The 57,671-nt window shown below is 64.3% G+C and carries 60 protein-coding genes and 1 tRNA gene (1 of these 61 running past the window's edge); 8 read left to right on the plus strand and 53 right to left on the minus strand.

Translation table 11 applies throughout. The features are described from left to right. From U1E26_00020 to U1E26_00035, 4 genes are all read right to left on the minus strand, one after another. A partial coding sequence (locus tag U1E26_00020; protein MDZ4168025.1) for a type II toxin-antitoxin system MqsA family antitoxin occupies positions 1-386 on the minus strand: 386 nt, incomplete at its 3' end. A 15-nt stretch (positions 387-401) separates the two neighbouring features. After that, positions 402-737, minus strand: a complete 336-nt coding sequence (locus U1E26_00025) for a type II toxin-antitoxin system MqsR family toxin (protein ID MDZ4168026.1) — start codon at positions 735-737, stop codon at positions 402-404. 91 nt (positions 738-828) lie between these two features. Next, positions 829-1,299 carry a type II toxin-antitoxin system MqsA family antitoxin gene (locus U1E26_00030; protein ID MDZ4168027.1) on the minus strand — a complete coding sequence of 157 codons (471 nt, stop codon included), beginning with the start codon at positions 1,297-1,299 and terminating at the stop codon, positions 829-831. 281 nt (positions 1,300-1,580) lie between these two features. Continuing rightward, on the minus strand, positions 1,581-2,666 hold the full coding sequence (locus U1E26_00035; GenBank protein ID MDZ4168028.1) for a glycosyltransferase family 1 protein: 1,086 nt from the start codon (positions 2,664-2,666) through the stop codon (positions 1,581-1,583). Positions 2,667-2,791: 125 nt separating this feature from the next. On the opposite strand from U1E26_00035, the gene U1E26_00040 reads away from it, so the two are divergent. Both U1E26_00040 and U1E26_00045 read left to right on the plus strand, forming a co-directional pair. Further along, positions 2,792-3,661, plus strand: coding sequence for a glycosyltransferase family A protein (locus U1E26_00040; protein ID MDZ4168029.1), 870 nt, complete (start codon positions 2,792-2,794; stop codon positions 3,659-3,661). Positions 3,662-3,747: 86 nt separating this feature from the next. Then, the gene (locus tag U1E26_00045) at positions 3,748-4,803 is read left to right on the plus strand and encodes a polysaccharide biosynthesis protein (protein MDZ4168030.1); all 1,056 of its coding nucleotides are present in this window, start codon (positions 3,748-3,750) and stop codon (positions 4,801-4,803) included. A gap of 8 nt (positions 4,804-4,811) precedes the next feature. Here U1E26_00045 and U1E26_00050 read toward each other — a convergent pair whose 3' ends face one another. The 4 genes from U1E26_00050 to U1E26_00065 form a co-directional block, all read right to left on the minus strand. Next, positions 4,812-5,630 carry a nucleotidyl transferase AbiEii/AbiGii toxin family protein gene (locus U1E26_00050; GenBank protein MDZ4168031.1) on the minus strand — a complete coding sequence of 273 codons (819 nt, stop codon included), beginning with the start codon at positions 5,628-5,630 and terminating at the stop codon, positions 4,812-4,814. After that, positions 5,627-6,268, minus strand: coding sequence for a hypothetical protein (locus U1E26_00055; protein MDZ4168032.1), 642 nt, complete (start codon positions 6,266-6,268; stop codon positions 5,627-5,629). Before U1E26_00055 ends, U1E26_00050 begins: the two co-directional genes overlap by 4 nt. Positions 6,269-6,396: 128 nt before the next feature. Further along, positions 6,397-6,924: a DNA-binding protein gene (locus U1E26_00060; GenBank protein ID MDZ4168033.1), complete on the minus strand. Its 528-nt coding sequence runs from the start codon at positions 6,922-6,924 to the stop codon at positions 6,397-6,399. Further along, positions 6,921-7,193, minus strand: coding sequence for a hypothetical protein (locus U1E26_00065; GenBank protein MDZ4168034.1), 273 nt, complete (start codon positions 7,191-7,193; stop codon positions 6,921-6,923). Before U1E26_00065 ends, U1E26_00060 begins: the two co-directional genes overlap by 4 nt. Before the next feature lie 236 nt (positions 7,194-7,429). On the opposite strand from U1E26_00065, the gene wecB reads away from it, so the two are divergent. The 4 genes from wecB to U1E26_00085 all read left to right on the plus strand — a co-directional run bounded on the left by wecB (position 7,430) and on the right by U1E26_00085 (position 11,330). Further along, the gene (wecB, locus tag U1E26_00070) at positions 7,430-8,506 is read left to right on the plus strand and encodes a UDP-N-acetylglucosamine 2-epimerase (non-hydrolyzing) (GenBank protein ID MDZ4168035.1); all 1,077 of its coding nucleotides are present in this window, start codon (positions 7,430-7,432) and stop codon (positions 8,504-8,506) included. Beyond that, positions 8,503-9,378: an SDR family oxidoreductase gene (locus U1E26_00075; GenBank protein MDZ4168036.1), complete on the plus strand. Its 876-nt coding sequence runs from the start codon at positions 8,503-8,505 to the stop codon at positions 9,376-9,378. The genes wecB and U1E26_00075 overlap by 4 nt, the downstream gene beginning before the upstream one ends. A 10-nt stretch (positions 9,379-9,388) precedes the next feature. Further along, positions 9,389-10,519 (plus strand): glycosyltransferase, encoded by a 1,131-nt coding sequence (locus U1E26_00080; GenBank protein ID MDZ4168037.1) that lies wholly within the window; start codon positions 9,389-9,391, stop codon positions 10,517-10,519. Between the two features lie 73 nt (positions 10,520-10,592). After that, positions 10,593-11,330: an FkbM family methyltransferase gene (locus U1E26_00085; protein MDZ4168038.1), complete on the plus strand. Its 738-nt coding sequence runs from the start codon at positions 10,593-10,595 to the stop codon at positions 11,328-11,330. Between the two features lie 17 nt (positions 11,331-11,347). Here U1E26_00085 and U1E26_00090 read toward each other — a convergent pair whose 3' ends face one another. Both U1E26_00090 and U1E26_00095 read right to left on the minus strand, forming a co-directional pair. Next, the gene (locus U1E26_00090) at positions 11,348-12,073 is read right to left on the minus strand and encodes an FkbM family methyltransferase (protein MDZ4168039.1); all 726 of its coding nucleotides are present in this window, start codon (positions 12,071-12,073) and stop codon (positions 11,348-11,350) included. Between the two features lie 14 nt (positions 12,074-12,087). After that, entirely contained in the window at positions 12,088-13,419 is a 1,332-nt protein-coding gene (locus tag U1E26_00095; protein ID MDZ4168040.1) for an oligosaccharide flippase family protein, read from the minus strand. Positions 13,420-13,568: 149 nt separating this feature from the next. Here U1E26_00095 and U1E26_00100 point away from each other — a divergent pair, with 149 nt between their 5' ends. After that, positions 13,569-14,699, plus strand: a complete 1,131-nt coding sequence (locus tag U1E26_00100; protein ID MDZ4168041.1) for a glycosyltransferase family 10 — start codon at positions 13,569-13,571, stop codon at positions 14,697-14,699. 55 nt (positions 14,700-14,754) lie between these two features. Here U1E26_00100 and U1E26_00105 read toward each other — a convergent pair whose 3' ends face one another. From U1E26_00105 to U1E26_00225, 25 genes are all read right to left on the minus strand, one after another. Then, positions 14,755-15,747 (minus strand): glycosyltransferase, encoded by a 993-nt coding sequence (locus U1E26_00105; GenBank protein ID MDZ4168042.1) that lies wholly within the window; start codon positions 15,745-15,747, stop codon positions 14,755-14,757. An 80-nt stretch (positions 15,748-15,827) separates the two neighbouring features. Beyond that, positions 15,828-17,030, minus strand: a complete 1,203-nt coding sequence (locus U1E26_00110) for an FkbM family methyltransferase (protein MDZ4168043.1) — start codon at positions 17,028-17,030, stop codon at positions 15,828-15,830. Beyond that, the gene (locus tag U1E26_00115) at positions 17,027-18,097 is read right to left on the minus strand and encodes an SPASM domain-containing protein (GenBank protein MDZ4168044.1); all 1,071 of its coding nucleotides are present in this window, start codon (positions 18,095-18,097) and stop codon (positions 17,027-17,029) included. Before U1E26_00115 ends, U1E26_00110 begins: the two co-directional genes overlap by 4 nt. 27 nt (positions 18,098-18,124) lie before the next feature. After that, positions 18,125-19,198: a Gfo/Idh/MocA family oxidoreductase gene (locus U1E26_00120; protein ID MDZ4168045.1), complete on the minus strand. Its 1,074-nt coding sequence runs from the start codon at positions 19,196-19,198 to the stop codon at positions 18,125-18,127. 4 nt (positions 19,199-19,202) lie between these two features. After that, the gene (locus U1E26_00125; protein MDZ4168046.1) at positions 19,203-21,002 is read right to left on the minus strand and encodes a thiamine pyrophosphate-binding protein; all 1,800 of its coding nucleotides are present in this window, start codon (positions 21,000-21,002) and stop codon (positions 19,203-19,205) included. Positions 21,003-21,006: 4 nt separating this feature from the next. Continuing rightward, complete coding sequence (locus U1E26_00130; protein MDZ4168047.1) at positions 21,007-21,549, minus strand: HAD hydrolase family protein; 543 nt, start codon at positions 21,547-21,549, stop codon at positions 21,007-21,009. Beyond that, a complete protein-coding gene (locus U1E26_00135; protein MDZ4168048.1) occupies positions 21,509-22,351 on the minus strand; it encodes an N-acetylneuraminate synthase family protein in 843 nt (280 codons plus the stop codon). Before U1E26_00135 ends, U1E26_00130 begins: the two co-directional genes overlap by 41 nt. Positions 22,352-22,437: 86 nt before the next feature. Further along, positions 22,438-23,316, minus strand: a complete 879-nt coding sequence (locus tag U1E26_00140; GenBank protein MDZ4168049.1) for a class I SAM-dependent methyltransferase — start codon at positions 23,314-23,316, stop codon at positions 22,438-22,440. After that, positions 23,313-24,383 (minus strand): NAD(P)-dependent oxidoreductase, encoded by a 1,071-nt coding sequence (locus U1E26_00145; protein MDZ4168050.1) that lies wholly within the window; start codon positions 24,381-24,383, stop codon positions 23,313-23,315. Before U1E26_00145 ends, U1E26_00140 begins: the two co-directional genes overlap by 4 nt. Next, on the minus strand, positions 24,383-25,720 hold the full coding sequence (gene rfbH / locus U1E26_00150; GenBank protein MDZ4168051.1) for a lipopolysaccharide biosynthesis protein RfbH: 1,338 nt from the start codon (positions 25,718-25,720) through the stop codon (positions 24,383-24,385). Before rfbH ends, U1E26_00145 begins: the two co-directional genes overlap by 1 nt. Continuing rightward, a complete protein-coding gene (gene rfbG / locus U1E26_00155; protein MDZ4168052.1) occupies positions 25,717-26,817 on the minus strand; it encodes a CDP-glucose 4,6-dehydratase in 1,101 nt (366 codons plus the stop codon). The genes rfbH and rfbG (U1E26_00155) overlap by 4 nt, the downstream gene beginning before the upstream one ends. A 2-nt stretch (positions 26,818-26,819) precedes the next feature. Continuing rightward, positions 26,820-27,590: a glucose-1-phosphate cytidylyltransferase gene (rfbF, locus tag U1E26_00160; GenBank protein MDZ4168053.1), complete on the minus strand. Its 771-nt coding sequence runs from the start codon at positions 27,588-27,590 to the stop codon at positions 26,820-26,822. A gap of 13 nt (positions 27,591-27,603) precedes the next feature. Next, a complete protein-coding gene (locus tag U1E26_00165) occupies positions 27,604-28,569 on the minus strand; it encodes a GDP-L-fucose synthase (GenBank protein ID MDZ4168054.1) in 966 nt (321 codons plus the stop codon). Between the two features lie 4 nt (positions 28,570-28,573). Beyond that, positions 28,574-29,635, minus strand: a complete 1,062-nt coding sequence (gmd, locus tag U1E26_00170; GenBank protein MDZ4168055.1) for a GDP-mannose 4,6-dehydratase — start codon at positions 29,633-29,635, stop codon at positions 28,574-28,576. Then, on the minus strand, positions 29,632-31,101 hold the full coding sequence (locus U1E26_00175; protein ID MDZ4168056.1) for a mannose-1-phosphate guanylyltransferase/mannose-6-phosphate isomerase: 1,470 nt from the start codon (positions 31,099-31,101) through the stop codon (positions 29,632-29,634). Before U1E26_00175 ends, gmd begins: the two co-directional genes overlap by 4 nt. Positions 31,102-31,182: 81 nt before the next feature. Continuing rightward, positions 31,183-31,842 (minus strand): nucleotidyl transferase AbiEii/AbiGii toxin family protein, encoded by a 660-nt coding sequence (locus U1E26_00180; protein ID MDZ4168057.1) that lies wholly within the window; start codon positions 31,840-31,842, stop codon positions 31,183-31,185. Further along, positions 31,832-32,293, minus strand: a complete 462-nt coding sequence (locus U1E26_00185) for a helix-turn-helix domain-containing protein (protein MDZ4168058.1) — start codon at positions 32,291-32,293, stop codon at positions 31,832-31,834. Before U1E26_00185 ends, U1E26_00180 begins: the two co-directional genes overlap by 11 nt. Positions 32,294-32,353: 60 nt before the next feature. Further along, positions 32,354-33,562, minus strand: a complete 1,209-nt coding sequence (locus U1E26_00190) for a Fic family protein (protein MDZ4168059.1) — start codon at positions 33,560-33,562, stop codon at positions 32,354-32,356. A gap of 131 nt (positions 33,563-33,693) precedes the next feature. Further along, entirely contained in the window at positions 33,694-34,779 is a 1,086-nt protein-coding gene (gene rfbG / locus U1E26_00195) for a CDP-glucose 4,6-dehydratase (protein ID MDZ4168060.1), read from the minus strand. 152 nt (positions 34,780-34,931) lie between these two features. Then, positions 34,932-35,789 carry a UTP--glucose-1-phosphate uridylyltransferase GalU gene (gene galU / locus U1E26_00200; GenBank protein MDZ4168061.1) on the minus strand — a complete coding sequence of 286 codons (858 nt, stop codon included), beginning with the start codon at positions 35,787-35,789 and terminating at the stop codon, positions 34,932-34,934. A gap of 113 nt (positions 35,790-35,902) precedes the next feature. Further along, entirely contained in the window at positions 35,903-36,325 is a 423-nt protein-coding gene (locus tag U1E26_00205; protein MDZ4168062.1) for a PIN domain-containing protein, read from the minus strand. Beyond that, positions 36,300-36,560 (minus strand): ribbon-helix-helix protein, CopG family, encoded by a 261-nt coding sequence (locus tag U1E26_00210; GenBank protein ID MDZ4168063.1) that lies wholly within the window; start codon positions 36,558-36,560, stop codon positions 36,300-36,302. The genes U1E26_00205 and U1E26_00210 overlap by 26 nt, the downstream gene beginning before the upstream one ends. A 180-nt stretch (positions 36,561-36,740) precedes the next feature. Beyond that, entirely contained in the window at positions 36,741-38,021 is a 1,281-nt protein-coding gene (gene hemL, locus U1E26_00215; GenBank protein MDZ4168064.1) for a glutamate-1-semialdehyde 2,1-aminomutase, read from the minus strand. A 119-nt stretch (positions 38,022-38,140) separates the two neighbouring features. Beyond that, the gene (locus U1E26_00220; GenBank protein ID MDZ4168065.1) at positions 38,141-38,551 is read right to left on the minus strand and encodes a hypothetical protein; all 411 of its coding nucleotides are present in this window, start codon (positions 38,549-38,551) and stop codon (positions 38,141-38,143) included. A 158-nt stretch (positions 38,552-38,709) separates the two neighbouring features. Beyond that, positions 38,710-40,179: a radical SAM protein gene (locus tag U1E26_00225; GenBank protein MDZ4168066.1), complete on the minus strand. Its 1,470-nt coding sequence runs from the start codon at positions 40,177-40,179 to the stop codon at positions 38,710-38,712. A 276-nt stretch (positions 40,180-40,455) separates the two neighbouring features. Between U1E26_00225 and cls the strand changes: the two genes are divergently transcribed. Next, positions 40,456-41,910 (plus strand): cardiolipin synthase, encoded by a 1,455-nt coding sequence (gene cls / locus U1E26_00230; GenBank protein MDZ4168067.1) that lies wholly within the window; start codon positions 40,456-40,458, stop codon positions 41,908-41,910. Positions 41,911-41,950: 40 nt separating this feature from the next. Here the strand turns inward: cls and U1E26_00235 are convergent, their stop codons facing one another. The 18 genes from U1E26_00235 to U1E26_00320 all read right to left on the minus strand — a co-directional run. Beyond that, entirely contained in the window at positions 41,951-42,499 is a 549-nt protein-coding gene (locus U1E26_00235; protein ID MDZ4168068.1) for a helix-turn-helix transcriptional regulator, read from the minus strand. Between the two features lie 182 nt (positions 42,500-42,681). Further along, complete coding sequence (gene hemB / locus U1E26_00240) at positions 42,682-43,662, minus strand: porphobilinogen synthase (protein MDZ4168069.1); 981 nt, start codon at positions 43,660-43,662, stop codon at positions 42,682-42,684. Positions 43,663-43,740: 78 nt separating this feature from the next. Beyond that, positions 43,741-43,995 carry a hypothetical protein gene (locus U1E26_00245; GenBank protein MDZ4168070.1) on the minus strand — a complete coding sequence of 85 codons (255 nt, stop codon included), beginning with the start codon at positions 43,993-43,995 and terminating at the stop codon, positions 43,741-43,743. A gap of 89 nt (positions 43,996-44,084) precedes the next feature. Next, positions 44,085-44,160: transfer RNA gene (locus tag U1E26_00250), tRNA-Ala, on the minus strand. A gap of 141 nt (positions 44,161-44,301) precedes the next feature. Further along, entirely contained in the window at positions 44,302-45,120 is an 819-nt protein-coding gene (locus U1E26_00255; GenBank protein ID MDZ4168071.1) for a uroporphyrinogen-III synthase, read from the minus strand. Between the two features lie 24 nt (positions 45,121-45,144). Beyond that, complete coding sequence (gene hemC / locus U1E26_00260; protein MDZ4168072.1) at positions 45,145-46,104, minus strand: hydroxymethylbilane synthase; 960 nt, start codon at positions 46,102-46,104, stop codon at positions 45,145-45,147. Further along, complete coding sequence (hemA, locus tag U1E26_00265) at positions 46,094-47,467, minus strand: glutamyl-tRNA reductase (protein MDZ4168073.1); 1,374 nt, start codon at positions 47,465-47,467, stop codon at positions 46,094-46,096. Before hemA ends, hemC begins: the two co-directional genes overlap by 11 nt. A 242-nt stretch (positions 47,468-47,709) precedes the next feature. Further along, complete coding sequence (locus tag U1E26_00270) at positions 47,710-49,092, minus strand: putative DNA binding domain-containing protein (GenBank protein ID MDZ4168074.1); 1,383 nt, start codon at positions 49,090-49,092, stop codon at positions 47,710-47,712. A 54-nt stretch (positions 49,093-49,146) separates the two neighbouring features. Continuing rightward, positions 49,147-49,962 carry an SDR family oxidoreductase gene (locus tag U1E26_00275; GenBank protein MDZ4168075.1) on the minus strand — a complete coding sequence of 272 codons (816 nt, stop codon included), beginning with the start codon at positions 49,960-49,962 and terminating at the stop codon, positions 49,147-49,149. Next, on the minus strand, positions 49,952-50,713 hold the full coding sequence (locus tag U1E26_00280; protein ID MDZ4168076.1) for a bifunctional precorrin-2 dehydrogenase/sirohydrochlorin ferrochelatase: 762 nt from the start codon (positions 50,711-50,713) through the stop codon (positions 49,952-49,954). Before U1E26_00280 ends, U1E26_00275 begins: the two co-directional genes overlap by 11 nt. Positions 50,714-50,725: 12 nt before the next feature. After that, on the minus strand, positions 50,726-51,562 hold the full coding sequence (gene ccsA / locus U1E26_00285) for a cytochrome c biogenesis protein CcsA (GenBank protein ID MDZ4168077.1): 837 nt from the start codon (positions 51,560-51,562) through the stop codon (positions 50,726-50,728). A gap of 133 nt (positions 51,563-51,695) precedes the next feature. After that, positions 51,696-51,881: a hypothetical protein gene (locus tag U1E26_00290; protein MDZ4168078.1), complete on the minus strand. Its 186-nt coding sequence runs from the start codon at positions 51,879-51,881 to the stop codon at positions 51,696-51,698. Positions 51,882-51,932: 51 nt separating this feature from the next. After that, positions 51,933-52,691, minus strand: coding sequence for a cytochrome c biogenesis protein CcsA (gene ccsA, locus U1E26_00295; protein MDZ4168079.1), 759 nt, complete (start codon positions 52,689-52,691; stop codon positions 51,933-51,935). Between the two features lie 40 nt (positions 52,692-52,731). Next, on the minus strand, positions 52,732-53,457 hold the full coding sequence (locus tag U1E26_00300; GenBank protein MDZ4168080.1) for a heme exporter protein CcmB: 726 nt from the start codon (positions 53,455-53,457) through the stop codon (positions 52,732-52,734). After that, positions 53,458-54,189, minus strand: coding sequence for an ABC transporter ATP-binding protein (locus U1E26_00305; GenBank protein ID MDZ4168081.1), 732 nt, complete (start codon positions 54,187-54,189; stop codon positions 53,458-53,460). A 12-nt stretch (positions 54,190-54,201) separates the two neighbouring features. Further along, positions 54,202-56,328 (minus strand): cytochrome c biogenesis protein CcsA, encoded by a 2,127-nt coding sequence (gene ccsA / locus U1E26_00310; GenBank protein MDZ4168082.1) that lies wholly within the window; start codon positions 56,326-56,328, stop codon positions 54,202-54,204. A 70-nt stretch (positions 56,329-56,398) separates the two neighbouring features. Continuing rightward, on the minus strand, positions 56,399-57,085 hold the full coding sequence (locus U1E26_00315) for a cytochrome c maturation protein CcmE (GenBank protein MDZ4168083.1): 687 nt from the start codon (positions 57,083-57,085) through the stop codon (positions 56,399-56,401). Positions 57,086-57,293: 208 nt separating this feature from the next. Beyond that, positions 57,294-57,671 carry the end of a quinate 5-dehydrogenase gene (locus U1E26_00320; GenBank protein ID MDZ4168084.1) on the minus strand. It continues 543 nt past the right edge of the window, so only the last 378 of its 921 coding nucleotides appear in the window; its start codon lies off the right edge, out of view; its stop codon occupies positions 57,294-57,296.

Here is a 57,671-nt window from a genome sequence, read left to right on the forward strand (position 1 = left end):
TGCGCGGCGAGGAGCCGGAGCAGCGTGTCGGCGGTGCGGTTCTGGCGCACGAGCCCCGACTCCCAGCGGCCGACGGCCTTCGTGGTGACTCCCAGCAAGCGTGCGAGATCCGACTGCGTGAGCGCAAGCGCTAGCCGGGCCTCGCGAATCTGAGCCGCCAGCAGCAGCCCGTCGCGCGCCTGCTCGATTGCGACCGCCTGGCGGAACAGCTCATCCGAACGAGTCCCCGGCAGCAGGCTTTCGCCGCAGATCGTGCAGTGTTCGTACATGAAGCCCGGCGCGACCATGGTCGGCTCTTCGCCCTCCGGACCGAGGTCGATGGGGCGATCGGTGAGCTCGATGCCCAGAGCACCACAGATGGGGCACGTCCTCGGGTCTTCTGTCATGCCCACTGCCTCCTCCTAGTGCGCATCGCCGTCACGGCAGAAGGACATCACAACGAACCCTGTGCCCTCGTGCCCCTCAGTGAACTTCACGTAAAGCCGCCCCGATGAGCGTCTCGGCCGATAGATGTCCAGCCATGCATTCGGCCTCTGCCGGTGCGCTTGGGACTTGTGGAAGTCGCCGCACGCCAATCCGAAGATGACATCAATGACGTCGGCATCCGTCCAACCCTTGAGGCGAAGGTGCTGGTCGACTCTCCCGGTGAACCGATACTCGCCGTTTGCGAACGCTGCCTTCACCGCGCACAGATCGTAGTGCGGCTCGCTCTTCTCGATGGACTCGTCCGACGGCACACCTGTCCCCTCTCTTGGAGCGAGAGGGGCTCGCTCGGCGAAATAGTACCTCGGGTACTATTTGGAGTCAAGGCGCAGGTCGCGAGGCGCCCTACTCCTCGCCCGCTTTGCGGCCGTACGGCCCGCGGCCCTCGGCGGCGATGAAGCCGGTCTCGGCAACGAGTTCGGGGTGCGCGGCGAGGAGCCGGAGCAGCGTGTCAGCGGTGCGGTTCTGGCGCACGAGCCCGGACTCCCAGCGGCCGACCGCAGCGGATGTGACTCCCAAGAGCCGCCCGAGGTCCGCCTGCGTGACACCCAGGGCCAGCCGCGCCTCGCGGATTTCGGCAGCCGCCAGCAGCCCGTCGCGCTCCTGCTCGATTGCGACGGCCATCCGATCGAGCTCGTCGCACCGCGACCCCGGCAGTATGTCTTCGCCGCATAAGGTGCAGTGGCGGTACATGAAGCCTGGTGAGACCATCGTCGGCTCTTCGCCCTCGGGACTTAAGTCGAGGGGTCGGTCTGTGAGCTCGATGCCGATACCGCCACATACCGGGCATCGGGTGAGTTGTTCCTGTTGTGCCATCGGCCCGCTTGCCTCCTAATGCGCCTCGCCGTCGCCGCAGAACGAGAGGACCAGGAAGCCCTCGATCTCTGCGTCGTACGTGAACTTGACGTAGAGACGCCCGTGGCAGGTTACCGGTCGGTACACGCCGCCTTCACCACGCGCAAGTCGTAGTGCGGCTCGGACTTCTCAATGGACCCGCCTGCAGACAAACTGCTCCCCTCTCATCGTGCGAGAGGGGCTCGCAAAGCGAAATACTACTTTGGATTGGTTTTCGCGTCAAGCGGTCGTCGCGCTCAGCCCTACCCGCGCACGACCGAGCGATAGACGTCGATCGTCGCCCGGGCGGCGGCGTCCCAGGTGAGCTCGGCGGCGCGCGCGCGTCCGGCGGCGATGAGGCGTTCGCGCAGTTCGTCGTCGGCGAGAACGCGCTCGAGCGCGGTTGCCAGCGCCAGGTCGTCGCCTGCGGGGTGCAGCAGCGCGGCCTCCCCCACGACCTCGGGCAACGATGCCGCGTGGGCCACCACGACGGGTGCGCCCAGCGCCATCGCCTCGAGCGGCGGCAGGCCGAAGCCCTCGTAACGCGAGGGGAAGGCGAACGCGCGGGCGCCGGCGTACAGCGCGCGGAGCTCGGCGTCGGTCACGCGACCGGTGAAGGCGATACGCGAGCGCACTGCAGCCGGCTCGTCCGGCAGCGTCGCGGCGATGAATCCGGGAGCGTCGGCGCCGACGAGCAGAAGCTGCAGTTCCGGATGCGCCGCCTCCAGACGGGCGAACGCGCGCAGGAGCGTCGGCAGGTCTTTGTGCGGCTTGGTCGAGCCCATCGACAACAGGTAGGGCGCGCGGGTCGCCTCAGCGAGCGTGCCGCCAAGGGTCGCCACGGGGCCGGAGGCGAAATCGTCGGCTGAGAGCAGCACGGCGTTCGTCTTGCCTCGAGCAGCCGGCAGCAACCGCTCGACATCGGCGCAGGTGTGAGTGGATGGACACACGATCGCGTCCGCCACTCCAGCAGCCCTCCGGTTGAACGCGCGATAGACCACGCGCCGCCACGGCGATGGCATGCTGCCGTCGACGAGGAGTGGCGTCAGATCGTGAAGCGTCACGACCAGTGGATGCCGGGCTGGCAGCGGCGTGGGAAAGTGCAGGCAGTGCGTGACGTCGGGGGCCACATGCTTGACGATGCGCCCCAGCTCCGCCATTCCTCGCGGCGAGAATGGACCTGCTTCGGCGGCGACCGCATGAAGCCCCGGTGCAGGCGAGTCCTCTCCCGTCGCCATAACGCACACGAGGTCGAGGTCGTCGCGCAGCGCCAGCGCGCGAACGAGCCCGGTCGAGTAGCGACCGACCCCGGTCCACGTGGCCATGCGACAGTCGAGCAGGACGCGCATCGGGCTCCGAACTCACGATACGGCACATGCAAGCGGCGCTAGATTAGCACTGAGTCGCCGTGTAACCTGCACGACAGTATGAACCGCGCGCTGTCGGCGCACCAAGAACGTCTCGAAAGGCCTCGATGACCCTCCAGCCCAGGTTCTCAGTCACCATCCCCGCCTACAACGCCGTGGAGACACTCGCCGAGACGGTCGCCTCGGTCCAGGCTCAGACCTTCACCGCGTGGGAGCTGGTCATCTGCAACGACGGCTCGACCGACGGCACTCTCGAGCTTGCGCACGAGCTGGCGCGCACCGACGAGCGTATCCGGGTGGTCTCGCAGGAGAATCGTGGTACGGGAGGTGCGTACAACACCGCGGTCCGCAACGCCTCGGCCGACCTGCTCGTGTTGCTCTCAGCGGACGACCTCCTCCTGCCCGACCACCTCGCTGCCTACGCTGCGGCCACCGCCGACCATCCTGAGGCCGGCGTCTTCTCCTCCGGCGGCTACTTCGAGTACGAGGACGGCACACGCGTGGAATCTCGCTCGAACACGCGATGGAAGGACCCCTCGGGCTGCACAATCGAAGAGCTGCTGCGCGAGTGCTTCTACGGCATCGGCGCGACGTATCGGCGAGGAGTCTGGGAGGCACAGGGCGGCTTCCAAGAGGGCATCTATGCCGAGGATTACCCGTTCTGGCTGTTCGGCATGGCGCACGGCTACGCCCACCACTACCTCGACCAACCGCTCTCGGTCCACCGTCGCAACTCTGTGCAGAAGTCGGCCGACGCGATTCGCATGCGCGAGGCCGACCTCATCGCCGTCGAGCGCCTCGTCGCGTCGGGGCTGCTCGAAGGCGCGGACCTGGCGGCTGCGCGACGCGCGGTAACCCGCTTCAAGCGAGTGATTCGCGCGCGCAAGGTGCTCAACGCTACACTCGGCGCGGACAGGTCCACGCGGTTGATCGACCGGCTGCGAGGGCGCAAGCCGGTGAGCTCGCGCCGAGACTAGGCAGCAGGGCAACCCCCCGCTACCGCTTCTGGCCGCCCGCGCAGTATCCTGTATCCGCTTCAGCCCCGACTTGAGAGGCACCACACATGCCCGGACTGTTCGAAGGCAAGCGCATTCTCGTCACCGGAGGCACCGGATCACTCGGCCAGGTGCTGACACGTCGGCTCATGTCCGGCGCTGAGGGAACGCCCGAGAGCGTGACGGTGTTCTCCCGCGACGAGGCCAAGCAGCACTACATGCGCCTCGAGTTCATGCACAAGCACGCGGCCACCGACGAAGTCATCTTCGAGAACGCCAAGCAGCGGCTGCGGTTCATGATCGGTGATGTGCGCGACTACGCCAGCGTGGTGCGCGCCGCCCGGGATGCGGACATCGTCTTCGCCGCCGCGGCACTCAAGCAGGTGCCGTCGTGCGAGTACTTCCCGTGGGAAGCCGTCCGTACCAACATCGAGGGTGCGGAAAACCTCGTGCGCGCTATCTCGGAGTTCGACCTTCCCATCGAGACCGTCATGGGCATCACCACCGACAAGGCGTGCAAGCCCGTCAACGTCATGGGCATGACCAAGGCGATTCAGGAGCGCGTCTACATCAACGGCAACGTCCGCGCCCCCAAGACCCGCTTCATCTGCGCTCGCTACGGCAACGTCTTGGCCTCGCGGGGCTCGGTTGTGCCGCTGTTCCTCGACCAGATCGCAGCTGGCGGGCCCGTCACCATCACGACGGCGGACATGACGCGGTTCCTACTGACACTCGAGGACGCCGTCGACACCATCTTCGCGGCCGTCCGCTCGGCGGCCCCGGGCGAGACCTACATCCCCCAGTGCCCCAGCGCGAAGATGACCGACCTGGCGTCATACCTGATCGGCGACCGCGACATCGAGATGGTGATCACGGGAATCCGCCCTGGCGAGAAGATCCACGAGATCCTGCTCTCCGAGGAAGAGGCCACGCGCACAATCGCCGGCCACGAGGGCTACTTCGCACTGCGCCCGATGCTGCCCGAGCTTGCCGGTCCGGTGGACGAGCCTGCGCTCTCGGGCGACTACAGCTCCGAGCACGCGCTGATGGCGCCGCAGGAGTTGGCCGTCTTCCTCGAGGAGCGCATCCCGGACGTCATCGGCGCAGGCTACCTGGAGGCGTAGACCCCAGCTCACGCGCCGCTCATCAGCGCCTCACCGACGGCCTCCGGCGTCACGAGCTCCACGTCGCCCGCGCGCTGCACAAAGCGCTCTACATCGCGACGCACCTCTCGCCAATCAGCGTCCTCGGACAGCCTCTTCCACGCCAAGGACCGCCAGTTGGCTTCGGTCACAACCGGCCCAGCCCATCCACTCTGACGTACCGAGGCCTGCAGATAGGCCAGATTGGGCGAGGGCCACTCGGTGTTGGTTGCGTACCAGACCAGATCATAGACATCGCGTCCCTTGACCCACTCCCGGGTCAGCACCGCCGCTACCTTCCCCGCGAGCAGAGTCGCCCTGTCGTGGTGCGAGACGCGCACCGGGGGGCCGTAATCCCTGGGCACACGAGTGGTTGTCAGCACGGCGCCCGCGGGTGGCTTCGTGTCCACTTCGAGCTTGATGAGCATTGTCTCGTCCGGAAGCGGCGATACGCCCATCTCATGCAGGATTCCCTTGAACCTCACGAATCCCTTTTCAACCACCGTCGTGGTCTTGACCGCCACCTCAACGTCGTACGCCTCCTGCCGCAAGTCATGCGCGATCGAGGTGCCAAGCGTCGAGAAATCAAAGGCCCCATCGGCCGGCTCGTATGAGAAGTCAAGATCCTCAGAGAAGCGCGGCGTCTGATACAGCAACCGCAGCGCCGTACCCCCGTGAAACGCCAGGTAGGAGTGGGCACCGGCATGCTGCATGGCCTCAAGAAGCCGCACCTGCAAGAACTCGCGCACCACATGCCGGGGTGCCACGCCCGGCGAGCGAGACAGCACGAACCGCAGCGAATCCTTCACAGGGTCACCCACCCATCCGCGTCATCGCGTGCCATGTCTCGAATCGTACCGACTGCCCTGATCACCTTGGGGACAGCGAACCGTTCAGTCATCCGCTCCAGCAGCTCAGCGTCGAGCCGGTCCATGTTCTGCAAGCGCAGCTGTCGCAGGTAGGCCGGTGAATCGGACCCTGGGCTGAGGTAGAGCAGATCCAACAGGGCTCGCTCGGGTGTAGCCAGGTACGCGCGACGTCCGGGCGCGATCTCGCGCTCCTCGAATCCCCAGAACCGCGTCGGTCCGACGTGATGGTAGACGTACGTTCCCATTGGCGTTCGATGAGTTCCCGTACGGCCGGTCGTCACCGCAGTCACACCAAAGGGAACGTCAGGAATCATCTCGTAGATATGCAGGGCAGATTCCATGCTCACGAACGAGGGTCTCACCAGTCGATTGGACACCTCGAACGGGTCGGGAGGTCGTACACGGTGAGGAGCGGGCACGACATACAATCCCCGCCTGAGCTTGATCAGCTTCTCGGAGCGTACCCACCGTGACAGCTGGCGCTGAAGCGCCTGTGGGTCTCGCACCCCCGCCAGCAACAGCTCCGTCTCGAACAGGGAGTCGCCACCGATGATTTCGAGAAGCTGATGGTACTTCATGGCGACAATGTAACATATCTGCCTCATTGGCGCTATGTGCTCGGAGGCCGCCGAGTTTCGCATCTACTTGCCGCTATGGCATGTCAAGTTTACATAGCGGTCCGCATCCGCCGCCGAATACCGTCGCGCTATGCGAACAACACGCGCAGCTCGTCCTCGGTGCCCGCGTCGGCTCGCAGCGAGCCAACGGCCAGGTTGACGCGCATGCTGGTCGCGGCGAGATCCATGAGCTCAGCGTCGATCTGATACTGCTTCTCCCGAGACAGCCAGTCCAACACGACCGCCAAGTGCCACAGGGACTGTTTGCCTTGATGAATCGGAACGGGAACCGGACCCGCGCACGAAAGCATCAGCTGCCGGATGTTCTGCCGCGAACAGCCCACCACGTCGGCGATATCCGTGACGCCAACGATGTCTGGCGCGACTTCTATGAGCGCTGATCCCGGAATCGCGGTCACCACATCAGACACGGCGCTCATAACGGCGCCGTGTGCCGAAACAGACTCGCGAGTGAAGTCGAGCGCAACACTTCCGGGACAGCCGATACCGACGAGCGCGTCGTCGCACCCGCCTCCATACAGACGGTCTGCGACATCGTCCGGATCGGTCTCATTGGACGGCAGTGCGAAGCGCAGAGTGAACTCGTACTTGGTCATTCGATGTCCCCTTGATCATCGTCTGCCGGAGCCGCGCAGCCATCCACCTTGCGCCGAATCTGGCGTGCGTGGTCCTCGGGTACTCGCGGCGTCGATGCGATGCTCGTGACGCAGTGTTGTCCGCAGCGGCACGCGGGATTGTCGTGGGGACAATACAGTCTGCCCCATGCATGGGAACTACGACCCGCCTGTTCGACGCGCCAGCCTTTGGACTCGGCGTACCGCAGGGCTTCTTCAATCGGCTTCTTGGGATGCCTGTTGCGCAGCAAACCGGACTACCTTTCGACATCGATCGTATGCTGGTCGTACGAGATTGTCAATCGACAACTTCTGCCTTCCACGGACAGAGCCCTCCTCCATCGGTGTTGCACCCAGCCCGATCGGGATCGCTGTTCGACGGACGCATGCATTCACCAGCGTGCCCCCGCCCTCTTTCCGGAATCCAACCGCTGGCGCCCCAGCGGTATACTGAGCGGCAGCACTTACCCGTTGGCTTGGAGCCCTGATGACCAAGGTCCTCACCCTGCTGGGCACGCGCCCGGAGATCATCCGCCTGTCGCGCGTCATCGACGTGCTGGACCAGTCGTGCGAACACGTGCTCGCGCACACGGGCCAGAACTACGACGACCGCCTCTCCGGCATGTTCTTCCGCGAGATGGCCGTGCGCGAGCCCGACGTCTACATGGGCGTGCGCGGCAGTAGCTTCGCCGATCAGATCGGTCAGATGCTCGCGCGTGCCGAGGAACTGTTCACCGCCGAGAAGCCCGACTCTGTGCTGATCTTAGGCGACACGAACACCGGGCTCGCCGCTTTCGTCGCCAAGCGCATGGGTATCCGCGTGTGTCACATGGAAGCAGGCAACCGCTGCTTCGACGACCGCGTGCCCGAAGAGGTCAACCGTCGCGTCATCGACCACTCCTCCAGCGTGCTCATGCCGTACACGTACCGCAGCGCCGAGAACCTCGTGCGCGAGGGCATCGAGCGCCAGCGCATCTACGTGACCGGAAACCCCATCAAGGAGGTGCTCGACTTCTACGCTCCCCAGGTCGACGCCGCCGATCCATTCACGGAGTTCGGCGTCGAGCCCGGCAAGTACTTCCTGGTCACCGCGCACCGTGCGGAGATGACTGACGATCCCGCGCGGCTCGCCTCGCTCGTGGCCGCTCTCAACGGCGCGGTCGAGAAGTACGGCATGCCGGCGGTAGCCTCACTCCACCCACGCACCGCAGACAAGATGGCCGCGTTCGGTGTGGCCGAGGGCGCCGTCAAGTTCGTCCCGCCGATGGGGTTGTTCGACTTCGTGCGCCTCGAGAAGGAGGCGTTCTGCGTGCTGTCCGACAGCGGCACCGTGCAGGAGGAGTGCTGCATCTTCGGTGTCCCCACCGTCACCATGCGTGACGTGACCGAGCGCCCCGAGACCATCGAGTGCGGCAGCAACCTGCTCGCCGGCGTCGAGGCTGAGCGGATTCTGCCCGCGATAGACCTCGCGGTGCGCTCCCGCGGCACGTGGACCCCGCCGGCCGAGTACCTCGCGAACAACGTCTCCGACATCGTCGCACGCATCGTGCTGGGCATCGCGTGAGCGGGAGTCCCCGCATCCTCGTCGTAGGCGCGAGCGGCATGCTCGGCCACGAGGCGATCCGCGTTCTGGCACCGGACTTCGAAGTGTGGGGGGCGTGCCGGAACCCCGGCGCGCTGCCTGACCTCGGCATCCCCACCGAGCGCCTCCTCGCTGACCTCGACGCGACCGACCGGGCCTGTCCTGCGCGACTGGTGGAGACAGTGCGCCCCGACCTCGTGCTCAACGCCGTCGGCATCGTGAAGCAGCGTGGGGACGCAAAGGCGGCCGTGCCCTCGATCGAAGTGAACAGCTTGTGGCCGCACCTCCTCGCCGAAGCATGCGAGAAGCGCGGCGCACGCATGGTGCACGTGAGTACCGACTGCGTGTTCGCCGGCACCCGCGGAGGCTACACCGAGGCCGACGTGCCCGACGCGTTCGACCTGTATGGTCGCTCAAAGCTCCTGGGCGAAGTCACTGACCGCGACAACACCGTCACGCTCCGGACGTCGATCATCGGCTGGCAGCCGGGTGAGCCGACCGGGCTCGTCGGCTGGTTCGCAGCCCATCGCGACGAGCAGCTCAGGGGTTTCACCCGTGCCGTCTTCAGTGGGCTCACCACTGCAGCGCTCACCCGCGTCATCCGCGATATCGTCATGCCCGACGCCTCACTGAGCGGGCTGTGGCACGTCTCAGCTGAGCCGATCGACAAGTACTCGCTTCTGACGAAGCTGGCTGGGAAGCTCGGCTGGTCGGTGGAGATCGCGCCGTCCGAGGAGTTGGTGATCGACCGCTCGCTCGACAGCACCCGCTTCCGCGAGCGAACCGGCTGGACGCCACCGAGCTGGGACGAGATGCTCGAGGATCTGGCAGCCGAGTACACGCTGTACGGGTAGGCGATCCGCCGTGCGCGTGCTCGTCATCCCCAGCTGGTACCCGAGCGACACGAACCCCACGGCGGGGATCTTCATTCAGCAGCAGGTCCAAGCGCTGTCTGACGCCGGCCTCGACGTCGCGGTCTTGCATGTTGAGCCCGGTGCCGTCGCATTCGAACCGACCACATCGCTTGAGGATGGCGCAACGGTCGTGCGCGCCGGAATCGTCGCGTCGGGAGCGTACGAGCGCTACTTCGGCTACCGCAAGGCAGGGCAGCTCGCGTTCGATGCCCTGCGAGCAGGGTGGGGAGACCCCGACATCGTGCACGTGCAGGCACTGTGGCCCGCGGGGTTGATCGCCCGTGACATCAAGCGCAGCACAGGCATCCCCTTCGTGGTCACCGAGCACTCCGAGGAGTATCTAGCCCACTCGAAGCGGCGGTTGGTGCGCACGCCGGGCATGCTGCCGCTGGTTCTGCGGCCGCTGGCGCGCGAGGCGTCGGCCTACATCGCCGTCAGCCGCTTCTTGGCCGACCGGCTGGTCGAGCTCGGGCTGACGAAGAACCCCGTTGTGATTCCGAATGTGGTGCCGGATTGTCAGGCTCAGCCGACGGTTTTTGAGGCGCCCCACGTCATCGCCCACGTGTCCGTGATGGGGCCGGCGAAGAACCTCGACTCACTACTGCGCGCTACCGACATTTTGCGTCGCGAACGAGACGACTTCATCGTAAGCCTCGCAGGCGATGGTGAGTGTCGCGAGGAGCTCATGAAGCTGTCCGAAGAACTGGGCTTGGGAGGCATGGTCGAGTTCCCGGGACGCATACCCCCCGATGGCATCCCGGAGCTGCTGGGCCGTTCGGCCTTCGCGGTGCTCAGCAGCTCCCACGAGACGTTCTCGGTCTGGGCAGCTGAATCCATCATGTGCGGACGTCCCGTGGTATCGACGCGCTGCGGCGGGCCAGAGGAGTTCGTGACCCCCGAGGTCGGGCGGCTCGTTGCAGCGGACAGCGATGAGGCGCTCGCCGAGGGGCTGGGCTGGATGCTCGACCACTTCGGCGAGTTTGATCCGGCGGCGCTACACGGCTACGCGCGCGAGCGGTTCGCTCCGGATGCAGTGGCGGCACGCATCGCCAGCATCTATGCTTCGATTCTTCGCCCCTGAGTCGGATTACCCGTTGCCCGTGCGGGCGCTATGCTGCTTCCAGCGCCAGTACGATCCCAAGAAACGAGACAGCATGAGTTTCACCCAGCGAATCAAAGACTCCCTTCCCGCCGAGCTCAAGCGTCGGGTCAGGATGTCGCGCCACCGTGATGCGCAGAACCTCTACGGCGCGTTGCTCTCGCTGAGCCCGGACATCGAGACGATCTTCGATGTCGGTGCCAACGTCGGCAACCTGTCTTTGGCGTTCCTTCGCTGGTTCCCGAAGGCAACGGTTCACGGTTTCGAGCCGGCAACCGAGATGTTCACCCAGATGAATGCCCGCATCGAAGACGCCGGGTTCTCTGACCGGTTCAAAGGGCATCAAATCGGCTTCTTCGACAAGGCTACACAAGCGGATCTGCATCTTGCGTCGCAGCACGGTGCAAACTCCCTGATGGACATCGGCGAGGCCTACCACGCAGCCAACCCGCATATCGAGTCATCGGCAACCGAGTCGATCAAGCTCGTGCGCATGGACGACTTCGTACGCGACGCCGGAATCAAGCATATCGATCTGGTCAAGATCGACGTCGAGGGCGTCGAGCACGAGGTGCTGCTTGGAGGACGCGAGACGTTCCTGACCATGGTCGACACCGTGATCATGGAGATGTCGTTCGTCAGGCACGAGCGTTCAGAGGGCAACTACATCCAGCTCTTTCAGGCGATGCACGAGCTGGGGTTCGCGCCGAGCTACCTGTTCGATATCGAGCAGGGACCCACGGGGGTACCGTGGCGCCTGAGCCAAGTGGACTGCGTGTTCAGGAAGTACTGAGCCCGGCCCCGGTCCCGCTACCGCGAGCCACCCTGGTCGGCGAAGATACCGTTCACGCCGTTGGACCACACGAGCGGGTAGTTCTGCGCACCAAGGTACTCGACAATCTCGCTGCCGCTCCACGCGACCTCGACAAGCACGAGTCTAGGCCTATGGCGTACCCAGTCGTTGCTCTTGAGCACAGCGAGATCCAGCCCTTCGGTGTCCACCGAGAGGAAATCGATCGCCCGCTCGCCCACATGCTCGTCCAACACGTCACTCAGCGGTTCGACGGCGACGCTGACCTCCTCGGCAAGTCGGGCCCCGGGATGCGCAAGATTGTCCTTCACTGCACCCGGATCGAAGGTCGACAGGGTTGCCGGTTCCATCAGATAGAAGGTCAGCGTCCCAACCTTCGACGCAATGCCTATGTTGAGATTGACATCCTCCGGCCGCTGTCGCTTGAGTTCATCGCACAGCGCGGTGTTTGGCTCGATGTTGACTCCACGCCACCCCCGCCGATAGAAGCGCTGCGTGTTGCTCAACTCAGACGGGTCGTTAGCGCCTACGTCGACATACACTCCGTCCCGGGGGCTTCCGAGAATCGCATCGATCACGAGGTCCTCGCCGAACTGACTGAATGAACCCACGGACTCATCGACGAACGGTGGCACTGAGTCCTCCGCCTTGCGACCCGAGAGCTTCTTGGCCAGATCCCAAAGCGCGGGCGGGGTGACTCGATTGATTACTCTCAGCGGTCGCACGTCTTTGAACCTCGCTATTCCTGTCCGCTTGGGGCGCTTGTCCCGATGCGCTTCACGACCTTTGCAGCGACTGACCTGTAGAGTCCGAAATCCTCACGAGTGGGAACGAGCATCTGGCGAATGGTCACGTCTGCCGCCCTCGGCATCAGCCACAGGTACCCGAGCAGGGCGCTGCTGTATGACAGGGTCGACCCCCAAGCGGCGCCTGCTGGTCCCATGACCGGTATGAGCGTCACATAGAGTACCGCGCTGAACACCATCATCATCACGGCGAGGATCGATGTCACGCCGGGTCGTCCGAGTTGGCCGACGAAGAACTGACCATAAGGTTGGCACACGGCGTAGACGACCACGCCCGGCAGCAAGATGCCCAAGTACCAGATGGCATCGGTGAACTCAGCACCGTAGATGGTAGGTACGAGCAGGAAGGCAAGCCCGAACAGGGCGATACCGGCGAGGGCATTCAGCACAAGGAGCGCACGTGAGGTCAACGTCGTGAGCCGTACCGCGTCATGGCGCTCGGCTCCGGTGATCGAACTGAAGACCGCGCTCGCGACCGGGCTACTGAGCAGCCACAGTTTCTCGGCGAGGTTGGTCGCGACGCTGTAGACGCCGACGGCCGAGGGGCCGGCGTAGTAGTTGAGGAAGAATACGTCGGCCCTGAGGAAGAACATCGTACTAGCCTGCCCAGCGTAGGCCTTGGCTGCGTACGGTGTTGCCGCCTTCGTGATCTCAACAATGCGCCGTGGCGAGAACGAGAAGCGCGCGCGGTAGACCGCCAGTGAGAGGATGGCGCTCAGTGTGCTTGCGATGCTCAGCGCAACGACCACGGCCGTAGAACTATCCGGCACGAGCAAGCTCGCCATCACGACTGCGGCCAGATTGAGTGTTGCGAACGCGGACTGAACGCCGGCGAAGGCCACCGCACGTCCGTGCCCGATGAAAAGCGCGCCCAGAAACGCGAACACGTAATACGTGGGCAAGGTGATCACAACGACGGCGAGGTCCAGCGTGGTGAGCCCCTGAAGAATCGACCCCAGGAGCGCATCGCGAAAGAGCCAGACGACCGCGCCGACGACAGCCCCGAGCACGAGCGACCAAACAACTGCAGCTGTGACCAGGTCTCGGGCAGAGTAGTGGTTCTTACCCGCCATGAAGCCAAGTGCCGGACCAAGGCCGAACGAGGCAACCCCTAGGCCTAACGACGGAATGGCCGCGACGATTGCGAGCACGCCCTTGCCCTCAGCACCAAGCAGTCGCGCCACAAGAATCGTGGACGCAAGTCCGATGACCAACATGTAGACTTGACCACCGAAGCCGATGACTGACTTGCGAGCTATGCCCACGAGTCACATCCGCGCAAGAGAACGTTCAAGGAAGCTCCTTGCCGAGGAGACAGCAGCCCGCACGACGGCGTTTCCTGTCGGGCTTTGGGCTCGCCAACTATATCATCGAGAAGCACACCAGACGCCTTCCGAGGTTGGAGTCAGACAGTATGGTGCAAGCGCCGGCGGACAGGCTCGTCATCTACGATATCGACTACTCGGAGTTCATGGAGAACCGAGCGTTCGACGCGGCCTTGATGAGCCAGTATCCGGGTGCCGGTGCTATTGCAGCGCTATCGGCGCGCCTTGCGCAGTCGGGTGTCGGGATGGTCACCGCCGATGCGTATCTCGCTGGCGGTACCGACTCGCGCGAAGCAATCGTGCTCAGCAACGAAGTCACGCGGTTCACGAGAACGCTGCTTTTCGAGCGCGGGCTTCGCGGCGCAGTCTGTGTGAGCGGGGAATCCCCCATCGTCGCGTGGCGCTTCTACCAGGGGCTCCCCGAGTTCTCGTCGTGGTTCAACCACATGGTGCTGTTCCCGGGCGCACGAGCCATGGCCAGCGGGAGCGCCGCGTTCCATGACTTCTCGTGGCCCTACTCCGATCTCACTCCCATCGAGCCCGACCCATGGACCGAGCGCAAACTGCTGGCCGTCGTCAGCGGCAACAAGCGAGCCTTCGGGTGGCCCCGACCAGCCTTCGACCTCGCGCACCCGAAGCCGTCGGCGGGCCGCTGGTACCGCGCATGGCAGGCGCGCAGCGCGCAGTGCAAGAATCTCTGGATGCAAAGCGAGCTCTACCTGGAGCGGCTCACCGCGATCAGGCACTTCGGTGGTTCCGATGGGTTCGACTTGTACGGCAGGGGGTGGGACCAGCCGACTTCGGGCGCCGATCGTGAGACCCAGACCGCTATCGGGCGATCCTATCGTGGCGAGATTCCGCCGCACGACAAGGTTCGCGTGCTTCGCGGCTACCAGTTCTCGCTCTGCTTCGAGAACACGGCATTCCCTGGCTACATAACCGAGAAGATCTTCGACTGCTTCGTGGCTGGAAACATACCCGTGTACCTGGGGGCACCGGACATCGCGGACTATATTCCGCGCGATACCTACATCGACTTCCGCGACTTCCCTGACTACTCCACGCTAGAAGAGCACCTGAGGAGTATGACCGGGGAAGGGGCGCAGCAGCACCTGGCGGCCGCTCGGGACTTCTTGGCGTCTACGCGGAGCGCTCGCTTCTCACAGGAGAGTTGCGTCGAAGTGCTCGCCGACCTGCTGCTCGGATGCTTCGAAAGATGATTCGGCTGCGTAAGCCGACGGGATGGGCCACGGGGAGCCGAATGGCTCCTTCGGGCTAGCGCCGGGGCTGAAAGACGCGCCTGACAGCGCTCAGCGCAGGCCTCGCCGACTCGAACGCACGGCCTAGCCCCATCATCCGCGCCAAGGCCCCGACACCCTGTCCGTTGAGCGATCTCCAGCGGAACAGACCATCAGCCCGCTCACGCGCAACAAGCTCTCGCAATGAGCCGTTGTTCTCACGAGCGGTCACCGAGTGCACGTGCAGCAGGTAGTTGGTGGCGTGACGCGCGAGCAGGTCCGCATCCCCGGGCATGGGGGCCTCAAGCAGCACGTCACGGTAGTAGTGCATCAGCGCAATCGCCTGATCGTCAGTCAAGTTGGGATCGTGGGTGTCTTGCGCTGCGTGAAGCCGGTAGAGGACCAGTGGCTCGCGGATCAGGGCCGTGCTTCCCGATTTCGCCACCTCGAGAAGATAGGGGCGATCCCCGACGATGTGGAACCTCTCCAGTTCCGCGACGTACGATTCGGCCTTCAACAGCGCGGAACTTCTGTACATGGTCGACCCGAAGTGAAGCATGGTGTCGTCCATGATCCATCGCACGAGAGACGCCCGCTCCACGTGCAGCTCAACGGCTCCGGCGACGCCGCTCCACGTCTCGACGGGCGGCTCCAGTCCATCGGCGAACGCCTGGCACTCCGCCGCAATCCACGCCGCGTCGGCGTGCTCCTCCAGAAACCCGAGTTCCCACTCCACCAATCGTGGATGCATGATGTCGTCGTCATGAAAGACCATGCCGAACTCAGTGCGGGAGCATATCTCACGCGCCTTCGTCTGGTTCGGTCCCGAGCCGATGTTGCTTTCGTTGCGGATGTATTCGATGCCCAACGACGAGAATCGCTCCAACACCTGCGAGTAACTGCTGAGGCTCCCGTTGTCGAGCACCACGAGATCGAAGTCTCTGCGCGTTTGAGTCTCGATGCTGGCCAGAGTATCAGCCAAGAACTGCGGCCGCTCATACGTCGGAATGACGATCGTCAGTGGATTCAACCTGCTGGTCCTCGGAGACATCGCACGGGAATCGGACGTGCACGGCATTGTCGCACAACCGCCTGACTCGCCCCCTGCGGCTAGACGCGGGGCACGGCGTAGCACACGGTATCGTCAATCTCGCGGCTGTGGTGTCGCAAGAATAGGTCACTGCCGGGCGCAAGCCGTCTGATGAGCAGGGGAATCGTCCACAGGTCAGCGGGGAGGTGGTAAGCCGACACCGCCAGTTTGGGCGTGGCGCTCGAGAGCAGTCCAGCCGCCCCGAGAAGGGCGTCCGACTCCGAGCCTTCGATGTCCATCTTGATCAACGACGGCGCAGGGCGACCGGCGAAGTAGTCGTCTAGGCCGACCACCGGAACCTCATCGCCGCCCGGCTCGTCGTCTCCGAGCAAACGCGAGTCCGCTCCGGCAGTGCTCAAGAGACGCGCGCTGCTCGTGTGACGCCCCAGGCCCGCGCGCACGGCAGTGATGCGCTGAGGGTCCGTCGCGGCGACCTGTGCCAAGCGATCATAGCTCGCGCCGTCCGGCTCGAAGGCATAGTACGCGTCGAACTGTCCCGACGAGCACTGCAAGAAGGACTCGAGCGTGTCGCCGACATAGGCGCCCCCATCAACCACGACTTCATCGGCGCTCAGATCGTAGACGCCCGCCCCGAAGTAGACCGTCTCGGCCGACCCGATCTCGTCCAAGAGGTCCTTCTCGAGGCTAAGGTAGTAGCGGAGCTTGGACAGAAACACACGGCGTGACTCGTCGTCCGAGAACAGCGCATAGGCGGCCTCGATAGCCGTCCGATTGGCACCACTCGTCGCCGCATCGAACGCGCCTTGGTATTCGCGGCTCACGAACACATCCGGCAGCCGTAGGTTCAGATAGCCGATAGGCACAACCGCCTCGAGGCCACGAACCGTCAAGTCTTCGCAGATTGCGGAGTCGTGCATCGCGCTGGCCACAAGCACCACGTCGTCCGTGTGTACAGTCGCGATCTCCGCCGGCGAAAGCACCGGCAGCCCGTCGATCTCTTCGCCGTGCAGTGTTGGGTCACTGTCGCCGAACGCAACCACCTTCACGCCCATCTTCAACAAGCGAGCGGCGGCTTTCCTCCCCATGGATGCCGCCGGGTAGACGACCGTGCGGCGATTCCCCGCCAGCACCTCGTCGAGAACGCGGTAGCGCTTGTCCAGGGCCACTCGCCACTCTCGCGGATCGAGGTCAAGCAGAGCGGCAAGCTCAACGGGTGCCCCTGCAGCACGCTCATTGCGTCCGGCCAACGGGTCGGCGCTCATGGCGTCCGCGGCGACAGGCGCTCGCCCACCATCAACATGTCGCAACGCTCGCTGCACTTGAGACCACGCGTGACATCGATGTGGTCCTGACGAAACGTGCGATATGCATCGCCATTCCAGATGTCAGCCAAGCTCTGGCTACCGGCGTCGCCCAGAACGATCTCGTTGTCGAAGTCCTCCATGCACATACAGACCTCGCCGTTCGACTTCACCGTCATGGACATCCACGGGTGCTTGCAGCACTCGCTCCAGTGCACCGATTGCGTGCCGTGGAAGTCCTTGCGATACCACTGCTGATCCTCGCTCTTGAGATAGAGGTACACGTCCCGACCGCGAAACGCTTCCTCGAGCTTGCGGTAGTCGTCCTGCTGGTTCTCCCGGTTGAGATCGAGCATCGTGATGACGATGACGGTCGAGTAGCCGCGCTCCTGCTTGAGCTCCAGCAACCGGAGAATCTGCTCGTAGCTGCGCGAAAAGTCGGATGCCTCTCCGCGAATCGCTTTGTGCCGCTCGTCGTCGACACTCTCGATCGAATACTTGATGTAGCCGAGCCCGTTCTCGAACATCTCCACGGTGCGATCCATGTCGATGTTTGCGGGGTTGCAGCTGAAGTACGACTCAAGCCCGGCATCTGACAGTAGCTTGACGTAGTGAGCCATGTTTCGATCGAGCAAAGGGTCACCGTAGCCGTGGAGTTGAATGACCCGCGGGATGATGAGCAGGAAGAAGTGGTTCTCGCTCACGTCACCGGGGTGAATACCGTACGTCTCCGCGACGAACTGCTCCCATCGGCTCCAGGTCTCTGCCGGGAAAGGCCTGAGCTGCTCCACGAGCTTCTCGAACAGTTCGGGCTTCATCGTCTCAATATCGCGCGTCATCATCGTCGTCCGCGGGCACATGGCGCAGCGCATGTTGCAGGCGTTCGTGGTCTCTATGTTGTACACGATGGGGTCGAGACTCCGGTAGCTCTCCAAGGCATCACGCAAAGCCACCGGATCGTGCAGCTCCCCAGCCTGAGCGCTCCTGAGAAGGTCATGTGATTTCATGTAGAACTCGACGTCGTACACTCGGCGCCTCCTTGGCGACGTGTTCGTTTAGGGCACTGTGGGCTTTGCCGCAGCTTCACCCGGGTAGATCACCGTCTCGACCACACCCGAAGCCTGTGAGCGCAAAGCAGCGAGCGCCACAGCGAGGCTCTGTGCCGCCTCGACGGCGGGGATGCGCGGCGCCTCACGACCCGCTAGACACTCCAGGAAATGGGCCATTTCGGCAAGGAACATCTCATTTCGATCGTAATCTCTCAGACTCTCATCCACAACGCACAGACCGTCGGTATCCCAGGCACGCAGGTGCGCCGCAAGCAGGTCCAGATGCAGCCTCCCACGCTCCATGATCAGTTCGATCTGGCGTATCGGCGGTCGCCGCGCGTAGGTCTGCTGAAGTTGCACGGGCACAGCGCGACCATCCATCAGGCAGGGCCACAGCGACACCGATGTGTCGTCCACATCCACTTCGAGACTGCTGAGGTGACCCCCGACGCTGTACACCTGCGAGGGCCATCCCAAGATCCACCCCAGGCAGTCTATATCGTGAATCTGCGTGAGCAGCACACCCCCGCCCAGGTCGCGACGCGCAGCGTAGCCTGTCCGATAGTCCTCATAGGGGTGCCAGTCAGGCAAGTACTCACCGTAGGTCGATGCAGCGGACAGAACGGGTCCGAACTCGCCCCCGTGGACAATGGTCCTCAGCCGCTCAAGAAGCGGATGAAAGCGAAGCTGAAAACCGACTAGGACGGGCATTCGGCTCTCTGAGGCCGCCGCGAGAAACTCCGGCACCCCGTCCCAGGAATGGCCGAGCGGCTTCTCGAGAAGAAGGCCGCATCCGGCCTTCACAACGGCGCGCGCGGTGGCGATGTGCATGCTCGTAGGGTTGGCGACTACGACGCCGTCGGGACGCTCCTCGAGTGCGCGGTCCAACTCATCGAAAACGCGGATACCCAGGCTCTCTTCCGGCAAGACACCGCTCTGGGGCTGCATCGAGTCGGAGAGCGCGGACCCCCCGCCGCGCCGACGCACGGCTGAGATTTCTACGCTATCGCCCAGAAGCCTGCGTAAGTTGCGAGCGTGCCGCTGTCCCGCGGCGCCGAGGCCGACGATGAGGATATGCATGCGTCTAGTCCGGAATCGGCGGAACGATCATGTTGCTCAGGAACTCGCCCCGTGGCAGAAACGGAAACATGTCCTCAAGCGGTCGCGACGCCATGCTTCCGTCGGGACGCTGGTAGGATGCCACACGCGGTTGCCGCGGTTCATCCGGGATTGCAACCACCCGGCAGATACAGGGTCCCGGAGCATCAAGTACGCGGCGAATGCCGTCCGCCACATCAGCTTGGTCGGCTATCTCGTCCGTCGGAAGGCAATAGGCCTCCGCGAGAGCGAGGACGCTCGGGAGGGTGAGGCCGCTCTCCGGATGCGCGCCGACGAGACGGTCAAAGTAGGCCGACTGTGCGCAGACAATCGATCCGTAGCCGCCGTTGTCGATGACGAAGACCTTCAGGGGCAGCTGCAGCCGCGCCACCACTTCCAGCTCGTGGGAGTTCATCTGGAAGCCGCCATCGCCCTCGACGCAGACAGTCTGCTGGCCCCCCGAAGCCAAACAGCCTCCCGTGGCCGCGGGCAGACCGAAGCCCATGGCACCCAATCCTGTCGTCAGGTACACGCGCTGTCCGGCCTTGGCGGCGTAGGACAGCAGGAACATCTCCACAGAGTTGCCGGAGCTCGCGGGTACCACCAGCGCGCCCTCGGGAAGCGCCTCGCACAGCGACTGGGTGAAGGTGTACATGCTGACTGGGCCCGTGGCCGGCAGCTCCCTGTCAACGAGCGGGTACGCCTCTCTCCAGGCGGCACACTGCGCGATCCACGAGTCCACCGACGGCAACGTCCGGCTGCCCAACTGACGCAGGAGTTCGTGGATGAACTCCTTTGCGTCAGCGCACACGCTCAGATCAAGATGGGGCTCGATCTTGCCGATTTCCGCACTATCGATGTCCACCATTACCTTGCATGCACCGCGGGCAAGCCGATCCGGCGCGAAGGCGGTACACACCAGATCGAGCCGAGCGCCTATCGAGAGGAAGAAATCCGAGTTCTGTAGCGCGAAATTGGGCGCGCGCGGCGCCATGGAGCCGGGACGACCAACCAACAGCGAGTGATCGTCGGGAACGAGGTCAAGCGCCGGCCACGTCAGCCCGAAGGGAGCTCCTGCGGCGTCCACCAGCTGCCGCATCTCCGCCTCGGCGCCGGCGAGACGAACGCCATTGCCGAACAGCAGGAAGGGGCGTTCGGCCGCCTCGAACAGGTCGAGTGTCTTGCTCACCAGTTCCTCGAGCGCGCCGGCGCCCACCACTTCGGCGCCCCTCAGTGGCTCGTAACCGACAAGAGTCGATTCTTCAACCGCCGCCCCTTGCACATCCAGGGGAATCTCCAGCCACACCGGACCGGGACGCCCTGAGGTGGCGAGGTGCACTGCCTTCTCAAGATGGTGCCGAATCATCGTCGGGTCCATCACCGTCACGGCGTACTTCGTGATGGACGATACGATCGTCGGGAGGTCCAACTCCTGAGGGCCCCTGTTGCGAACGCCGGAATCGCCCTTCAGGTCAGCACGCTTGACTTGACCCGAGATCACGAGCATCGGCGTGGAGTCGAGCCAGGCTCCCGCGACACCGGTGAGGGTGTTCGTGCCTCCGGGACCTGCCGTCACAACAGCGACACCCAGACGATTGTCGTACTTGGCATACGACTCTGCCGCGATTGCGGCCGCCTGCTCATGCAGATGGGCTACGAACGTGATCTCGTCGCGCCCGCCGATCGAGTCATTGAGGTGCATCGCTGCCCCACCCACGAGCATGAAGACATGCCTGACGCCCTGGTCCACGAGAAACTGAGCGACGTAGTCTGACACCTTGATCATGGTGTCACCGCTCCCGATTCACATCGTGCTGGGCGACCACGAGGTCGAGGACCTCGCGCACTGCGCCCTTGCCGCCGGCAGCTTGTGTCACGTAGGCGGCCCTGGCAAGCGCCGCGGGGTGCGCGTCAGCGGGAGCACACGCGACCCCCGCGATCTCCATCGCGGCCAGGTCGATCACGTCGTCTCCGATGAAGCAGGTCTCGGCCAGCTCGATGTTGTGCGTTCGGGCGAAATCGCCCAGCGCGGCTGCTTTGTCGTGGCACCCGGCGAAGACATCGCCGATCTTGAGCTTCGCAGCATACCGATGGACGAGGGCCATGCCGCTCTGGCTCGATTCTCCGGAGACCAGCGCCACGACAATCCCCGCTTCGCGGGCAAGCGCGATTCCCGTGACGTCGGCGAAGCAGAAGCGTTTGAGTTCGACACCGTCGGCACCCCACAGGAACGTGCCGTCCGTGAGAACGCCGTCCACATCCATCGCCACTGCCCGAACCTGGCGGAACATGTCAGGTCTGATTGCGGAGGCGGGCGACGATAGGGAGCTCACGCTCGAGCACCTTCTTCTCCGGACTGCCGAGACTGGTTTCAACGAGTCGAATATCGCGAACCAACTTGGTGAGTCCGCTGGGCTCTAGCGATGCTGCCTGGTCGGAGCCCCACATCGAGCGGTCGAGCGTTATGTGCCGCTCAACAACACAGGCACCCAGCGCGACCGCAGCGACAGTCGATGCCAACCCCGTTTCGTGACCGGAGTAGCCGATGGGCACGTCGTACCGCTCGCGCAGCGTCTCCATCACGCGCAGGTTCAACTCGTCATAGCGAGCCGGGTAGGTGCTCACTGCATGCAGAAGTACGAGATTGTCCGTGCCGAGAATGTCCACTGCTTTGTCAATCTGCTCGATCGTGCTCATGCCAGTCGAGAGCATCACCGGCTTGCCGGTCGCACGCGTGCGCTTCAGTAGTGAGTCATCCGTGAGACTCGCAGAGGCGATCTTGAAGCACGGGAGATCGAACTGCTCCATGAACTCGACGGACGGCTCGTCCCAGCATGATGCTGACCACTGGATGTCATGCTTGCGGCAGTGCTCGTCAATCGCGCGATACTCCTCGATGCCGAACTCGACGCGCTCTCGATAGTCCATGTACGAGATGTAGCCCCAGGGCGTCTCACGCATGAGATCGCGCTGCGCCGCGGGCACGCAGATGCTAGGAGTTCGCTTCTGGAACTTGACCGCATCGCATCCCGCAGCCGAGGCGATTTGGATGAGTCGCTTGGCGATTTCGATATCGCCGATATGGTTGATGCCGATCTCCCCGATGACATAACAGGGGTGTTCCGGCCCGACCATTTTGTTTCCGACGGAGAGTGATTTCATGAGGCGGATAGTACCACACTCAGAGACTCGACTACCCGGCGCTCTGCGGCCAAAAGCCCCTACTTTCGGCGACGACAGACGGCGCCCATCACGTACGAATCCCTGCCACTGACCGTAACCGCGAAGGTCGTTCGCTCCTCGACCAGCAATCCAACGCCTTCCAGAAGCGCCGTCAGGGCGTCCTCGGTGTAGAAGTTCACATGCTCATGCCAGTGTCGCTTCGACAGGTACGCTGCTTCCGGGTCCACGGCTTCACGCACGACAGCCTCGTGCGGAACTTCGACCCACAGCGACGTACTAGGTCTCATCGCCCGCACGGCCTCAGTGAGGACGTCCTCGGGGAACGGCACGTGCTCAAGCACCTGGCTCACCACAACAAGGTCGTACTCATTGTCGATCGCCTCGTTCGCCGTAACGCGTTGAGCCCCGGTGATCACGGGCTTTTCGGAGATGTCGTAGACGTGATGAACCGCCACCTCATGCCTGAACGGCGTGTTCAGACCGGTGTCCCCACCCCAATCGAGAACGCCCTCGACCCGCCCGATGCGCTCACGAAGGAACTCCTCGACGTGGGGGATGTAGGAGTAGCCTCCCACCAGATCGTCGTTTCTTGCCTGATAGTCGGGCTCAAACCTGAGGCGCAGCGCCGTGTACTCTGCGTCTCGATATCCGTGATAGAGGGCCGCCAGTTCTTCGTCATCAAACCGGATGTCAAGGAATACCAAGCCGCAATCATTGCACCTCAGGGTGTTGCAGACCGAGTAGGCCATGCCGCACTTGAGATCGCGCATGTTCCACTCCGGCGTGATCTCAACTGGCTCCCATCCAAAGACGCGGCTGGCGACGAAGGGCATCAAGACAGCTGGCGTCCTGGAGAGTCGATTGCCGCCGCAGCACACACACTCCTTCGCGACACGCGGACGCTGTCTGGTACTCACGCTCGCCTCCTCTTCCGCTGCCACTCAATCGTCCGACTCACCGCTTCGCACAGATCCACGGTCTCTCTCAGCCCGAGTTCCTCACGCGCACGCTGCGTCGATGGCACGTAGCGGTCGCCGCCACCTCCGAGATTCTCGACGCGGGTGCCAGCGATCGACACCCGTGGTGCACTTTGAAACGCCGCGGCGACGGTGCGTGCGACCTCGGCGATGCTGTGACCGTGCTCAGACCCGACGTTGTAGGCGCGTCCGCTCTCGCCTGCCAGAAGAATCGTCCAGAGCCACGACGCGAGCTCGGCCGCGTACAAGTACGACCGTACCGGCGTCCCATCACCTCGAACGCTGATCGGACCGCCAGCAAGTCCGTCGCGGATGAAGTTGCCCACGGCGAAATGGGCGTCCAGCGGCAAGTGCGGCCCGACGAACGCGAAGCAGCGCGCAATCTTCACCGGCACCCCATGCTGAACCGCGTAGGTCGCACACAGTGTCTCCGCAAGACGTTTCGCCTCCGGGTAGGCCGAACCCGCAGCCAGCGGGTCGGGACCGCCCGGCTGCTCCTCGGAGATCAGTTCAAGGTCGCCCGGCTGGACCCCGTACACAGCTCCCGAACTCGTGAAGAGCACCCCGGAAGAGCCCCATGAGCGTGCGGCGTCGAGCACATTGCGCGTACCCCGCACGACCGTGTCGATCATGCGGAGCGGATCAGTCGCATTCTGTTGGGTGCTCGACTCGGCGGCTGCGTGAATCACGTGGGTGAACGGGCCAGCAGGGGCCTCGAAGTCGGTGACGTCGCCCTGAAGTAGTGATATCCCCGGATCCGAGGCGAGATGAGGCACCTTGGCAGCGAAGCGCTCAGGGTCGCGAGTGAGCACGACCGCGCTCGCATCAAGCGACAACACTCGATTCGCCCACGCGAACGACTCCAGCAGCCACGTCCCAACGAACCCTGTGCCTCCCGTGATGAAGATCCGAGCTCCACTGAGACTGCTCCATGCCTCGGCGGAAGACTCAAGGATGCCGTCGAGATCCGAGGCGAGCGGATTGGCGTCACCGGCGTCGCGCAGCATCAGATACGCACCGCCGAACGCAGGACTTTGACCATGTAAGCGAGCATCTCCTCGGTCATCCCGGGGTACACGCCGATCCAGAAGGCGTCTCGCATGATGCGATCGGTGTTGACCAGCTCGCCGACGACGCGGAAACCATCGCCCGATTCCCGCATGCGGTCGAACACCGGCTGGCGCACCATGTTCCCCGCGAACAGCATCCGGGTCTGGATCTTGGCGGCCTCAAGCGCTCCCACCAGCTCATCGCGGGACACAGGTGCGCCCTCATGCACCGTCATGAGATAGCCGAACCATGAGGGGTCCGACCCTTCAGTCGCCATGGGCATGATCAAGACGTCTTCGAGCGGCTGCAGCTCCTCTCGCAGGTACGCGTAGTTCTCCCTGCGCCGCGCCGTGAACTCCGGGAGCTTCTCGAGCTGCGCTACGCCGATCGCGGCCTGCATGTCAGTCGCCTTCAGGTTGAAGCCGAACTCCGAGTAGACGTACTTGTGGTCGTACCCCCTCGGCAAGGTGCCGAACTGCTGCGAGAAGCGCTTCCCGCAGGCGTTGTCTTTGCCCGACGGGCAGACGCAGTCGCGGCCCCAATCGCGCATCGACAGCATTATCTCTGCGAGCTGGTCGTTGTCCGTGTAGACCGCGCCGCCCTCGCCCATAGTCATGTGGTGCGGCGGGTAGAAGCTTGAGGTGCCGATATCTCCGAACGTGCCCGTCTTGCGCCCGCGGTACTCCCCGCCCAGGGCATCGCAGTTGTCCTCGATGAGCCACAGTGCGTTGGCGTCACAGAACGCCCGTACTGCGTCGATGTCGAACGGGTTGCCGAGCGTGTGGGCGAGCATAACGGCCTTGGTCCTTGGCGAGAGCGCCGCGTCAAGTTGCGTGACATCGATGTCGTACGTTCCCAGCGCCACGTCCACGAAGACCGGCACCGCCCCGAACTGGACGATCGGCGCAACGGTGGTCGGGAAGCCCGCAGCGACCGTGATCACCTCGTCACCCGGACGCATGGCGCGGTCGCCCAGCCAGTCGCTCGTTAACGCCGCGAACGCGAGCAGGTTGGCACTTGAGCCCGAGTTCACGAGCAGTGCGTGCTTGATGCCCAGATACTCGCCGAGCCCTGCCTCGAAGTCGCGCGAGTAGCGACCGTAGGTCAGCCAGAAGTCGAGTGATGAATCCACGAGATTCACGAGTTCGCGCTCGTCGAAGACCCTGCTCGCATATGCGACGCGACTCTCCCCGGGCACGAACACGGGTTTCGCGGCGAACTGCTCCGCATGGTACGCGCGGGTCAGCTCCAATATCTGCTGCCGGATGTCTTCGGCGCGATTGTTGTCGGTCACGCCACTTCTCCTTGCGCCCATGCGATGCCACTGTGTGCGGCGGCCGCTGCGTACGCCTCAAGGTCGGTCTCGACCAGCGCCGATGCGTCTTGCCCCGTAGCGTAGGCTCGGTACCACGAAGCGGTGCGCACGACCGTATCCTCAAAACTCCAGACCGGGCGCCACTTCAACACCTGTGCCGCTTTGCGAACGTCGAGCCGAAGAATCGCGGCCTCGTGCGGCTGCTCTTGAAGCTCGGGGGCATGCCAAGACCCCTCGCCCCATGTCGCGATGAGTTGGTCAACGACCTCACCCACCGTGCGAGCAGAGTCCGGGTCGGGTCCGAAATTGTAGGCGCCTTGCTCAGCTTCCTCACACCAGAGCGCTGCAGCCAGATGCAGATAGCCCGACAGGGGCTCAAGCACATGCTGCCACGGCCGAATCGAAGCTGGATTGCGAACGATGATGCTTGAGCCTGCCAACAATGCGCGCGCGCAGTCGGGCACAAGCCGATCTTCGGACCAGTCCCCGCCGCCGATGACGTTGCCCGCACGCGCCGTCGCGATTGCGGCGGTACCCGGGGTACTGAAGAATGATGCCCGGTATGAGGCCGTCAGTATCTCGGAGGCCGCCTTGCTGGCGCTGTAGGGGTCATGGCCTCCCAGAGGCCGGTCCTCACCGAATGGCTCACCCGTTTCAGAGTTCGCGTAGACCTTGTCGGTAGTGACATTCACCACTACCCGACAGTCGGCGCAGTCCCGAACGGCCTCCAGAAGATTGGCCGTGCCCATGACGTTGGTCTCGAACGTGTAGCGCGGCTGGGCATAGCTCCTGCGCACCAGCGGCTGAGCGGCCAAGTGAATGACGGTCTCGGGTCGGATTTCGGCAACCAGCGCCGCGATGCCCCCGGCATTCCGAATGTCGCCGATCCGGCTATCCACCAACTCGTGCAGTGCCAGATCGGCGAACAGCGACGGCGATGTATCCGGCTCGAGCGCATACCCGAAGACCTCAGCACCCAAATCAACCAGCCAGCGGCTGAGCCAGGAGCCCTTGAATCCTGTGTGCCCCGTGACAAGAACCCGGCGACCCGAGAACACCCCACCGAATGGTGCCACCTCTACCAAACCTTCCAGGGGGCCTCGCCGGACTCCCATAACGCTTCCAGCAGCTGTTTGTCACGTAGCGTGTCCATCGGCTGCCAGAAGCCGGTGTGCTTGTACGCGACCAGCTCCCCCGATGCCGCGATGCTCACCAGTGGCTCCTGCTCCCACATGGTGTCACTGTCCCCGAGGTGGTCGAAGATACCGGGCTCAAGCACGAAGAATCCGCCGTTGACCCATCCACCATCACCCTGCGGTTTCTCCTGAAACGACAGCACCGCCTGCTCGTGAGTGAGGTCCATCGCTCCGAAGCGACCGAGGGGCTGGACCGCCGTGACGGTGGCCAGTTTCGCGTTTCGCTTGTGGTACTCGATGGTGCCCGCGATGTCGACGTCTGCGACTCCGTCTCCGTAGGTGAGAAGAAACGTCTCGCCGTCAAGGTAGTCCTTGATGCGCCGTATGCGACCGCCCGTAGGAGTCTCGGCCCCTGTGTCGACAACCGTGACGCGCCACGGTTCATTGGCATCCTGGTGAATGATCGTCTCGTGCGTGCGTAGATCAAAGGTGACGTCACAGTTGTGAAGCCAGTAGTTCTTGAAGTACTCCTTGATCTGGTAGCCCTTGTATCCCGCACAGATGACGAAATCATTGATTCCGTAGTGGCTGTAGATCTTCATGATGTGCCACAGAATCGGCTTCTCACCGATCTCGGTCATGGGCTTGGGGCGCAGAACGGTCTCCTCGGACAGGCGCGTCCCGAGTCCACCGGCCAGAATGACGACCTTCATACCCGACTCCTCATCAGCCGTGCGCGGCGGCGCGCTCGTCGTAGCCCTCGCGGTTCGCTTCCCACCACTCGACCGTGCGCCTGACACCTTCGGCGAACGTCACTTCGGCCTCGAACCCGAAGAGTTCGCGGGCGCGCGCAGTATCGAGCTTGCGGCGCGGCTGGCCGTTGGGCTTGGACGTGTCCCAGATGATCTCGCCCTCGTATCCGACCGCTTCAGCGATCGTGGCTGCGAGGTCCTTCATCGAGATCTCCCAGCCCGCTCCGAGGTTCACCGGCTCCTCGCCGTCGTACTTCTCGGCCGCGAGCACAATCGCCCGAGCGCAATCCTCGACGAACAGGAACTCGCGCGTGGGCGAGCCGTCGCCCCAGAGCACCACGGTCTCGCTTGCGTCTCGGGCCGCGATCATCTTGCGGATCATGGCGGGGATCACGTGACTCGACTCGAGGTTGAAGTTGTCTCGTGGCCCGTACAGGTTCACCGGCAACAAGAACACGCCATTGAATCCGTACTGCTGGCGGTAGGCCTGGCACTGGACGAGCATCATCTTCTTCGCCAAGCCGTACGGCGCATTGGTCTCCTCGGGATAGCCCGCCCAAAGGTCTTCCTCGCGAAAGGGAATCGGCGCGAACTTGGGGTAGGCGCAGATGGTGCCCAGCGCGACGAACTTGCTCACGCCGGCGAGCCGTGCTTCCTCGATGAGCTGGATGCCCATCATGGCGTTCTCGAAGAAGTACTTGCCCGGGTTGGTCATGTTGGCGCCGATGCCGCCGACCACCGCTGCCAGATGAATGATCACGTCGGGCCGTGAGTCCGCGAGCATCCGCAGGATATCCTCGCGCTTCACCAAGTCGTACTCGGGATACTCAGGAACGAACACGTCACGCGCACCGTGGCGCTCGAGCTCCTCAAGTACGAACGAGCCGAGGAAGCCGGCCCCGCCCGTCACACAGATGCGCGCCCCTGCCAATTGAGCCATGGCTTCACTCCTCGCCACTGGCATCTGCGTTGGCGCCTGCGACGTGATACTCCGCGGGTCCTGCGTCCTCAAGCGGCGGCAAGAGATCGACCTGCGCCAATCGCCGCACTCGGTCGAGGTCGGCGTCGACCATCTCGTTCACCAACTGCGTGAACCCCACTTTCGGTTCCCAGCCCAACCGCTCGCGCGCCTTTGCCGGGTCTCCGAGCAGAAGCTCGACCTCCGCGGGTCTGAAGAACTCCGGATCAACCGTCACGTGCTTCTCGTAGTCGAGCGCGACGCGCGAGAATGCAACCTCGCAGAGTTCGCGAACCGTGTGCGTCTCCCCTGTCGCGACCACGAAATCGTCGGGCTCGTCATGCTGGAGCATCAACCACATCGCTTCGACGTAGTCACCTGCGAAACCCCAGTCGCGCTTCGCCTCGAGGTTGCCCAGCCTGAGCTCATCGGCCAACCCCAACTTGATGCGCGCAACGCCGTCGCTGATCTTGCGTGTCACGAACTCGAACCCGCGCCGCGGGGACTCATGGTTGAACAAGATGCCGTTCGAGGCGAACATCCCGTACGACTCGCGGTAGTTGACCGTGATGTAGTGACCGTAGACCTTGGCGACACCGTAGGGAGAACGAGGGTGAAACGGTGTCAGCTCTGTCTGCGGAACCTCATGGACTTTGCCGAACATCTCCGATGACGAAGCCTGATAGAAGCGAGCCTTCGGCGAAACGCGACGCACCGCCTCGAGCAGTCGCGTGGTTCCCAACGCATCGACATCCCCTGTGTAGACCGCCTGTCGCCACGAGTCGCCGACGAAAGACTGTGCCGCCAGGTTGTATACCTCGTCCGGACGCACTTCATCCACGACGTCAATCAGCGACGCCTGGTCGCTCATGTCACCGTGCACAAGCTTGACCCGGTCGACCAGGTGCTCGATTCGCTCCAGCCGCGAAGCCGTCGAAGCGCGGCGCACCAGCCCGTGGACCTCGTAGCCCTTTTCGAGCAGGAATTCGGCAAGGTACGAGCCGTCCTGGCCGGTGATGCCAGTGACAAGCGCCCTTCGGGTCATCAGTCGCTCTCCCTATTCCAGTCGTCTTCGAGGCGCACGATGTCATCCTCGCCCAAGTACTCGCCAACCTGTACTTCTATGACCACGAGCGGCACCTTGCCCACGTTCTGCATGCGATGCACGCACCCCACGGGCAGGAATACGCCCTCGTTCTGGTGAACCTCGATGCGCTCGTCATCTCGCTCGACCATCGCAGAACCGCTCACCACTATCCAGTGTTCGCTACGATGCCGATGCTTCTGCAGGCTGATCCTGGCACCGGGCTTCACCTCGATGTACTTGATCTGATAGGCGGGCGAGTCGAGAAGGCTCATCCACGAGCCCCACGGCCGCAGCGAGACCTTCGGCTTGGTGACCTCCGGAGCGCCCACTGCTTTGAGCGCGTCGAATACGTGTCGCACGTCCTGCGCGCGATTCTTGGGCAGCACGAGCGTAGCATCCGAGGTGTCGACGACGATGAGGTCCTCGACTCCAAGGGTGGCCACCAACCGGTCGCCTGAGTAGATGAGGGAATTGACACTGTCGATGTCGAGCCCACGCCCCAGCCGCACATTGCCGCGCTCATCGGCCGGCGCCACGCACTCCAGCGCCAGCAGCGAGCCCACGTCGCTCCACTCGAGAGGCGCCGGAATCACCGCCACGTGCTCACTGCGCTCCATGACCGCCTTGTCGATCGAGATCGAGGCCAGCGCGCTGAAGCGATCGAACGCCTCGCGACCGTTGCGGTCCGCCGGGTCCTGTGCCGCGATCCAGCGTGCAGCCTCGGCGATGCGCGCTTCCTCGCCACCCGCTGCATCCAACTCGTCGAGCACCTGCTGCACCTTCATGACGAAGATGCCGGCGTTCCAGTAGTAACGCCCGCTGTCCACGAACTCCTGCGCGCGGTCAGCGTCGGGCTTCTCGACGAACTCGGCCGCGACGTGGGGTACGGCTCCACCGATAGCACGACCGTCCAGCGGCTCACCAGCCCGGATGTAGCCGTAGCCGGTCTCGGGCCGCGTCGGCGTGATCCCGATCGTCACGAGGTATCCATCGGCGGCAACCGCCATCGCGGCCTCGATGCACTCCGCCCACAGCTGGCCGCCCTCGAGCAGGTGATCGCTCGGGAGCACCACCATGATCGCCTCAGGGTCCTCAGCGGCAAACACGGCCGCAGCAAGCGCGATGGCCGGCGCGGTGTTCTTCGCCACGGGTTCCTGGATGTAGCGGACCGCGTGAAGTGCGGTGTCCTCATGGGCCGTCAGATGGTTGCGCAGCTCGTCGAAGAGACGCTCGTTGGTCGCGATGGCGACGGATGAACCGCCCTCGGCGAACGGCAGGATGCGGTGAACCGCCTGCGCGATGAGTGACTCGGTCCCGAACATCGACAGCAGCTGCTTTGGATTGAGTTCGCGCGACAGAGGCCAGAAACGCTGGCCAGAGCCGCCCGCGAGGACGACGGCGCGCAGGTGCGGGTTTCGCTGGGTCACGTGGGGTCTCCGAGTGGGTGATCGACCGGGCATGCGAATGCCTGCGATTGTATCAGGACAGGGCGGGCCGACGGCGGGAGCTCAGACGGGAGCGATCTCGGCAAGGAGCGCTGTGGACTCCGCAATCGCGTAGGTGCGCACCAAACCCCAGTCGTGCGGCACAAGCATCACCGGCTCGGGCTCACTCTCGGCGTCATCGAAGTAGGCCAGCGAACGCAACAGGTGAACGACGTTATAGCGGACGCCGGGGTACTTGACCGGGAGCGCTCGCACGATGTCGCGAACGGTGACGCCCGCAGCAGCCAGATGGTACAGGTCGATGAAATCCTTCCGACTCCCGCGTTGCGAGATCGCGATCAGCTTCATGCAGCCGATATCGAGAAGGCTTGCCAAAGGCACCCCGAGCCCGGCGTCGACGGGCTCGGCGAGAAGCAGCGCCTCGTACCAGAAGAGACTCACTCGCACGCCATCAAACTCACCTACAAGCGTGCCCTCCTCCTGCCTGTCGATCACCATGCTTCCCCGCGCAGCCAGGTCGCCCAAGACCCGCGCAGTGCTCCAAGGGCGTTCGGTGAACAGGTCCAGGTCGAGGGATTGCCGGTGCCCCAGCTGCAGTGCCGCCGCAGTCCCGCCGGCCAGGTAGAACCCCGAGACCGAAGGAATCTCCGAGAGAATGTGCAGCACCGACGCCGTCTCCGCGTCGATGACCTCCCGATGTGGCTCGACCGTCTCACGCGACATCGCGGATTCTCGCCTCCAGGATGTTCGTCCAGGCACTCGCCGCTTTGTGCGACAAACCGCGCGACGTTCGTGCCACCTCCAGAATGCGCTCTACCGGGTACGTCGAGAACAGCCACCGCAGGTGCACCGGACGCCCCGCTTCGAGGATGCGCTCGATGATGAAGCGAGCATGGCGTTCTGGGTCGAGTGACTCCACGTCTACGTCCCAGAAGACGGCTGCGCGCTCCGCTGTGGGGACTCCACGATCCTGGATGCTGGAGACCGGCGGGCTGATCATCTCGCGCACCGCTGCCCTTGGGATGCGCGTGACGCGCTCGGATACCCGCGTGGCGGGCAGCTTGCCCGCCACGATCCACAGATGAACGGTCCGCGCGGTCACACCGAGCATCGCCGCCGCTTCACGGGCAGAGAGGTAGTCCTTGGGAGCGAGATCAGTGCCCGAAGTATCCATGTCGGTATTCTACCACTTCGAGCTGGCTTGTTTCTCTTATTTCTCTTATCGGGTGCCGCCTCATCCCCGCTGCGCGCAGTACGGCAGCGAGTCCTCGCGGATCTCCTCGCCCTGCAGGCGATGTGCGAGAGCTGCGACAAGTGCTCGGGCGCGCGCGCAGAATTCGCCGGCACCGAGCCGCGCGGGATCGATCTCGGCGGCACCCGCGACCGTGTCGAGCAGCCGGTCAGCCCCCACGTAGTGCGCGGTCCTGCCACCGCCACGCGCCTCGATCAGGCCTGCCGCGACGAGCTTGCGCAGGTCCTGGACGGCAGTAACGTCCGAGACGTCGGCCACGGCACGGTAGTACCGGTTGGTCACTGCTCGCCCGAACAGCGCGTCGTAGAGCGCGTGCGATGCGCGCTCGTTCAGCTGCAGATCGTGCACGGCTATGTCGGTCAGCACGGTCCACAGCGCACGCTCGAGCGTATCCCTGAGCGAGAGCGCCTCTGCCTGAGTCGCTTGCGCCGCGACGTGCGCGGACACGAACGGCGTCACGTCGGCGGCCTCGTCATAGGAGTCGCCCAGGCACTCGAACGCCTCGTAGTACGCATCGACGTGACGCCCCCACCACTCCTCAAGGCTCGTGAACTGGGGTGCCCGGTAGCCTCCCCGATACATGACGAGCGAGGAAAGAACCCGAGCAGTCCGACCGTTGCCGTCGCGGAACGGGTGAATGGCCGCCATCCGTACATGAGCGGCCGCCGCCGCGACGGGAGCGTCCTTCTCGCACGCTCCGAGCCAGTCACAGAGCTCGTCGAGCAGACCGGCGACCGATTCCGGCATCACCGGCTGAAAGACCTGTTCGCCGGTCGAGGCGTTCGCGAGCCAGTTCTGCACGCGCCGAATGCGGCCGGCTTCCGCAGCGTACGAGCCGCCCATCACGCTGCGGTGGACGGCCAAGATCAGCTCGCGCTGCCAGACGAACCCGGAGTCGTCGGCGCGACTCAGTACCAACGCCATCGCCTCGCGATACGCCATGAGTTCCGCTGCATCGCCAGCGCTCACCGAGGCGGGACGGTCCCCCATGAGGATGCGACGCGCCTCATCGGCGGTGACGTTCACGCCCTCGAGCCTCACCGAGGCCGAGGCCGCCTCCGCGACCAGGTCCGCGCGCGTCCGCCCCGCCCACACGCGCGGCAGCGGCCCCCGGCGGTCGAGCTGCTCGCGCAGGTGCTCGATTCGCGCGACGTGAGCCGCTGTGGCATCGGTGATGTGGAAGCGAAACACGGACGCACCCCTTGCTCGTGGCGAATAAACACTTAAACACTTTAGCGAATAGGTGTTTAATCGCCAAGCACTGTGCGTTGTTTCCCATCAGATGGTAAGAATCTCACCACGCGATGGGAAAACGTGCAGACCTACGCCCCCATCGCGGCCGTGTACGCCGCGAGGTCGTCCCGGGTCACGTCGGTCGGGCTCTCGCCTTCGCCCACACGCTGGTACCAGGTGACCGTGCGCTCCACCGCCGTCTGGAAGTCCCAGACGGGCCGCCAACCGAGCTCTCGCTTGGCCTTGGCGATGTCGAGCACGAGCATCCCGGCCTCATAGGGCGCCTCGCCCGAATCCGGCACGTCCCACTCGCCCGCTCCCCAGGCACCCAGCGCGCACTCGACCAGCTCGCGAACGGTGTGGACATCCTCGGGCTCCGGTCCGAAGTTGAACGCGTCGGCGAACTCCTGACCCCGCTCCAAGAGGGCCGCGGCAAGGGACAGGTAGCCCGCGAGCGGCTCCAAGACATGCTGCCACGGTCGGATGGTCTCAGGCCTGCGGATTCGCACGGGCTCGCCCACAGCAAGCGCGCGCACGACGTCAGGGATGATGCGGTCGTTGGACCAGTCCCCGCCGCCGATGACGTTGCCCGAGCGCGCAGTGGCGATTGCGGCCCCGCCATCCGAGAGGAACGAGCGCCGGTACGATGCGCTGACGATCTCGGAGCACGCCTTGCTCGCCGAGTACGGGTCGCGACCACCGAGGATCGACTCCTCGACGAACGCCTCGCCTGTCTCGGGATTCTCGTAGACCTTGTCGGTGGTGACGTTGACCACCGCACGCGTCTCGGTGCTCGACCGCACGGCCTCGAGGACGTTGACGGTCCCCATCACGTTGGTATCGAACGTGTAGCGCGGCTCGGCGTAGGAACGAAGTACCGCCGGCTGTGCCGCCAGATGGAACACCACCTCGGGACGAACCTCGGCGAAGACGCGCGCAACGCGCTCGGAATCGCGGATGTCTCCGATACGACTGTCCATGTGATGCGCAAGCAGCATCTCAGCAAACAGCGCGGGCGACGAGTCCGGCTCCAGGGCCAACCCGGTGACCTCCGCGCCCATGTCGAGCAGCCAGCGAGTGAGCCACGATCCCTTGAACCCCGTGTGGCCGGTGAGAAGGATCCTTCGACCCGCAAAGGCGCTTCTCGGGTCAGGCAAGCGGATAGCCGACGCCATAGTCGATGCCCCCAGACGCTTGTGCCGGACTGCCCCCGTTTCCTGAAGAAGACTATACGCCTGCCGGGGCGGAGTTGTCCCGCCGACATCGGCCAGCGGCTGACCGCCGGCTGACCGAGCGGCCGACCGAGCGGCCGACCTGACGGCTGACCCTACCTGCCGAGCAGCCCGTCAAGGCGTCCGCGCAGCTCAGGACCGTACTCGGGGGAGTTCAGTGCCAGCGCGACGTTGGCCTCCAGCCAGGACAGCACGTTTCCGGTGTCGAAGCCCTCGGCCGGATCGACGACCACGGCGTAGAGCTCTTCGACCTCGAGCAGCTTGACCAGCGCATCGGTGAGCTGGATCTCATCGCCGCGTCCGGGCCGAACCTCCGGCAGCAGCTGCATCACGCGCGGGGTGAGCAGGTAGCGCCCGAAGATGGCGAGGTTGCTCGGTGCTTCGTTGACGGGCGGCTTCTCGACCAGGCCGGTGACGCGCCATGCGTCGTCGCCGACTTCGTGCCCCTCGATGACGCCATACCTGCTGACCATGTCATCGGGCACCGGCATGACGGCGATGACACTCGCGCCCGTACGCCGATGGACCTCGAGCAGCCGAGGCAGCACGCAGTTGCAGGGCACGAGCATGTCGCCCAGGAGCACGTAGAAGGGCTCGTCATCGGTGAAGGGCGCACCGCACAGCACCGCGTGACCGAGGCCCTTGGGCTTCTTCTGCCGCACGTAGAAGACCTCGGCGAGGTCGGAGATGCGGCGTACCTGCCGAAGACGATCGGTGTTGCCGGTGGACTCCAGCAGCTCCTCGAGTTCGATGGAGCGGTCGAAGTGATCCTCGATGGCGCGTTTGCCGCGCCCCGTCACGATGAGGATGTCATCGGCCTCAGCCGCTACCGCCTCCTCGACGACGTACTGGATGACCGGCTTGTCGACGACGGGAAGCATCTCTTTGGGCTGCGACTTCGTCGCGGGCAGGAAGCGGGTGCCCAGACCTGCTGCAGGGATGATGGCCTTCATCTGACGAGTCCTCCAGGTGACGTTCGGAATCGGTTGCTGCAATGCGTGGGCGCGGGTCGGCGGTCAGCGCACATCAGCGCACGCGGAGAAGTATCCCACACCGCATGGGCGTGTCAGGTGCGAAACGGATTCTCGAAGCGCACACCCTCGACCTCTCGCCCGTGCGTGAACTCCTCTGTGTATACGAGCGAGATGCCGTTGAGTCTGGCCACGGCCCAGATCTGGGCGTCGTAGAAGGCGAAACCATGGCGCTCGACGCCACGCCCGGCCTCGAGCACGACCTCAGGCGTGGTGTCGTGAACGGTGAACAAGGCGGTGAGAGCCCTCGCCTGGTCAAGCGCCTCCGACATGTCCAACCGATGGCGAAACTTCCTCGCCACGACGTTCACATACTCACCAAGCACCTGAACGCACACCGCGCCTTCCCCCGTCGTGGCCAGTTCGCGCACCAAGGCGATCGCGCGCGCCTGCTTCTGGGGCGCGTCTGCATCGTGCGCGTACACGAGCACGTTAGTGTCGATCAGTGCCGCGCTCATGAATCTCCTCACGCGTCCACTTTTGCCCGCCGCTGGACGCCTTGCTCGTGAGCGCACCCTGCACGAACTGCTCGCATAGCTTCATCCGATACTCGCGGTCCGTTTCCTCGATCTGACGGTCGATGGCCCGTCTGACAAGGGCGGATTGCGAGACGCCCAGTACCGCCGCGCGCTCCTCGAGCAGACGGTCCTGTTCAGGCGAGATGACGATCTGCTTGCGCACCATGCGGGCCATGCTGACACCTGCTCCCAACCGCGCTCTTACCGCACTCATACCCAGTACTACACATCTACGTTACACATCCTACCACGCGACCCCTCCTCGGAGCGCGGCACGCCGATAGCCGTGCACAAAGAGAAAGGGCCCGCGCTGCATGCACGCCGGCCCTGTGGTTCGTCGTGGATTCGAGCCGCGCTACAGCGTCGCGAGTACCTCGCCGGCAGCCGCGACGAACGCGTCGATCTCCTCGTCGGTGTGCGCCATCGAGACGAAACAGGCCTCGAACTGGCTTGGCGCAAGCCAGTAGCCACGATCGAGCATTCCGCGGAAGAACCGCGCGTACCGGTCGGTGTCGCAGGTGGAAGCGCTCGCCCAGCTGCTCACCTCGAGGTGGGTGAAGAACATCGTCGACATCGAGCCGACGCGATTGCAGTGCGTGTGAATGGCGGCGCTGCCGGCGGCGCGGCACAGGCCGTCGGCCAGCTTCTTGCCCTTGCGGTCGAGCTCCGCGTACACGCCCGGCTCGGATAGTCCCGCAATCGTGGCGAGTCCCGCGACCATGGCCACGGGGTTACCCGACAGCGTCCCGGCCTGGTAGACCGGCCCCTCGGGCGCGAGGTGCCGCATGATCTCGGCCTTGCCGCCGAACGCTCCCACCGGGAAACCGCCGCCGATGATCTTGCCCAGCGTGGTCAGGTCCGGGGTGACTCCGTAGAGCTCCTGCGCGCCGCCGAGCGCCACGCGGAAACCGGAGATGACCTCATCGAAGATGAGGACGGTCCCGTGCTCGTCGCACAGGTCCCGCAAGCCCTTGAGAAAGCCCGGCTTCGGCGGCACGACACCCATGTTGCCGGCGATCGGCTCAAGGATGATGGCCGCGATCTGCTCCGGATGGGCCTCGAGCGCCTCGCGCACCGCGTCAACGTCGTTGTACGGCAGCACGACGGTGTCCTTCGCGGCCCCTTCGGTCACTCCCGGCGTGCCGGGAATCGACAGGGTCAGCAGTCCCGAACCCGCCGCCACCAGCAGCGCGTCTGAGTGGCCGTGGTAGTTGCCATCGAACTTGATGAACTTCTCGCGTCCGGTGTAGCCACGCGCCAGGCGAATGGCGCTCATCGTCGCTTCGGTGCCGCTTGAGACGAAGCGCACCATCTCGACGCTCGGCACCGCGTTGATGACGGCCTGGGCCGCGTCGATCTCTACGCACGTGGGCGCCCCGTAGCTCGTCCCCAGCTCCAGCTGGGCACGTACGGCCTCGAGAACGGGCTCGTAACCGTGCCCCAGGATCATCGGGCCCCAGCTGCCCACGAAGTCCACGTACTCGCGCCCGTCGATATCCCAGATGTGGCTGCCTTTGGCCCTCGCCACGAAACGAGGCTCGGTTCCCACGCTCTTGTAGGCGCGCACGGGCGAGTTCACGCCCCCGGGGATGACATCGCAGGCAGTACTGAAGGTGTCGTGTGAGGACTGAGTCATGGGAACTCGACCTTTCCTTTGAGGCAATCAGATACGCGCGCAACCGGGGTCCGACGCCCACGGCGCAGCCCTGACATAGTACCCCAGGAGGGGCGAGGAGCGTTGGCGACGGCGGCCCGTCAGTGCCTGCTGCGCTTGGCCGCCAAGACCGTCGCGACACCCGTGACAGCGGGGGCCACGAAGAATACCGCCGTGATCGCATACAAGACCGCGTCCGGCATCATACGGTCGAACGCGAGGCGCAGGTAGGCGAACACCGCCGCGTACGCGATCGCTCCCCCCAGCGCGATGAACCGGACCCTACTGGTGGACAGCATCGCAGCGGCCGCAGAGAGCGTAGTGAGGCCCAGCAGCCCCGCCGTCAGGAAAAGGCCGCTGTCATCGTCGATAGTCATGCCGCCGAAGAGGCCTGCGACGAGACCCGCCCATGCCACCACGCACACCACACCGACCCCGAGCGGCACCGCAGTCGCCACCCAGGCCGGTCGATGCCGCAGAAACTCCTTCGCCCCCGTGCGAGCGTCCGTCATCAGCTCTCCTTGAAGGTCGATGTTTGTCCTGTCATCAGTTCTGTTCCGGACGGCTCAGTCCTTCACGAAATCCGCGAACGGCAAGGCGGGATGGGTGAATCGCCCTACTCGATGCCCGACAGAGCCCAGACCGCGTCGGCCGGCCTGATGTACCGGTATCAGTCGTGGCCGGTGGTCGAAACGCCGACCTCGGCCGCCGCCTCATCGAGCGAGCACTCACCCTTCCACGCCGGCGGCTCGTAGGCGCAGTACGGCTCGGCTTCGAGGTAGTCGCCGGTGATTTCGAGTGCGCGTGCGCGGCACCCCCCGCAGACCGCCTTGTACTCGCATGCCCCGCACTTGCCCTTCAGCAGCGAGTAGTCGCGCAGATCGTTGAAGACCTGCGACTCGGTCCATATCTCGGAGAACGGCTTGTCCTTGACGTTGCCGAGCTGCATATCGAAGTACCCACACGGCTGAATGTCGCCCACATGACTGACGAAGCAGAAGGTGATGCCGCCGAGGCAACCCCGCGTCATCGCGTCGAGTCCGTACTCTTCGCGCGTGACCTTCTTGCCTTCGGCCTTGGCGAGCTGACGGATGATGCGGTAGTAGTGCGGCGCGTCAGTCGGCTTGAAGTGCAGCGGGCTCGTCTTCTGGCGGTGGTAGGCCCACGTGAGTACCTTCTCGTACTCGTCGGGCGGAAGCTCCTCGGCGAGGATCTCGGATCCGCGCCCCGTGGGCACCAGCATGAAGATGTGGAAGGCATCGACATCGAGTGACTCGGCCAGATCGTGGATCTCCTCGATGAGATGGGCGTTGCGCGTGGTGACGGTGGTGTTGATCTGGACGCCAACCCCCGCGGCCTTGGCCATCTTGATGCCCGCGATAGTCTGGTCGAAGCAGCCCGGCTGCGCGCGGAACTCGTCGTGTCCGTCGGCGGTCGGGAAGTCGATAGACACACTGATGCGCGGGATCTTGTGCTCGGCCATCTTGGCGGCGATGTCCTCGGTGATGAGGGTCGCGTTGGTCCCGATGACCGGCATGGCGCCCTTCTCGTGGCAGTAGTCCACGATCTCCCAGATGTCGGGGCGCATCAGTGGCTCACCACCGGTGAGGATGATGATGGGGTTGCTGATGGTGACGATGTCGTCGACGGTCGCCTTGATCTGATCGAGCGAGAGCTCGCCGTCGTAGTGGCCGAACTCCGCCGCTGCCCGGCAGTGCACGCAGCTCAGGTTGCAGCTGCGCGTGATCTCCCACGCGATGATGCGCGGGGCCTTGATGCCGGTGCGCTCCTGGTAGGCGATGGCCGCCGGGCCGCCGCCCGGCCGAAAGCCCACGCTGCGCGCGCCGCCGTGCCGCTGACGCTCGCTGGGGCCCCCGGGGATGCCAGCCGGATGGCCGCTGGGGCCCCCGGGGATGCCAGCCGGATGGCCGAAGCCGACTCCCGCAGGGTGAGAAGCACCCGAGGACGTTTCCGCAGGGCGCCCCGCCGACGTGCCGACCGGAATCGCAACGGCCGCCTGACCGCAGCCAGCCTCAGCCTCAGCCATTTCCTGCTCGCTGATCGTTCCGTCGTCCTCGCCGAACTCCTCTTCGAGCTCGAGGTCCGGACGTGCAGAGCTGTCGCCGACGTTATTGCTCACTGGTTCTCCTTGATGACATGTGCGCCGCTAGCACACGAACAGCGTAACTATCCGATTATCCCGCATTTCTGCCTGCGAGGTAGTGGCACCAGCGAACGGCGTGCCCTGCGTGCCGTTCACGCGCTTCCACGCGTCGGCGTCCGACTGATATCCGTTCAGGCTCGCACGGCTTTCGGGTACCATGGAACCGTGCACGGTACGGAAGGGCGTCGGCTGTCGCGCGCACATGGCGCAGGCGTCGCGGGTGCCGCCGAGCATCCGATAGAGGGGCACTCCATGTTCTGGCAAATCATACAGTCTTGGCCGTCCATCACGGTCGCCATTCTGGTCATGTACTGGATCGCCGTGACGGTCGTCGTCATCACCGACGAGCGCGAACCCACCGAGACCCTCGCATGGCTGCTCGTGCTGTTCGCTTTCCCGGGCGTAGGACTGTTGTTCTACTTCCTGTTCGGGCGCAACTGGAAGAAGATCGCTCAGCGCAGCGCCTGGATGAAGGATATCTTCGCGCTCGCGCGGCCCACGATGGATCGCGTCTGGGGACAGTACTCTGCGACCGAGAATGCCCTACTCGAATGGGCCGAGCCACGCGGCTACGCACCCATCATCAAGACTGCGCTCGCCGCTGACACCACGCACGTCATGCCCGCGTACGACGTGACGATCCTGAAGGACGGCAAGGCGCTCTACGACACGCTGAAAACGGACCTCCGCAACGCCAAGGACACCATCAACTTCCAGGTCTTCATCTGGGAGCGCGACAAGCTGACCGCCGAACTCACGGCGATCCTGAGCGAGCGCGCCCAGGCCGGCGTCGAGGTCCGGCTGCTCACCGACTACGTCGGCTGCATGGCCTACAAGAAAGATGAGATCAAGCAGATGCAGGCGGCGGGCGTGAAGTTCCACGCCGACCTACCTGACTGGCGCAAGATCAACTACATGGACCACCGTAAGATCATCGTCATCGATAGCGTGATCGGCTACGTGGGCGGGCTGAATGTCGGCCAGGAGTACATCGACGGTCAGCCGCATTACCAGTCATGGCGTGACACCCACAGCAAGTTCCACGGACCTGCCGTGGCAGATCTCCAGAAGCTCTTCGCGGCCCGCTGGCACGAGAACTCCAAAGAGAGCCTGTTCAACGAGCGCTTCTTCCCCAAGGAGTACCCAAGCGACGGAGTCATGGTGCCCGCGATCACCGTGGCTCAGGCCGTCGAGCTGCTGTGGGATCCGGCCCGCCGCGTCCACGAGGCGGCGATGGCCGCAGCGCGTGAACGCATCTGGATCCAGTCGCCGTACTTCATTCCGACCCCCGACATCTACGAGATCATGGTCAACCAAGCGCTGGCAGGCAAGGATGTGCGCCTGATGATCACCGGCGTGCCCGACAAGAACCTGCCCTGGCGCGCAGCTCACTCGTTCTTCCACAAGTTCTTGCTCGCTGGCGGCAAGATCTACATGTACGAGCCGGGCTTCTTCCACGGCAAGACGATCACCATCGATGGCGAGATGTGCGCCATCGGCACCATGAACATGGACATCCGCAGTCTCGCCCTGCACAAAGAAGTCATGACGTGGTACTTCAGCAAAGACATAGCTACTCAGCACGACGCCATCTTCGAGGAAGACATGAGCAAGTCCTCGCAGGTCACGCTTGAAACAGTCGCGAACTGGCCTGCGTCGTTCAAGTTGCGCAACTCCGTCTCGAGGCTGATGTCGAACCTGATGTAATCGTCGCAGACTCGTCTCGCAGCTCCCCACGAGGGTGCGGTCACTGATCGCACCCTCGTGCAGTTCTGAACGGCGACTCGGTTTCTGAAGCCTGCTTGGCCACCCGAACAAGGGCGCCGCGGGCCGCAGCCCTCACGTCTTGGTGTATGTGCTCGAAGGCGGCGACCTGCAGTAGCCGGACCATATCCGAGACGTCGCCGAAGATGTCTTGCACGACACTATCTGCACGCGAGCCCCCTGACCGCAGAAGCCCCATCGCTGCGGGTCGCTTCAGGCCCTGGAAGTGATCCGCCACCTGTACCCAATGGGTGCTCCGGGGCAGAGGGGCAAGAAGCCAAGGCTGCATGACCCGTTGATCCGTCGCGCCGTCGATCAGCTCGCGCTTCGGTAGACCGAGACACACACTGAGCGCGTCGGCCTTCTGGATCGTGAGAGAGCGCTCCCCCCTCTCGATGCGCGAGATGAGCGACTTGCTGCACCCCGCGGACTTGGCGAGGTCCTCCTGAGTCATGTCCATGGTCGTTCTGGTAGAGCGGATGAGCAGCGCGACTTCTCTGAGCTTTCGTGCGTTGATGTAGGCCGTAGGCACGGGCGGGTACCCCCTCAATCGACAGAATCCACGTCTCGTCAACAAGGTGACAAGGGGTGGATACTGCCGTCTTACCCCCGCCTTACCTGGGCCGGGCTGGAGTAGGCAGCGCGTGGGCGACCGTGCGCCGTGGGGCGTCCTGCGGGGCTCCGGGTGACCAGACAGTCAGAATCCGATCCGGACTACGCGTTGCGCAGCCACCTCGCGGCGTCCTTGGCGTGGTAGGTCAAGATGAGATCCGCACCGGCACGCTTGAATCCGAGCAACGTCTCGAGCACGACGCGCTCTTCGTCGATCCAACCGTTCGCCGCGGCCGCCTTCACCATCGCGTACTCGCCGCTCACGTTGTAGGCGGCCGTCGGATAGCCGTACTCATTCTTCACGCGCCAGATCATGTCCATGTAGGCCAACGCTGGCTTCACCATGACGAGATCGGCCCCTTCGTCGATATCGAGCGCCGCCTCTCGCAGGCCCTCTTCGGCGTTCGCCGGATCCATCTGGTACTGCTTGCGGTCGCCGAACGTCGGAGCCGAGTCCGCCGCATCTCTGAAGGGGCCATAGTAGCCGCTCGCGTACTTCACCGAGTACGCCATGATCGGCGTGTCCTGGTAGCCCTCGGCGTCAAGCGCCGCACGGATGGCCGCGACGCGCCCGTCCATCATGTCGCTCGGTGCGACCATGTCGGCGCCGGCCTCGACGTGGCTGACAGCCTCCTTGGCCAGCAGCTCGAGCGTCACGTCGTTGATGACGCACCCCGCATCATCGAGAATTCCGCAGTGCCCATGGTCGGTGTACTCGCACATGCACACGTCAGTGATCACGTAGAACTCCGGGTCGTGGGCCTTGATCGCCCGAATGGCCCGCTGGACGATCCCGTCCGAGTCGTAAGCCTCGGAGCCCGCGGCATCCTTGCTGCTCGGAAGTCCGAAGAGGATAACGGCAGGCACGCCCAGTGCATTGAGCTCGTCGATCTCAGCCGCCAGCATGTCGACGGACAGTTGGTGCTGTCCGGGCATCGACTTGATCTCGTCCTTCTTGCCGGTACCCGGCTTGACGAACAGCGGATAAATGAGGTCTGCGGGCGACACCGAAGTCTCGCGCACCATGGCGCGAATGGTCTCGTTCGCACGCAGTCGGCGGGGACGATAGGTAGGGAACTGCATGGCGACACTCCTTGTACGAAAGCGTCTGACCGGTCAACGACGGTCACACCGGGTCCGGTGCGCCGCTCGCAGCAGCTGCTACTCGACGAACTCCTCGACGCTGACCTTCTGCTTCGAGTCGGACTCCACGTCCTCGCCGGTCCGCAGCTTGCCGCTGCGGCCCACACCCAGCGTGAAGTTGACCCAGCGCTTGTACTGCCAAACAGCGTAGGCCAGCAGCACGATCATGGCGAACCAGTAGAAGATCTGAGCGATGAAGGCGACGACCTGGCCGTTGGCCATGATCCAACCGACGAGGCCGGTGGGCTGCTCTGCAATCATTGTGGGGTCCATACGGATGTCCTTTCGTTTCGGCGTATTCGGCGTATATACAGTCGAGGCGGCGCGTGACTTGCGCACGGCCGCCCCGACATTCTACCCGTTGGTGGAGACGAGGAGATTCGAACTCCCGACCTCTGCGTTGCGAACGCAGCGCTCTCCCAACTGAGCCACGTCCCCACGGATACGCTCGCGAACAAAACTCGCCCGCAGAGCGAGGGATATGATGACAAGCGCGGCGACGAGTGTCAAACCGAACGGGGTGCCTCGGTGGACCGGGAACGAAGGGTGGACGATTCACGCCGGGTCAGCCCTTGTCAGCTAGCGGGCCAGCCGAGCGGCGAGCGCATCAACGAGTGCCGGAACCGTGGACGGGTCCGCCTCGACGTCGGCAACCAGGCCCGCCTCAACGAGCGCCTCCGAGGTCACGGGCCCGATGCTGGCGAGCACCGTGTGACCGAGCGTCGCGTCCACAACGAGCCCGGCCGCCTCGAGCACGGCGAGGAAGTTGCGTACCGTGGACGGGCTGGTGAACGTCACCGCGTCCACGCCCTGCCTCAGCCGCTCGACCACCTTCGGGTCAGGTTCAGCTGCAACCGTCTGATACACCGGAACGACATCCACCACCGCGCCCAATCCGCGCAGCGTCTGCGGGAGGACCTCGCGGGCCTTGAGCGCGCGCGGCACAAGGATCCGCCAGCCCGGCCCTACGCCTCGCGCCACGAACTCGTCGATGAGGCCCTCTGCGCTGAACTCCTCAGGTGGCAGAAGCCCGACCGTGACACCAGCGTCCTCGAGCGCCTGGGCGGTCGCATCGCCCACAGCTGCTACCTGCGTCGCTGCCAACGCGTCTAACGAGCATCCACACGCCCCCATGAGGGCGAGGAGTCTCTCGACAGCGTTGACGGACGTCAGGACGACCCAGTCATACTCGCCAAGGTGCGCGATGGCTTCGTCGGCAGGCCCCGTGTCAGGCGGGTCGACGATGGCGATGACGGGGCACACGATCACTTCGGCACCGAGCGCCTCGAGGGGCGCGGCAAGTGAACGTGACTGCTCGCGCGTGCGGGTCACGACGACAGAGCGCCCGGCGAGGGGCTCTTTGGCCTGCGCGGTATGGGTGGCGGAGTGAGCCGTCACGTGATTCGACCCCCTCGCTCTTCGTCAGGTCTTGAGCAGGTCGTCCACGCCGTCGGCGGCACGGATCTCAGCGAGGATCTCCCCGCCCCCAAGCTCAAGCAGGCGAGCCACCATCGCATCTCCCAGCCCCTCGGGATCTGAGGGGTCACCCTGCAGACGGTCGCGCACGATCCGGTCGCCCTCGACAGAACCGACGAGGCCGTCCATGACAAGCACGCCGTCTTCGATGCGGGCATACGCGCCGATGGGTACCTGACAGCCGCCTTCGAGCTTCTTCATGACCACTCGCTCGGAGGTCACGCATGTGAACGTCTCGGGATCTGAGATCTTGTCGCACACCTCGATCATGAACTCGTCGTCGGAGCGAATCTCGATGCCGATGGCACCCTGACCTACCGCCGACACCATCTGCTCGGTCGGAATGTAGTTTGAGATGCGGTCGGCCCAACCCATCCGAGTGATACCCGCCGACGCAAGGATGACCACGTCGACCTCACCGTCCTCGGCTTTGCGCATGCGGGTGTCGAGGTTGCCTCGCACGTCCACGATCTGAACGTCGGGCCGAAGGCCGCGCACCTGAGCGACGCGGCGCAGCGAGCTCGTGCCGACCTTCGCGCCTTGAGGGAGCGTCTCCAAGGTGTAGCCCTTGCCCGAGACAAGCGCATCGCGTGGATCCACGCGCTTCGGGGTAGCGGCGATGTGCATGCCCGGCGGCAGCTCGGTGGGGACGTCCTTCATCGAGTGGACGCACAGGTCGACCGTGCCGGCCGCCAGTTCGACCTCGAGCTCCTTGGTGAACAGCCCCTTGCCGCCGACCTTGGCCAGCGGCACGTCAAGGATCTTGTCGCCGGTGGTCTTGATGATCATGAGCTCCACCGTAAGCCCGGTGATCTCCTCGAGTAGCCCCTTGATGTAGTTCGACTGCCACAGGGCCAGTTTGCTTCCCCGGGTACCGATCACGAGCTTGTGGCGGCTAGCAGCCAACGGAGTCTCCCATCTCTTTTTGCTTTGAGGGAGCGGCGGACTTCTCGCCCCGCTTCAGTAGGTTGCGAATCAGTCCGAAGTGCGGACTCTTGCCGTCTGGATTCGTGTCCAGGCCGTAGAGGTAGCGTGCGGCTTCGATGTAGCCGATTCCGTACTTGTCGGTGCTGACCCGCTTCAGCCGCTCGGTGGGCCCGTGGAGCATCTTGCTCACGATGGCTTGCGACATCATCTCGACGGTCCTGAGTTCCTTCTCCGACAGACCACCAAGGCGCTTCACGGCCTTCTCGAGCTCCTCGGCCCGAATCGTCTCGGCCTTGGCGCGGATTGCGGCGACGGTGGGGACGACCGCCATGGAATCAAGCCACGTCTCAAACGCGCGCATCTCCTCGTCGATGATGATCTCGGCCCGCTCCGCCTCGCGCATGCGCTCGTCGAGGTTGGACGACACGACACCGTTGAGGTCGTCGATGTTGTAGAGAAAGACGTCGGACACGTCGCCGCACGCCGGATCGATATCGCGCGGCAGGGCGATGTCGATCAGAAAGAGCGGGTCGCGCCGACGGTGTGCGACGGCGACCAGCTGCTCACGCGTGATGACGAACTCGGTCGCTGCGGTCGAGGAGATGACGATGTCGGCCTCGCGCATGCGATCGAAGAGATTCTCGTAGGGAATCGCCTCGCCGTCGAATCGGTCGGCAAGCTCCACCGCGCGCTCGTAGGTGCGGTTAGCCACGAGGGTGCGCGTCACGCCGGCGCCGACGAGGTTCTTGGCCGTAAGCTCGCTCATCTTGCCCGCGCCCAAGATCATGACGCAGCGGCCCTGGAGGTTCTCGAATACCCGCTTGGCCAGCTCAACGGCAGCGTAGCTGATCGAGACGGCGTTCTCGCCGATGTCGGTCTCGGTGCGCACGCGCTTGCCGACCTCGAAGCTCTGACGGAACAGCTTGTTGAAGATGCGGCCCGTAGACGCGGCTGAGAACGCGTGGTCGTAGGCCTCTTTCACCTGACCGAGGATCTGCGCCTCGCCAAGCACCATGGAATCGAGCGAGGCGACGACGCGGAAGAGGTGCTTCACGACCGCCTCGCCCTCTGAGATGTAGAGGTAGCGAACCAGCTCGTGGCGGTCGAGATCGTGGTACTCCGCGGCGAAGTCGATGATGGAAGCGGGGCCATCGAAGCCGTCAGACGTGACCGCATATATCTCGGTGCGGTTGCAGGTGGAGATGATGACGGCCTCGGACACGGCGTCGGACGCGGTCAAGCGCGCGAGCGCGTCCTCCTGGCGATTGGCCGGGAACGTCAGCTTCTCGCGGATCTCGACCGGTGCGGTCTTGTGGCTCAGGCCCACAAGTGTCAGGTGCATGCGGTCTTCACTCGCTCCTACGGTCCGATTCGGTTGTCTACGTCGGTCGGCATCCGACGTCAGGACACAGGTACGCCCTCGCCGATGCGGTGCGTGTTGTTCAGGCAAGCAGGCCCGGCGAGGGCGGTATACGTGTTCAACTATTGGAACGCACCACTGCTTCTCGCCTGAACATCACGAATTCTACCATCGGCACGAGTACACTGCCACCTGAGCAAGCGCCGTTCCGATGCGCGCAGAACTCACGATGTCCGGTACGGTGCGGCGTCCTCGGCGATGTAGTACTTCCTGTTGGGATCATTCGGCGATGACCCGACCTCGACCACCAAACCAGCCTCCACAAGCGACTTGAGGCGCTCCCGTGCCGAGCGTGGAGTGCGCTCGATTCGTCGGGCGACCTCGCTTGTCGACAGCGGGCCCGCGCCGGCGAGTTCCTGCAGGACGCGAGCGTCTGCCGCCTTGACGCTGACTCGGCCGCCTTCGCCGACATCTGCGTAGAGCGTGACACGAATCTGCTGCGCCATCTCCTCGATGCGCGGATCCGCGAGCCCTGCGGCGCGGCATGCCTCGATCGCGCGGGGAATCCCCGTCCCCCACTGCTCGATGATGCCGAGTTCCCGGAAGACGCGGGCGATCACGCGATTGCGCACGCGAGAGACCCCGCCCAAGACGTCCTCGACAGTGAGACCAGGGAGCAGCAGGCCCGGACTATCCACCTCGATTCTGTCGTCGTGGATCGCGACTCGTATCCGGAGGCCGGGCAAGGAGTAGTCGGCGTGCACGACCGCATTCACGATGACCTCACGCACGGCGACGAGCGGATACTGCCAGCTCTCGGTCCGCGCAAGCCCCTCGATCTCGTAGCGCTGCGCGATGTTGCGACGCACGAACGCCATGGTGTGCTCCAGCGCAACCGGCAGACACCCGCCATAGATCGCGGCATCCGTGAAGGTGCTGCGCGAGAAGCCTGCAAACCGTGCCACCTCGATAACCGCATCAGGGAACGTGGCCTCGCGGTCCACACCGAACAGCAGCACGCCGCCGACGGTCGGACACAGTTGCCCCTCACGTTCCGTCAACAGCCGCAGCGTCTTCAGCGCCCGTCTGTCTATGTGACGCCTGCCGTCGAACACCGCTTGCACCGCAGCCACATCGAGCGCATCGTCACCCAGCGTCGCAAGCGCGACTTCGTCGTAGGTCGGCCCCGACACCGAGCGACCGATCTGCGCAGCCATAGCTGCATCCGCACGCCGATTGGTGGAGCCGACGCGAACGTAGACCCCCTGCGCATCCCCCTCGCCCGCGACGCGATACGGGCGCGAGGCCCCCGGGTGCACACGAACCGCGAGTAGACTCTTGTCGCGCCACGTGACCACATCGATCTCGGGCGCGATCAGGGGCTCCACCGAGTCTGCGATGATGTTCGCCAAGCGCTCTTCGAGATCGAGCGGATCATCGACACCCACGATCTCGCGCGTACGGTCCGCCACACCGATGAGCACCGTGCCGCCGGCCGAATTGGCAAACGCAACAACCGTTCGCACGATTCCGCGCGGAGATGAGGCGTCCCTCTTGAACTCAAGAGTCTTGCCTTCATGACAGGTCAGCAGGTGATTGAGGTCCATGCTAGGAAATCTACTCTGAAGATGCGCAGCGCACAAGACTTCCGAGTAGATTTCCTACTTCCCCTTGCGGGCCTTGCGCACGTCGCCGTCGACGATGGCGAAGAAGACCTCGGGCAGCAGACCCTTCAGTCGGAAGTAGAACGCCGAGAGCGCGTCGGGGATCACGTGGTAGTGACCGCGGTCGATGGCCCGCATCACCGCGTGCGCAACCTTCTCCGGCGAGATCGGCTTGATCCCGCCTGCTATGACGTCGGTCTCGTACGGGCGCAGCGTGTGCTCGTGGGTGAGTGCCGGCGTGTCGGTGTCGGGCGGGCACACCACCGAGACCGTGACGCCCGCCGGTTTCATCTCGAAACGCAGGGCCTCGGTGAAGCCCATCACGGCGAACTTCGCTGACGAGTAGCCGGTGTAGCCGTAGATGCCGAGGTAGCCCGCCACTGAGCTCACGTTGACGATGTGGCCGTGGCCGCGCTCCACCATGCCCGGAGCGGCCGCACGACACGGGTAGACGACGCTCCAGAAGCCGTGCTCGATGTTCATCTCGAACGACTCGAGCGGCATGGAGATGAACTCGCCCGGAATGATGACGCCGGCGGAGTTGACGAGGATCTCGGGCGAGAAGCCGTCGGCGGCGAGTTCGGCGAAGGCGGCGCCGGTGGCTTCCCACGATGAGAGGTCGGCGCTCTTCCATGCGATGCGCTGATTCGGGGTCGACGCCTCGGCGCGCACCGCTTCCGCAGCGGCTTCCAGCCGACCGGCGTCGCGCGCAACCAGCGCCACATTGTACCCTCGGCGCGCCAACTCCTTGGCGCAGGCCAGCCCGATGCCCGAGCTGCCGCCCGTGACGATCGCCGTGCGGTCACTCGCCATGTGCGGGCTCCGGTTCGGCGGCAGGCTCGGGCTCGGGCTCGACCCCGGCTTCGGCCGCGGGCTCAGGCTCCGATTCGGCCGCGGGCCCGGGCTCCGGCTCCGGCTCCGGCTCTGGTGCGAACGCTTCGTACACGTCCTCAGCAGCAAGGATCTCTCCCGCAGTCACACGATCCAGCGTGTCGGACTCGAAGACCGCGTCGAGCAGCTTCTCGAGCTGCGCTGGGCCCTCAAGGCGCTCCATGCCGATGGCGCGCACCTGCGCCACGAGCTCTGCGTAGGGCCCCCACGCCGCACCGAACTGCTCGGAGAGCTGCTTGCGCAGCCGCTTGGCGAGCTGCGGAGCTACGCCACCGGTCGACACGGCGATCTGAAGCGGTTCACGGTGGACCATACCGGGCACGATGAAGCTCGAGAGCTTCGGATTGTCCGCGACGGTCACGAGCGCCCCCACCAACAACGCCTCTTCGAACACGGCGCGCTGCACTTCGGGCTCCGCCGACGCACAGACCACGAGCGCGGCGCCTGCCAGATCTCCGCGCACGTACTCACGCGCCTCGACGATGATGTGGCCGTCGCTTTCCGCCTCGACGAGCTCTTCGCTCGGATCGGGGCCGACCACCGTCACGTCCGCGCCGTAGCGCACGAGCTGGCGCGCCTTGCGCTCGACCGATGGACCCGAGCCCAAGACGACCACGGATCTGCCGGTCAGGTCGAGGAACGCAGGATAGTAGCGCTTCGTCCTCTCCCCCATCAAGAAATCCCCCTACAACTGACCGAAGACATGGAACCCGACGGGGAGCGTGCGCGCGATGATGGCAAGGATGACCACGAAGACGAACCCGAGCACCGCCACCCACGCCACGGTGTGGTTCGAGATGTCGGGACGGTAGGCCAGAACCAGGTAGATGGCGAAGGTGATGAGCACGACGCCCGACATCATGATGCGCGCGTCGAAGAACCACCCGCCGACGTCGACCTGGATCGCACGAATGATGCCGAGGGACAGCCCTGCGGTGTAGACGGGGAATGCCAGGGCGATGGCGCGGCGCGAAACCATCTGGAGGGTGGCAAGCGAGGGCAGGCGACGGCTCATGCGATTGCTGCGATGGGACTTGAGCTGGGAGCTCTGATACAGGTAGAGCAGCGCCGACACGGCGCCCACGGCAAAACCCGCGTTGGCGAAGACGATAAGGCCCACGTGAAAGGCCACGCCCCATCCGCTGAGGATCTCGGGCTGAGGCGCCAGCGAAGCCTCGCTCCCGCCCATAAGCTGTGCCGCGGCCATGAGCACGACGGCCACCGGGATGAGAAACGCCCCGTAGGACCGGATCTTCAGCAGATGCTCCATGACGAAGTACAGGAGCACGAGCGCCCAACTGGCCAGTACGAGCTGGTTGGAGCCGGTCAGAGGTGTACCGTCGTTGGCTACGGAGTTCGCACCGATGGCCAGAGTCTGCAGAATGAATCCCGCGCCCGTGGCAAACCGCGCCCACCACGCGACCTTCTGGCGGCGAAGAACGAACTGATAGGCGTAGAGGACCGTCGCGACGACGTACAGCGCGAATGCGAACCAGTAGAGTACGACAGATAGCTGCTCCACGAGCGTGCCTCAAGCCCCTTCGGTCGAAACCTCTATCCCCAGCGGCAGACTACGAACCGCTGCCACTAGAGTATACGAACTGACTCGCCACGCGCACTTCATGCCGTGGCGACACCGCGTCCGGCCCTCGGTCCTATTCGCCGGCGCGCTTGGAGACCGCGCCCTCAAGCACGTCGACTTCCTTCTCAAGCCGCATGATGCGCCGCAGCACCATCGTGAGGTAGACGACGAAGGCGACCCACAGGATCGCGTAGGCCCCGATGACGAAGGGCGCGTCCGTGAGTGCGAGGCGGTAGAGTTCAAGGTTGGTGGGTTCCATCAGCTACGACTTCCTTTCGACAGTCCGGTACGTTTGCTCCGACGCGGGCGTTCAGCCCTCGAGTGTCTCCTTGGCGATCTCGACGCGCTCCCGCAGCCGCTCTTCGCTCATGCGCGAGACGTAGATGCCGTATCCGATCATGAGCATGCCGATCTGGGCCACGATGAACGGCATCAGGTTCGATGAGGCCATACCCGGCTGGAACACCACGGGGTGGTTCGAGGGAATGACCCGGGTGATCATGAAGGACAGCGGCGCGTTGATAGCGGCGAGGATCGCAAACACCGCAGCGTACGTGGCGCGACGCTCCTCCTCTTCGATCGAGTTTCGCAAGACGAAGTAGGCGATCATCATGAGCATCATGATGAAGTACGTGGTGAGACGAGGCTCCCACTCCCACCACACACCCCACGAGGCCTTGGTCCACAGCACGCCCGTGATCATCGTGAGCACGACGAACACCAGCGAGGTCTCCATGGCGATGCGGGACTTGGTGTCGTACTCGGCCCGCTTGGTCATGAGGAAGCGTACGGCGAATATCGCCGAGATTATGAGCACGAGGAACGACGCCTCGGCCACCGGCACGTGGAAGTAGAAGATCTTCTGACTGAACCACGGGCGAACGTAGGCGATGCCCTCGGCCGGCTGCAACTGATCTGGCGCCACGGGGAACACCGTCTCGATGGGTGCGTCGAAGGTCACCGTTCCGAACTGCTGCACCTCGGCGGTGTAGAAGGCCATGAGGAACGCGACGGTCGTGAGAACCCCGCCGATCAAGACGAGTACCACAGCGATCTTGAGCTGTTTCACGCGCACTCCTTCCGATAGGAAGACACCGGCGCCGCGTGCATCACGCGCCGAGGACGAACTCGTAGAGGGCGAAGGCCGCAAGCAGCATGACCGCATCGTACCCCGCCGCGATGCCCATCATCTGCCAGTACGTGTTCACGTACCCCGGATCGGCCTGCAACACCGCCGCCGACGCTGCGACCACCGCCAGGAGCAGCGGGAACATGATCGGGATGAACAGTACCGCCAAGATGAAGTCCTTGCCCTTGGTGTTCACCGACATGGTAGCGAGCAGCGTGCCCACCCCGGCGATACCGATCGAACCGACCAGCAGCGCCAACGCGAGCATCCACATTGGTCCGCCGGACGCCGCACCCGGGCGCGAGAGGAAGATGAAGAAGAACAGCGGCACGATCATCACCTCGACGATGAGCAGGAAGATGAGGTTGCCCACCGCCTTGCCGAAGAAGATCACCGGACGGTCGGTGGGCGAGATGAGCAAAGCGTCAAGACAACCCTGGTCCTTCTCGTGTACGAGCGAGCGGTTCAGACCGAGGAGCGACGTGAAGATGAACACGAGCCACAGCAGGCCGGCCGCGATGCGCCGGACTTCGAAGTCCGCACCCGCCTGCGACAGCGTGATGTAGTAGACGACGAGGACGAGCAGGGCATACAGGCCCATCGAAGTGAGCATCTCTTTGGTGCGCAGCTCCATGACGATGTCCTTCTTCAGGATCGCCTTGAACTGACGCCACGACGACATGTTCGAGGTGCGCTCGCGTGCCACCTAGCTCACCCCCAGACCCACGGTTGAGCGGTAGGTCTGCTGGAACTCGTCCTCGTCGATGAGCTCCTTGTCCTGATAGAGCACGATCTTGCCCTTCGCCAGAATCAGCGCGTGGCTACACAGTTCGAGCCCCTTGGTCAGATCGTGGCTCACCATGACGAACGTCCGACCCTCTCGGATACGCTCGAGCAGGCCGTCGAGGATGTCCATCGCGTGCGGATCCAGCCCCGAGTACGGCTCGTCGAGGAAGATGAGCGCCGGATCGTGCAGCAGCGCGCGTGCTATCGACAACCTCTGCAGCATGCCGCGCGAGAAGGTGCGCACGAGGTCGAGCCGCCGATGGTCCAGCTCCACCGCGTCAAGCAGCTCGTGAATGCGCTCCTTGGGGTTGTCGATGCAGTAGATCTCAGCGAAGAACTCGAGGTTCTCCTCGGCGGAAAGGTCGGGGTACAGCAAGGGGTTGTGGCTGATGAAGCCGATACGTTCGCGCAGTTCCACCGCACCCTGGACGACGTCGAAGCCAAGCACCTTCGCCGACCCCTTCGACGGGGTGGTAAGCGTCGAGAGCACCTTGAGTAGCGTGGTCTTCCCCGCGCCGTTGGGGCCGAAGATCGACAGGAACGCGCCTTCGGTCAGGTCGAAGTCGACCCCGTCGAGGGCCTTGCGTGCGCCGAAGGTCCGGGAGAGTTCCCGGACCTCCAGCGCATTCGGTGTCTGTGTGTTATCGGTCATCGACGACGGACTCTACGCCTTCCGCGTCTTCAGGGGCCGCGCAACGGGCGCCGCAACGACGACCTTCTTCGGCCACGCAGCCAGCGCACTGCCCAGCATCAGTATTGCAAACCCGCCCCACGCAAAGGCGATGAGCGGATTGACCTTCACGTTGACCGACATCTGACCGCTCTCCGAGCCTTCCCAGACGACGAAGATGTCGCGGAGCGGCTCCATGAGCACCTTGGCGTCGAGGCGGGTCTGATCCTGGCGTGCGAACTGCGTCAGGCCGGGGTCGACGGTACCGACGGAGCGACCGTTCTTCTCGACGCCGAACGTCGCCTTGGCCACCACGTCGCCATTGGGCAGCGTCTTCTCTTCGATGCCCTGGAACGTGAAGTCGTAGTTGTCGACTTTGAACTGGGCACCGGGTGTCTCAGGGACCGTGAGGCGCACGTCGCGCACGTACATGGACGAGCCGACCAGTCCGATCATGATGATGCCCATACCAAGGTGCGAGAGATAGCCACCGGACTGAGTGCGTGACTTGAACATGATGGTACCGAGCGAAGCGAAGAAGCTCTCGCCCTTGGCCGCGGCGCGCTTACGCGAACCATCGATGAAGAGGAAGGTCGCCGTCGAGATGACGAGCGCCGCGGCCAGGAACGCCGCGATCGAGATGACGTCGTATACGACCTCGGGTCCGAACGACGCCAGCTTGCGAGCGTTCTCGCCGCCCTGCGCCATGGTGAACAGATAGATCGGGCGCAGATTCGCAACCCACTCCCAGACCAAGAGTGCGAATAGGGCGACGGTGGCAACCAACGGCCACTTCAACCGCGCCCAGAACACCGTCGGGTCGGTCTTCTTCCACGAGAGCAACGGGCACACCGCGAGGATGAACACGTACACGACGCCGATCGGGCGTGCGAGTAGGTCGTAGGAGACCGCCGACATGGACTGGCCACCGAACGGTAGCCACGCGGGGAGCGCGGACGTGACGGTCATGTAGGCGACCAAGAGACCCGCGACGGTCATGATGACGTTGTTGAAGTAGTACGCGGCGTCCTTGCTGGTGAGCGACTCGAACTCATCGTTGCCCGCAAACGTCTCCCAGCGCAGCGCGAGTCCGATGCCGGCAACGAGGACGGATCCGATGATCATGCCAAGAAACATGAAGAGCGATACGGGATCCTTCTGAAACGCGTGAACGGACTGCACGATGCCTGAGCGGGTGATGAAGGTTCCCAAGATGACCAGAGCGAACGTGAGTGCTGCGCTCATGATCGCCCAGCGCTTGAAGCCGTCGCGCCGGCGGTACACCGTGAAGCTATGGATAAGCGCGACGCCGGTGAGCCACGGAAGCAGCGATGCGTTCTCGACCGGGTCCCAGGCCCAGTAGCCGCCCCAACCCAGAACGACGTACGCCCACACGGAGCCCAGGCCGATGCCGGCTCCGAGGAACAACCACGAGAACACCGTGATGCGATCGACGATGACGACCCAGGCCTTGGATGCGTCGTTGACGATCAGCGCCGCGATCGCGAAGGCGAACGGGATGGTGAGCCCCGCGTAGCCGATGAACAGCGTCGGAGGATGCAGGATCATCGCCCAGTGCTGGAGCAGCGGGTTCATGCCCATGCTCGCGCCTTGACCGACCAGCTGACCTCCGGACAGCCACTCGGCCGGCGTGGGCTTGAACGGGTTGTTCGGCTCGGAGAACATCATCGCGACACCGAACAGCGACAAGACGATGTTCGTGACCGCGATGCCCATGTTGGACAGGTCATCGGTCTTGTCCATGCGCTGATAGGCGACCCACGCCATGAAGAGCGCCAGAAGCCACGCCCAGAACAGCAGTGAGCCCTCGCGGCCGGCCCACACCCCCGACAGCGTGTAGAGCCACGCCAGGCTCGATACGTCCGTCGAGTGATTCGAGGCGACGTAGAGCAAGGTGAAGTCCTTGCTGAAGAACGCAACGGTCATCGCAAGTGTCGACAGCGTGTAGCCCGCTGCGCTCACGAAGGTCGCGATGTAACCGGCGTTGGTCACCGCCTCGCCCTTCTTCGGCCCGAGGTGGCGGCCCCAGAACAGCGCGCCGATAGCGATGAGCGAGCTCAGAAAGCCCAAGCTCAAGAACAGTTGCCCTGCAACGCGCATGTGATCCACTCCCCTGTCCGGTGAACATGAAAGCACCTCGCCGGATTCTTCCGACGAGGTGCTGGAGTTCCTACTTCTTCTCGCTTGCCTCAAGAGCGACGTCGGTGGCGGTGATGAGGCCCTCAGCGTCTACGCCGCCCTTGATGATCACCATACTCCCGTCGTTCATGCCCGCGGGCAGGGCACCGTCCCACGCGACCTTGTATGACTTGGCGCCGGCGTCTTGAGATCCGGCGACCGAGAAGCGCGCATCGCCGCCTGGCGCAGCGATCGTGCCGGCAACCACGTAACCCGAGAACGACACGTCGTCGAGCGTCTGACCGTCCTTGATGGCGCCGACGTCCATCGCGCCCGTAGCCGACTCGTACTTCGAGGGGCACTTGGTGATCATCTCGCCGGCTTCGATGTGGCCGTCAGCCGCAAGCTCGCCGGTGATGATGGCCGTGACGCCGTCGCCGAACGTGGAGGGCACGGGACCGTTGTAGACGACCTTGACAACCGCGCCGGTGCCGTCAGTATCCGCCTCGTCGCGGATGTCGAACGTCATCGGGTTGGACTTCTTGTCCCACGAGCCGGTCACCACGGCGCCGCCCAACTTCACGCGCTCACCCACGAGCTCGTCATCAGTGGCGACTTCTTCGACCGACTTGTAGTAGGCGGTGCTTCCACTACTGCCGATGGACGCGAAAATGGCCACAATCGACAGCAGCACGATTGCGGTGACTCCGATCAGCCTGTTGCGAGCCCTCTTGTTCACCTAGCATCCACTCCTTCGCGCAGCGTCCCATGGAGCCGCATTCGCTGAGTCTCTACGGGTGAGTGCGCGCGCGAACACGCGGGAGTGCACCGCCAATAAGACCCACTTGCCTGAACACTCGGAGTCTATCACCCGGACAGGGTGTCCGCCACACTGTGGCGAAGCTATCGAGTGCCCTGCTCAGTGCAATCAGCGTGCCGAACCACGGTCACCGCTGCAACCACTGCGCATCCGGCGTGAAACCCGTCGCGCGCATCAGCTCCAGGTAGCGGCTCGGAGCCAGAGCGGCCGAGGCACCTTCGAGCGCCACCATGGTGGCCTCGATGACGTTGGTCCCGAATGTGCGCCCCTCGAGACGCGGCGTGCTCGTGATGAGTAGCTCGACCCCTCGCGACCTCAGGAACTCCATGTCGTTGGCGGTGGTCGTGTTCGTGACGACCCACTTGCCGGACATGTCCTCGGGCATATAGCGGCGTACGTACTTGTAGTCACCGGCTATGACGTCGGCTCGCCGGTAGTGCTCTGCGTGCTTCGACGAGGACTGGACCTCGGTCTCGTCGTCGGCGTCGGCCTCATAGAGCCACGC

The sequence above is a fragment of the Coriobacteriia bacterium genome, from assembly GCA_034370385.1.
Lineage (GTDB): Bacteria > Actinomycetota > Coriobacteriia > Anaerosomatales > PHET01 > JAXMKZ01.

What these genes read in the sequence shown, in the direction of transcription:
- U1E26_00220 (MDZ4168065.1), bottom strand. Translation starts at nt 38,551, where the DNA reads ATGACGGACGCTCGCACGGGGGCGAAGGAGTTTCTGCGGCATCGACCG.
- ccsA (MDZ4168082.1), bottom strand. Translation starts at nt 56,328, where the DNA reads ATGCGCGTTGCAGGGCAACTGTTCTTGAGCTTGGGCTTTCTGAGCTCG.
- rfbF (MDZ4168053.1), bottom strand. Translation starts at nt 27,590, where the DNA reads ATGAAGGTCGTCATTCTGGCCGGTGGACTCGGGACGCGCCTGTCCGAG.
- U1E26_00125 (MDZ4168046.1), bottom strand. Translation starts at nt 21,002, where the DNA reads ATGATCAAGGTGTCAGACTACGTCGCTCAGTTTCTCGTGGACCAGGGC.
- U1E26_00085 (MDZ4168038.1), top strand. Translation starts at nt 10,593, where the DNA reads ATGAGTTTCACCCAGCGAATCAAAGACTCCCTTCCCGCCGAGCTCAAG.
- U1E26_00165 (MDZ4168054.1), bottom strand. Translation starts at nt 28,569, where the DNA reads ATGGCTCAATTGGCAGGGGCGCGCATCTGTGTGACGGGCGGGGCCGGC.
- hemA (MDZ4168073.1), bottom strand. Translation starts at nt 47,467, where the DNA reads ATGCACCTGACACTTGTGGGCCTGAGCCACAAGACCGCACCGGTCGAG.
- U1E26_00110 (MDZ4168043.1), bottom strand. Translation starts at nt 17,030, where the DNA reads ATGAGCGCCGACCCGTTGGCCGGACGCAATGAGCGTGCTGCAGGGGCA.
- U1E26_00040 (MDZ4168029.1), top strand. Translation starts at nt 2,792, where the DNA reads ATGACCCTCCAGCCCAGGTTCTCAGTCACCATCCCCGCCTACAACGCC.
- wecB (MDZ4168035.1), top strand. Translation starts at nt 7,430, where the DNA reads ATGACCAAGGTCCTCACCCTGCTGGGCACGCGCCCGGAGATCATCCGC.
- U1E26_00275 (MDZ4168075.1), bottom strand. Translation starts at nt 49,962, where the DNA reads ATGGCGAGTGACCGCACGGCGATCGTCACGGGCGGCAGCTCGGGCATC.
- U1E26_00145 (MDZ4168050.1), bottom strand. Translation starts at nt 24,383, where the DNA reads ATGCTGCGCGACGCCGGTGACGCCAATCCGCTCGCCTCGGATCTCGAC.
- U1E26_00030 (MDZ4168027.1), bottom strand. Translation starts at nt 1,299, where the DNA reads ATGGCACAACAGGAACAACTCACCCGATGCCCGGTATGTGGCGGTATC.
- U1E26_00280 (MDZ4168076.1), bottom strand. Translation starts at nt 50,713, where the DNA reads ATGGGGGAGAGGACGAAGCGCTACTATCCTGCGTTCCTCGACCTGACC.
- U1E26_00060 (MDZ4168033.1), bottom strand. Translation starts at nt 6,924, where the DNA reads ATGACCAAGTACGAGTTCACTCTGCGCTTCGCACTGCCGTCCAATGAG.
- rfbG (MDZ4168060.1), bottom strand. Translation starts at nt 34,779, where the DNA reads ATGGCGTCGGCTATCCGCTTGCCTGACCCGAGAAGCGCCTTTGCGGGT.
- U1E26_00270 (MDZ4168074.1), bottom strand. Translation starts at nt 49,092, where the DNA reads ATGGACCTCAATCACCTGCTGACCTGTCATGAAGGCAAGACTCTTGAG.
- U1E26_00185 (MDZ4168058.1), bottom strand. Translation starts at nt 32,293, where the DNA reads ATGGATACTTCGGGCACTGATCTCGCTCCCAAGGACTACCTCTCTGCC.
- U1E26_00210 (MDZ4168063.1), bottom strand. Translation starts at nt 36,560, where the DNA reads ATGGCCCGCATGGTGCGCAAGCAGATCGTCATCTCGCCTGAACAGGAC.
- hemL (MDZ4168064.1), bottom strand. Translation starts at nt 38,021, where the DNA reads ATGACTCAGTCCTCACACGACACCTTCAGTACTGCCTGCGATGTCATC.
- U1E26_00245 (MDZ4168070.1), bottom strand. Translation starts at nt 43,995, where the DNA reads ATGGACCCCACAATGATTGCAGAGCAGCCCACCGGCCTCGTCGGTTGG.
- U1E26_00055 (MDZ4168032.1), bottom strand. Translation starts at nt 6,268, where the DNA reads ATGAAGTACCATCAGCTTCTCGAAATCATCGGTGGCGACTCCCTGTTC.
- U1E26_00045 (MDZ4168030.1), top strand. Translation starts at nt 3,748, where the DNA reads ATGCCCGGACTGTTCGAAGGCAAGCGCATTCTCGTCACCGGAGGCACC.
- U1E26_00305 (MDZ4168081.1), bottom strand. Translation starts at nt 54,189, where the DNA reads ATGACCGATAACACACAGACACCGAATGCGCTGGAGGTCCGGGAACTC.
- U1E26_00290 (MDZ4168078.1), bottom strand. Translation starts at nt 51,881, where the DNA reads ATGGAACCCACCAACCTTGAACTCTACCGCCTCGCACTCACGGACGCG.
- U1E26_00135 (MDZ4168048.1), bottom strand. Translation starts at nt 22,351, where the DNA reads ATGGTCGGGCCGGAACACCCCTGTTATGTCATCGGGGAGATCGGCATC.
- U1E26_00035 (MDZ4168028.1), bottom strand. Translation starts at nt 2,666, where the DNA reads ATGCGCGTCCTGCTCGACTGTCGCATGGCCACGTGGACCGGGGTCGGT.
- U1E26_00180 (MDZ4168057.1), bottom strand. Translation starts at nt 31,842, where the DNA reads ATGTCGCGTGAGACGGTCGAGCCACATCGGGAGGTCATCGACGCGGAG.
- U1E26_00100 (MDZ4168041.1), top strand. Translation starts at nt 13,569, where the DNA reads ATGGTGCAAGCGCCGGCGGACAGGCTCGTCATCTACGATATCGACTAC.
- hemB (MDZ4168069.1), bottom strand. Translation starts at nt 43,662, where the DNA reads ATGCAGTTCCCTACCTATCGTCCCCGCCGACTGCGTGCGAACGAGACC.
- cls (MDZ4168067.1), top strand. Translation starts at nt 40,456, where the DNA reads ATGTTCTGGCAAATCATACAGTCTTGGCCGTCCATCACGGTCGCCATT.
- U1E26_00205 (MDZ4168062.1), bottom strand. Translation starts at nt 36,325, where the DNA reads ATGAGCGCGGCACTGATCGACACTAACGTGCTCGTGTACGCGCACGAT.
- U1E26_00120 (MDZ4168045.1), bottom strand. Translation starts at nt 19,198, where the DNA reads ATGCATATCCTCATCGTCGGCCTCGGCGCCGCGGGACAGCGGCACGCT.
- galU (MDZ4168061.1), bottom strand. Translation starts at nt 35,789, where the DNA reads ATGAAGGCCATCATCCCTGCAGCAGGTCTGGGCACCCGCTTCCTGCCC.